Raw genomic sequence first — 50686 nt, 5'->3', positions numbered from 1 at the left:
GCCGGTGAATCACCGGCACCCCGCTCGACTCCCGGGAGGTTTACGACCGGGACTTGTCCTGCTTCCAGGACAGCGGACCCGGCAGGTCGACGCGGTGCGCACGCGCCTTGGAGTTCCAGGACCAGCGACCGATCTTGATGCTCCACGAGGAGAAGCCGTTCTCGGTGAAGTTCAGGATGATCGGACCGTACTTCTTGCGCTTGCGAAACATGAGGCCCATCGGAGGTCTCCCCTCGTCACCGTTCCCTGCCGTGTCGAGATCGAACATGCCCGAACCGACAACTTTTGAAACCCTCTCGGTGTCCGTCCTGGACGGTGCTCGTCCGACACCGGTATCCCTATCAAACAGATAGGTGTTGCGGAACGGTAAACGCTGCCAGAAGGGCTCCGTAACATCGGCGGCGATAGAAGTCTCATCTTCTGGAAGGCCGTTGACCGCTCGATCCGACGCCCGGCAGCATGGGGTCATGTCGCAGCGGGATGAGCTTCTCCTCACCGCTCGTGTGCACATCGACCTGGTCCGGCACGCGAGCGCGCTCTGTTGAGCTGACCGGTTCAGCCGGCTCGGCTCCAGCGCCGCACTCCCACCGCCCGCCCGCTCAACGCGGAGCAGCGTGCGTGCCCGTACGCCCCCATCCGGGCGTCCCCACTCCCATCGTGGACAGATCAGGAGACTCCTCATGTCCCCACCCCGTCATGCCGTTCGGCGTACCCTCGCCACCGCTGCCGCGCTGGTCGTGCTCGCCGCCACCGCCGGATGCGGCGGTGCCGCCACCGCCAGCGGCGACCAGGTCAGCGAGCTGCGCTACCAGGGCTCCGTCGGCCAGGTCACCCTCCCCGAACTCGCCGCCGACCTCGGCTATCTCGGCGACGTCACGCTCACCTGGATCGGCAACGTCACCGGCGGTCCGCAGGACATCCAGGCCACCGCCACCGGGCAGAGCGACTTCGGCGGCGCGTTCAACGGCGCCATCGTCAAGCTCGCCGCCGCCAACGCCCCGATCACCGCGGTGGTCAGCTACTACGGTTCGGACGCGCAGACCTTCCAGGGCTACTACGTGCTCGACGGCAGCCCGATCCGCGGGCCCCGCGACCTGATCGGCAAGAAGGTCGGCATGAACACCCTCGGCGCGCACGCCGAGGCCGTGCTCAAGACCTGGCTCGCTCGCGGCGGTCTCACCCCCGCCGAGATCAGGCAGGTCGAGCTGGTCGCGCTGCCACCGGTCAACACCGAGCAGTCGCTGCGACAGCAACAGATCGACGTCGCGGTGCTCGGTGGGGTGATCCGGGACAAGGCGGTCGCCAGTGGCGGCATCCGCACCATCGTCACCGACTACGAACTGCTCGGCGCGTTCAGCGGCGGCACCTACGTCTTCCGCGACGACTTCATCAAGCGCAACCCGGAGACCGTCAAGGCGTTCGTCACCGGGGTCGGCAAGGCCATCGAGTGGGCGCGCACCCAACCCCGGGAGACCGTTGTCGCCCGGATGCGGGACATCATCGGCAAGCGGGGTCGCAACGAGGACCCGTCGCTGGTCGCGTACTGGAAGAGCAGCGGCGTCGCCGGCCGGGGCGGGGTGATCGACGAGCAGGAGTTCGGCACCTGGATCGACTGGCTCGCCGCCGAGGGCGAGCTCAGGGGCGACCGTCCGAAGCCCGCCGACCTCTACACCAACCGGTTCAACCCCTTCGTGGACGGTGGCAGCGCGTGAACACCGACAAGATCCTCTTTGACCGGGTGAGCAAGACCTTCGGCGTCCGCGGCGGCCGGCGTGGCGCGGCCGGCGCGGTCACCGCACTCGACGAGGTCACCCTCGGGGTACGCCCGGGCGAGTTCCTGGTCGTCGTCGGCCCCAGCGGCTGCGGCAAGTCCACCCTGCTCGACCTGCTCGGCGGGCTCACCGAACCGACCGGTGGGCGGGTGCTCGTCGACGGCCGGCCGGTCACCGGCCCCGGCCTGGACCGGGGCATCGTCTTCCAGCAGTACGCGCTGCTGCCCTGGCGCACCGCCGCCGGCAACGTCGCGTTCGGTCTCGAAGCCAAGGGGGTGCCCCGGGGCGAACGGGCCGCCCTGATCGAGCACCACCTCGACCTGGTGGGCCTGCGCGGGTTCGCCGACCGCTACCCGCACGAGCTGTCCGGCGGGATGAAGCAGCGGGTGGCCATCGCCCGCAGCCTCGCGTACGACCCGGACGTGCTGCTGATGGACGAGCCGTTCGCCGCCCTGGACGCGCAGACCCGCGACTCGTTGCAGGACGAGCTGGTGCGGATCTGGGCCCGCACCGGCAAGACCGTCGTGTTCATCACCCACGGCATCGACGAGGCCGTCTACCTGGGACAGCGGGTGGCGGTGCTGACGTCCCGGCCCGGTCGGCTCAAACAGGTCATCGACATCGACCTCGGCGACCGGGACGCGGCCGAGGACGTCCGCTCCACCGACGCGTTCCGCCACCACCGGCACCAGATCTGGACCCTGCTGCGCGACGAGGTGCGCGCCGCCCAGGCCGCCGAAGGCGCCACCGGCAGCCGCACCGCCCACCCCGGAGCAGGTGGTGGTCGTACTTCCGTCGTCGCCGGAGCCGACGCGCGGCGCGCGGCGCCGGCGGCGGCCCACACCGAGGAGGCCCGCGTTGGTTGACATCGCCGAACGTCCCACCCGGCTGGCGGCCCCGACGACCGCGCCCGACGCGGTGGCCGCCCCCGGATCCGGTGCCCGCGGCCCCGCCGGCCGGCTGCTCGGCCTCGGCGGCAGGGTGCTGCACCGCGGTGTCGCGATCGTCGCGCTGGCCGCGATCTGGGAGAGCGCGCCGCGGCTCGGGCTGGTGGACCGGGTCTTCCTGCCCCCGCTGTCGGAGGTGCTGGTGGCCTGGTGGGAGTTGCTGCGCAGCGGGCAGCTCGCCGAGCACGTGGGCGCGAGCCTGACCCGGTCGCTGGCCGGGCTCGGCCTGGCGGTGCTCACCGCCATCCCGCTCGGGTTGCTGATCGGCTGGTACCGGCCGCTCGCCGAGCTGCTCAGCCCGCTGCTGGAGGTGTTCCGCAACACCGCGGCGCTGGCCCTGCTGCCGGTGTTCGTGCTCATCCTCGGCTTGGGGGAGACCTCCAAGATCGCCCTGGTGCTGTACGCGTGCTCCTGGCCGATCCTGCTCAACACCATCGCCGGGGTGAAGGGCGTCGACCCGCTGCTGATCCGGTCGGCCCGCTCGATGGGGCTCAACCACCTGCGGCTGTTCCAGAAGGTGATCCTGCCGGCCGCGGTGCCGACCATCTTCACCGGCGTCCGGCTGGCCGGGGCGTACTCGATCCTGGTGCTGGTCGCGGCCGAGATGGTCGGCGCGAAGGCGGGGCTCGGCTACCTCATCAACTACGCGCAGTACAACTTCGCGATCGCCGACATGTACTCGGGGATCATCACGATCTCCGCCATCGGTCTGGTCGTCAACCAACTCCTCGTCGCCCTCGAACGTCGCTTCTCCACCTGGCGCGTCGACGTCACTGCCGGATAGGACGGACACCAATGACCCGCACCCTGCACCTCAACGCGTTCCTGATGGGCGTCGGCCACCACGAGGCGGCCTGGCGGCACCCCCGCACCGACCCGCGTCGGGTCACCGACGTGCGGCACTTCCAGGAGCTGGCCCGGATCGCCGAACGCGGCACCCTCGACTCGCTCTTCCTCGCCGACGGTCTCTCGGTCGGGCCGAACCCCCGCCACAACATCCAGGCCGTCTTCGAGCCGCTGACCCTGCTCGCGTCGCTCGCCGCGGTGACCGAACACATCGGCCTCATCGCCACGGTCTCCACCACCTACAACGAGCCGTTCCACACCGCCCGCAAGTTCGCCTCGCTGGATCACCTCAGCGGCGGCCGGGCCGGCTGGAACATCGTCACCTCCGCCCAGGAGCGGGAGGCGGTCAACTTCAACCGGGACAGCCACCCCGCGCACGCCGACCGGTACCGGCGGGCCGCCGAGTTCGTCGACGTGGCGATCAAGCTCTGGGACAGCTGGGAGGACGACGCGCTGGTCTTCGACACCACGGCCGGGGTGTTCGCCGACACCGACCGGGTGCACGAGGTGGCGCACCGGGGACCGGAGTTCCAGGTCCGTGGCCCGCTCAACATCCCCCGCCCGCCGCAGGGCCGGCCGCTGCTGGTGCAGGCCGGGTCGTCGCCGGACGGCATCGCCTTCGCCGCCCGCTACGCCGAGGCGGTCTTCACCGCCCAGCAGACCCTCGCCGACGGGCAGCGCTTCTACGCCGAGCTGCGCCGGCAGGTCACCGCCGCCGGCCGGGACCCGGACCTGGTGAAGATCCTGCCCGGCATCGCGCCGGTGATCGGCGGCACCGAGGCCGAGGCGCGGGCGCTCGCCGCCGAGCTGGAGGAGCTGATCGTCCCCGAGTACGCCCTCGCGCAGCTCTCCGGGATGCTCGGCATCGACCTGACCGGCCTGCCGCTGGACGGGCCGCTGCCGGAGCTGCCGGACTCCGGCACCGTGCAGGCCCACCAGAGCCGCTACCAACTCGTCACCGACCTGGCCCGCCGGGAGAAGCTCACCGTCCGGCAGCTGATCGGCCGGCTCGGTGGCGGTCGGGGTCACCGGGTCGTCGCCGGCACACCGGAGCAGATCGCCGACCAGATCGAGCTGTGGTTCACCCGGGGCGCCGCCGACGGGTTCAACATCATGCCGCCGCACCTGCCCGGCGGGCTCGCCGACTTCGTCGACCACGTGGTGCCGGTGCTGCGCTCCCGAGGGCTGTTCCGCACCGAGTACACCGGTCGGACGCTGCGCGAGCACTACGGGCTGCCCCGACCGGCCAGCGCGTACGCCGCGTCCGCCCTGGTGTCGGCGTGACCACCGTGGAGCGACCCTCGGCGGGCACCGTCGAGCTGCGACCGGTCAACGGGGACCTGTTCCGCGCGCTGCTGCGCCGGCAGGCCACCAGCGTCACGGTGGTCACCGCCGTCGCCCGCGGCACCGAGCCGGCCTGCCTGGGTGGGATCGGCGCGCCGATCCGGGCGGGGTTCACCGCCACCTCGTTCACGTCGGTGTCGCTGGACCCGCCGCTCGTCTCGTTCTGCCTCGGGACGGCGTCGTCGAGTTGGCCGGTGGTGGCCCGCGCCGAGCACGTCGCCGTGCACCTGCTCGCGGCCGGGCAGCGGGAGGCCGCCACGGTCTTCGCCACCAGCGGCATCGACCGGTTCGCCGCGTACCCGCACTGGACGTCGGGACCGTTCGGGGTTCCGCTGCTCGGCGGCGTGCTGGCCCGGCTGCTCTGCCGGGTGGTGCACCGGGTTCCGGCCGGCGACCACTCGCTGGTGATCGCCGAGCCGCTGGCGCTCGGCGACGGCGGCGACGGCGCGCCGCTGGTGCACCACCGGGGTGGCTACACCACCGCCGGTTCGCCGACGTGACGGCACCGACCGCGCCGGACCTGCTCGCGCTGGACCGGGCCGCCCAGGACCTGCTGTTCCGGGCGGCCCGCACGGCGAACACGTTCACCGACGAGCCGGTCACCGACGCCCAGGTCGCGGCGATCCACGACCTGATCCGGTACGGGCCGACCGCGTACAACGGCCAGCCGCTGCGGGTGCTGCTGCTGCGCTCGCCGGATTCCCGGGCCCGGCTGCTGCCGCACCTGTCCAGTGGCAACCGGGTCGCGACGGCCCGCGCCCCGCTGACCGCGATCCTCGCCGCCGACGTGGAGTTCCACCGGCGGCTGCCCGAGCTGTACCCGCACCGCCCGCAGGCCCGGGACTGGCTGGCGGACCGGGCGGCCCGGGTGGAGCAGGCCCGGTTCAACGCCACCCTGCAGATCGGCTATCTGATCGTCGGTGTCCGCGCGGCGGGGCTCGCCGCCGGCCCGATGGCGGGCTTCGACGTCGCGGGCGTGCAGCGGGAGTTCTTCCCCGACGGTCGGCACGAGGTGTTGCTGCTGCTCAACCTCGGGCACCCCAGTGTCGGGGACTCGCCCGACCGCCTGCCCCGGCTGGACACCGGGGAGGTGATCCGCACCCTCGACGACTGAGCGGAAGAACCACCCGCCCCCGGTGCCGGCGCCACGCCGGCACCGGGGGCGGGTGGTTCGTGGGTCAGGACCCCTTGACCCAGTCCACGGTGAAGCGGGCGAAGAAGATCCCGCCGGTGTTGCCCACCTCGTACAGGTTGCCGACCGTGCCGTCGTTCAGCACCGCCATCGTGGAGTAGCCCGCCCCGCCCGGCTTGACCAGCGCTCGGGCGGGCCAGCTGGCGCCGTCGTCGGTGGAAAGCCGGACGGTGAGGTCGTTGCGCGCGGCCGGGGCCGCGTTGTTGCTGAACAGGGCGGTGCGGGTACGCACCGGTGCGCCGTTCGCGCCCACCTCCGACGGGCGCAGGTAGGAGATCTCGTCGGCGTTGCAGAGCGGGTCGGTCAGCAGGGCGCTGGCGGTGGCCGGGCCGAACGTCACAGCGCCGTCGGTGGACGTGGAGTAGAACCGGCTACGGGTGCTGTTGTGCCGCATGTTCTGCACGATCGCCCCGGTGCCGCGCTCGACCGCCTTGCTCTCGTTGATGTTCCCGCCGGCGGGTCCGCCGCGTCGCCACGTCACGCCGTTGTCGTCGCTGTAGACGTTGGCGGTCTGGGTGAGACCCGCCCCGTCCCGGTAGACGAACGGCTGGATCAGGCGGCCCGTGCTGGTCTGGATGCCGTGCCCGGAGGAGAAGAACGCCTGCTGCCAGCTCGCGACCTTGATCGTCGGGTTCAGCTCGACCGGGGCGCTCCAGGTGGCGCCGTTGTCCCGGCTGGTGATGTATTGCAGGTGCAGGCTGTTCGGGTCGTTGGCCGTGTTGAGGCCGGACGAGCCGGACCAGAAGCTGATGCCCGGCCGGGGGGAGTACGTGAAGAAGCAGTAGACGGTGCCGGTCCGGCGGTCCACCAGCAGGCTCGGGTCGCCCGCTCCCTCGCTGGTGGTGGCGGGCGCGTGGATGACGCGCGGCTGGTCGAAGGTCCGGCCGCCGTCGGTGCTGCGGGTCATCGCGATCTGGATGTTGTTGGTGCCGCCGCCGAGGTCGTACGAGCCGTTGATCCGGGCGTCGGCGACGGCGATGACGGTGCCGTTGTTGGTGACGGCCATGCCCGGGATGCGGACCGAGGCCGAGGTGCCGTCGTAGCGGCCGTTCGGGCCGTTGAGGTTGCGGATGACGCTCTGGGTGGTCAGCACCGCAGTGGTGTTCATCTGCGGGGTGCCGGCGCTCAGGCCGCACCCGGCGGTGCCCCGCAGTGTGGTGTCGAAACCGGGGGCGGTGACCCGCAGGGTGTACGCGGTGCCGGCGCCGACGGTCCAGTAGTGCAGGTAGTTGCCGCCGGCGGCGATGGTGCGGGTCCACGGGGACCCGGTGCGACCGGGCCAGGTGACGGTGAAGTCCCGGGCCGTCGTGGTGCGGTTCTCCAGCGCGAGCTGGAGTCGCCCGGCGGTGCAGTCGTAGCTGGTGAGCGCGGACATGCCGGTGCCGCAGTGGAAGATGCCGGCGGAGGTGTCGTCCAGGCCGGTCGGGGTGGTGGTCCGCAGGGTGTACGCGGTGCCGGCCGGGAGGGTCCAGTACAGCTCGCTGCTGCTGCTGCCGGCGGCGACTGTCCGGGTCCAGGGGGAGTTGGTGCGGCCCGGCCAGGTGACGGTGAAGGTCTGCGCGGTGGTGCTGCCGTTGGTGAGCCGGAGGTTGAGCCGGCCGGTCGTGCAGTCGGCGCTGGCGGTCGCGCTCACGCCGGCGGGGGCGGCGTGGGCTGGCGTGGCGGGCAGGATCGCGGCCACGCCGAGGACGGCGGCCACGACCGCGATCACTCGGCGCGGTAGTGCTCGGACAGGAGACACAGGACTCCTTCGGGGGACGGGGGTGTGGGCGGGGGAAGACAAGGCATAAGACGTCGGATATCTGATGTCGGGACGCTAGCCGGACGCCGCACCGGTCGTCAATAGATCGACGTGGGGCGGCGGGCGCCGACCTGTTCGTCCGTCGTGGACGGTGCGGTCAGGACGTTCCGCTGATCGAAGATGCCGGATAGGGCTCGGATATTTACATCATGTTGCGTCGTCTGGCAGGCTCGACTGCATCGACCACCTTCGTCATCTCGGCGATCGGGCCCGTCCCCGGCCCGCGACCGCCGCCGGCGACGCCTGTCCGAAGGAGACCCCATGGAACGGCGCCAACTCCTCACCATCGGCGTGCTCAGTCCGTTCGCGGCGATGCTGGCGTCGGGCGGCCCGGCCAGCGCCGCGGCGGCGCAGACCTTCGGGTTCTCCGCCGACGGCAGCAACTTCCTGCTCGACGGCCAGCCGTTCCAGATCCGCAGCGGCGAGATGCACCCGGCCCGCATCCCGGTGCAGTACTGGCGGCACCGGATCCAGATGGCCAAGGCGATGGGCATGAACACGATCGCCATCTACGTGATGTGGAACCACATCGAGGAGCGGCAGGGCGTCTTCGACTTCAGCACCGATCGGCGGGACATCGCCGGCTTCATCCGGCTGTGTCAGGCCGAGGGCATGTACGTGCTGCTGCGACCCGGCCCGTACGTCTGCGCCGAGTGGGACCTCGGCGGGCTACCGCCGTACCTGCTGCGCAACCCGACCATCAAACTGCGGGTCCGCACCGCCGCCGACCCGAACTACATGGCTGCCGTCACGCGCTACATCAACGCGCTGGCCGCGCTGGTCAAGCCGCTCATGGTGGCCAACGGCGGGCCGATCCTGATGGTCCAGATCGAGAACGAGTACGGGTCGTACGGCAGCGACACGACGTACCTGGAGGAGCTGCGGCAGCTGTGGCTGCGCGCCGGGATCAACGGGCCGTTCTACACCGAGGACGGCCTGGGTCAGGTGCAGGGCAACCGCACCGTGGTCACCGGCGGCGCGGTCGCGCTCAGCGGGGGTGACGCCGCGGCCATCGCCGCCGCCCGCCAGTCCTTCCCGACAGTTCCGGCGATGTCCGGTGAGCTGTACACCGGCTGGTTGACCCACTGGGCCGACGGTGGCTTCGCCGGATCGAACACCGACATCTCCACCCAGTTGCGGGGTCTGATGGCCGGCCGCCTGTCGTTCAACCTCTACATGATCCACGGTGGGACGAACTTCGGGTACTGGGCCGGCGCGAACGCCGCCAACGACGGCTCCGGCTACCAGGCGGACATCACCACCTACGACTACGGCGCGCCGATCACCGAACAGGGCGGCCCGTCGCGGCTGTACCCGGCCTACCGGGAGATCATCGGCACCGCCCTCGGGGTGACGCTGCCGGCCGTCCCGGCGCCGATCCCCACCATCGTGCGGACCGGCGCCCAGGCGGTGCTGCCGGCCCCGTACGCCTCGCTGTGGGACAACCTGCCGGCCGCGTTGCCGACCCAGACGAACCCGCAACCGATGGAGATGTACGGCCAGAACTCCGGCTTCATGCTCTACCGCCGGGTCCTTCCCGGCTACACCCGGGCCACGCTTGACGTCAGGTCGGTGCGCGACTACGCGACGGTGTTCCTCGACGGCGTCTACCAGGGCGCCATGTCCCGGAGCAACCTGCCGGCGACCTACACGACGCCGCTCGGCGTGACGGTGCGCGACGCGCCGCTGGCGCTGAAGACCTCGGCGAGCGGCAGCCCCACGCTCGACATCCTGGTCGAGGGCATGGGCCGCAACAACTTCGGCCAGGCGCTGGTCGACCGCAAGGGCATCACCGAGCGGGTGTCGCTTGTCGACGCGGGCACCCTGACCGGCACGTTGACCAACTGGCAGACCCACCTGCTGCCCGTCGACGAGACGTTCGTGGCCGGTCTGCGTCCGGTGATCACCAACGCCGCGCGGCCCGGCATCTTCTTCAAGGCCACCGTCAACCTCACCCAGACCGGCGACGCGTACCTGGACATGTCCCGGTGGACCAAGGGCGTGGTCTGGGTCAACGGGCGCAACCTGGGCCGCTACTGGAAGGTGGGGCCGCAGCAGCGGCTCTACTGCCCGGCGCCGTGGCTGCGGGTCGGCGCCAACGAGATTGTGGTCTTCGACCTGCACCAGACGCAGGCCCAGCCGATCCCCTTCGAGGCCACCCTGAGCGGCCAGTCGGGCGCCGTTCGCCACACGGTGGTCAACCGGGCCAGCGGCAAGGCCCTCGACGTGCCGGACCTGTCCGGGGCCACCGGCGTGCAGTTGATCCAGTGGACCCCCAACGGCGGCGCCAACCAGGCGTGGTTGATGGCCGGCGCGGTTGGTGGCGTCACCACGATGACCAGCGTCAGTTCGGGTCTGCTGGCTGACGTCGAGGCCAGCTCCACGGCGGAGGGGGCGCGGGTCATCCAGTGGACCGCGACCGGCGGCGGTAACCAGCAGTGGCGGGTCGTCGCGGCGTCCGGCGACTTCGTGAAGCTGGTCAACGTGCAGACCGGCAAGGTCCTGGCCGTGGCCGGTGGGGCGAGCACCAACGGGGCCGTGATCGTGCAGCAGGCCGACACCGGCAGCGCCTCCCAGCACTGGCGACTCACCCCGGCCTGACGCCCCTCGGCCACGTGCGGTACGGGCTTTGCATCACAGATGCAAAGATGGCCGCATGGGTGGGCGGAGCGACCGGAGTGGAACGTGAACCAGCGCGAGCGGTGGCACCGGCTCCTGGAGATGGTCGCCGTCGAGGGCCAACTCGACATCGAGGCCACCGCCCGCGAGCTGAGCGTGAGCACGGCGACCATCCGTCGTGACTTCGACGAGTTGGCCACCCAGCAGTTGGTGACCCGTACCCGGGGCGGCGTGGTCGTCACCAACGTCTCCTACGACCTGCCGCTGCGCTACAAGGCGGTGCGGCAGGCATCGGAGAAGCAGCGGATCGCCGCGGCCGCCCTCGCGCTGATCCCACCGGGCAGCACCGTCGGGCTCAACGGTGGCACCACGACGACCGAGGTGGCCCGGGCGCTCGCGCTGCGTACCGACGCGAGCGGTCAGCTGTCGGCGGCCACTGTGGTGACCAACGCGCTGAACATCGCCCACGAGCTCATCGTGCGTCCGCACATCCGGGTGGTGCTCACCGGTGGGACGGCCCGCCCCCAGTCCTACGAGCTGGTCGGTCGTATCGCGGAGACGATGCTCGCGTCCGTGGCGCTGGACGTCGTCGTGCTCGGGGTGGACGCGATCGACCACCAGCACGGCGCCAGCGCCCACAACGACGGCGAGGCCGCGGTCAACCACGTCATGGTGACCAGCGCGGCGCGGACGATCGTCGTCGCGGACTCCTCGAAGCTGGGCCGCCGGAGCTTCAACCGGATCTGCCCGTTGGGCGACATCGACACTCTGGTCACCGACCGGGCGGCGGACCCGCAGCAGGTGAGCCTCGTCGAGCAGGCCGGTGTCACGGTGCTCCAGGTCTGACGGGGCTCCTGGCAAAGATGTAACTCGATGCAAAATCGCGGCCTACTTATTGCATCTTGAGTCAAGCAGGTGCAGCATTCCATCTCATCGGTCTTCGTGAATGTTGCCCCTCACCACACCGGGAGAAAACGATGATCTGGTCATCGCTGCCCGCGCACACCCGCCGCGCCGCCATCGTGGTCCTCATCCTGCTCGCCGCGATGCTGCACGCCGTACCCGCCCGCGCGGGCACACCGGGAAGCGCGACCGGCCTCACCCGGGCCGGGAACACGTACACCATCGCCACCAGCACGGCCGCCCGCATCCGGCTCACACTGGCCCGCGCGGACATCTTCCGCGTCTGGGTCGCACCGAACGGCACCTTCACCGAACCGGCGGCGAACGAGATCACCGTGCGGACCGACTTCGGTGCGGTCGCCAGCACCGCGACCGACGAGGGCACCGCCTTCCGCATCGCCACCTCGGCGGTGGTCATCCGGATCACCAAGAGCCCTCTGACGATGCAGGTCCAGCGCCCCGACGGGCGGCTCATCTGGCGGGAGGCGCAACCGCTCGACTGGACCGCCGGTCGCACCACCCAACGGCTGGCCCGCGCCACCGACGAGCAGTTCTACGGCACCGGCCTGCGCCTGGGGGAGTGGGCGTTGCGCGACAAGACGGTGCCGATCGCCGTGGACAACCAGTGGCGGGAGAACACCAACGCCAGTCCGGCCCCCTTCTACCTGTCCACCAACGGCTACGGCGTCCTGCGCAACACGTGGGCACCCGGCTCGTACGGCTTCACCGCACCGGTGACCACCACCCACAACGAGGAACGGTTCGACGCCTACTACTTCGTGGGCGACTCGCTCAAGGGTGTGCTCGGCGCGTACACCGACGTGACCGGCAAGCCGTTCCTGAGCCCGATGTGGGGCCTCGAACTCGGCAACGCCGACTGCTTCAACGCGTCCAACCCCGCCTACCAGGGCGACCACAACCGGGCCGGGCACCAGCGGACTCCCGACGTGCTCTCGTACGCGCGGGAGGCCCGCGCCAAGGACATGCCGTCCGGCTGGTTCCTGCCCAACGACGGGTACGGCTGCGGCTACACCGACCTGCCCGCCACCGTCGCCGGCGCCAAGGCGCTCGGTTTCCAGACCGGCCTGTGGACCTCGGCCGGCCTGTCGTCGATCGACTACGAGGTCGGCGCCGCCGGCACCCGTGGCGTGAAGACCGACGTCGCCTGGGTCGGCGGCGGCTACCAGAACGCCTTCCGTGGCGTCCAGCAGGCGGTGGACGGCATCGAGCGCAACTCCGACGCGCGTCGCTACGTCTGGACCGTCGACGGGTGGGCCGGCACCCAGCGCAACGCCGTGGTCTGGACCGGTGACACGTACGGCCGGTGGGACGACATGCGGTGGACGGTGCCGGCCGTCGCGGGCGCCGGGTTGTCCGGCTTCAACTACGCCACCGGTGACGTCGACGGGATCTTCGGTGGCAGCCCGAACACCTACGTGCGGGACCTGCAGTGGAAGTCGTTCACGCCGGCGTTCATGACGATGTCCGGTTGGGGGGTGACCAACCCGGCGGCCGGCTACCAGGACAAGCAGCCCTGGCGGTACGCCGAGCCGTACCTGTCGATCAACCGCCGGTACCTCCAGCTCAAGATGCGGCTGATGCCGTACCACTACACGATGAGCCGGGTGGCCAGCGTGACCGGCGTACCGGCGACCCGGGCCCTGGTGCTCGAATATCCCAACGACCCGGTCGCCCGGGGCAACGCCACGTCGGGGCAGTTCATGGCGGGCGACGCGTTCCTGGTGGCGCCGGTGGTCTCCGACACCGAGCTGCGCGACGGCATCTACCTGCCGGCCGGCACCTGGACCGACTACTGGACCGGCCGGGTCTACCAGGGCCCGCTCACACTGAACGGGTACGCCGCGCCGCTCGACCGGCTGCCCCTGTTCGTCAAGGGCGGTTCCATCGTGCCGATGTGGCCGCAGATGAACCACACGGGTGAGAAGCCGGTCTCCACGCTCACCTACGACCTGTATCCGCGCGGTTCGTCGAGCTTCACCCTCTACGAGGACGACGGCATCACCCGCGCCTACCAGAGCGGCGCCTACGCCACCCAGCAGGTCAGCATGACGGCACCGACGTCCGGCACCGGGACGGTCACCGTGGACGTGGGCGCCTCCGTCGGCACGTACGCCGGCAAGCCGTCGTCGCGCTCCTACGAGTTCACCGCGCACCTGGCGGCCGCTCCCCGCGCCGTCACGGTCGCCGGCCAGACCCTGCCGTCGCTCGCCACCCGCGCCGCGTACGACTCGGCGAGCAGCGGCTGGTTCTACGCCGACGGCGTGCTGCGGATCAAGGCCGGGTCGCGGGGCGCCGCGTTCCAGACCCGGATCGACGGCGCGGTGCTCCCGGTCGCCGGCACCAGCACGACGCCGCCGCCGATCCCGCGCGACAACTGGCGACTCGTGTACGCCGACAGCGAGGAGACCAGCGCGGAGAACGGCGCGGCCGGCAATGCCTTCGACGGCAGTACGTCCACCTTCTGGCACAGCGCCTGGTCGACCACGGCCGCACCCCTGCCGCACGAGATCCAACTCGACCTGGGCGCCACGTACCAGGTCGACGGGCTGCGGTACCTGCCCCGGCAGGACGGGGGAGTCAACGGCCGGATCGGCCGCTACGAGGTGTACGTGTCGGACAGCCCGAGCAACTGGGGCACGCCGGTGGCCTCGGGAACCCTCGCCGACACGGCGACGCAGAAGGTGGTGCCGTTCACCGCCGCGCGCAGCGGCCGGTACCTGCGCCTGCGGGCACTGAGCGAGGCCGGTGACCGGGGGCCGTGGACCACGGTGGCCGACCTGACCGTCACCGGCAGAGCTGTGGCGTCGGCGTCGGGGAGTTGACGCGTACACCTGTGGAAGCGAGACGCCGCGGGCTGCTGGAGCAGCCCGCGGCGTCCTGCGACGACGGTCCTAGGAGAGGGACCACTGTTGGCGGGTCGCGCCGGTGGCGGTGCGCTGGACGACGTCCGCCCCGTTGTCGGTGATCGTCCCGTCGAGGTCGAGCACCCGGCCGCTGTTGCGGTTCGTGATGGTGACGTGGGTGCCGACGCGCGTGATCCGCCACTGCTGGTTGGCCGCACCGGTGTACGTCCACTGGATCACGTCGGCGCCGTCCGCCGTCGAGCTGCCGGCCACGTCCAGGGCACGGCCGCTGCGGCGGTTGACGATGCGGTGGTACCCGTTGCCGAGCGGCACGATCGACCACTTCTGGTGCGCGCCACCGTTGTCGGCCCACTGCACGGCGTCGCCGCCGTCACCCGGTGCGGCGACCGCGACCTCGATGACCTTCCCGCTGGCCCGGTTCGTGAGCGTGTAGCTCGCGGTCGGGTCGAACGAGCCGTTGAGGGCGTCGAGTTCCTTCAGGCTGAACCGGACGGTCATGATGTACGGGTAGCTGGTGTCGGCCGGGTCGAAGTATCCGTAGGACGTGAGCACGAACGTCCCGTCGGGCAGCACCACGTTGCCGGCGTAACCGGTGTCGCCGCTCTTGACCGAGGGCGTGAAGTCCTCCAGCAACCGCACCCGGTACTGCCCCTCCCGGGAGTTGACCAGGTCGTCGTACGTGCCGACCCAGGCCACCCAGTCGCCGGCCACCCACGCGCCGGTGTTGCTCACGCTGTTGCGGATGATGTCGCGGAAGGTGATGACGAGCCGACCGGACGCCGGGTCGTACGTGGCGGCGTGCCGTTCGCCCATCAGGGCGCCCTGCATCTCGCGCGGTTCGGTCCAGGTGTTCCCCTCGTCGTTGGAGAACGCGACCATGGCGTTGGTGCGCTTGTGCTGTGCCCGGGCGAGCATCGCGAGCTGGCGACCGTCCGGCGAGCGGATGATCTCGATCTCGCAGAGGCCGGCGTACTTCTCGATGGTGTTGTGCGCGGCGAGCAGCCGGGTCGGCGTGCTCCAGACGGCGTTGCCGGCGGCGTCGAAGGTCAGGTACGTCTTCCAGTTGTTGTAGCCACCGTCGTGGAAGACGCCCAGGTACCGGAAGTCCCACGACCCGTCGGCCTTCTTCAGCCGGACCAGCGTGGCGTGCGCGACGTACCCGGCGAAGCCGGCGTCGGCGAAGTGGTGGGTGAACTCCGACCAGGACCGGCCGCTGTCGTCGGAGTACGCGGTCTTGAACCCGCCCGGACTCGCTGGAAGGCCGCTGACCAGCAGGAGTCGGGTCGCCCCGTTCGGCTTGACCACCTTGTAGAGGGTGGGTGTCTCCTTGCTGGTGGCCCAGCTCGCCGGGGTGGGGAGTCGACCGCTCCAGGTGCGCCCACCGTCGTCGCTGCGCTTCAGGATGATCTGGCCGGTGCCGTGGCCCATGGGGTAGACGGCGAACATCGTGCGGCCGTCGTCGAGCAGGACGGTGTCGGGGTGCCCGAGGTACTGCCCGGCCTGGCGGTCGGTGAGCACCTGACGGCGCGCGTCGTCCTTGAGGTCCAGGAACGGGATCGTGTAGTCGATGCGCATGCTCAGGTCGCTGATCTCGCCCGCCGTCAGCGGGGTTCCGTACACCCGCACGTAGTCCAGGTCACCGCTGTAGTGCCACTGAGCTCCCTGGGCGTCGACGTTGCGGCCGATCCACATGCCGTTCAGGTCCCGGACGTTCGCGAAGAACCGGGTGGAGGGGTGCGTGGCGCGAAGCACCCCGTCGACGTGCAGGCGGGTGCCCTCGGTGCCGACGGTCAGGATGGCGGTGTGCCAGACGCCGTCGTTGTAGGGACCGCCGGTGGCGGTCATCTGGGTGGCGTACGCCCCGTTCTCGCGGTTCTCGAAGTACACCGAGCCGCCGTTGAGGGAGAACGACAGGTTGCTGGAGTCGTCGGCGGTGTGCGAGGCGCTGAAGAAGCTCTTCGCGACGGCGGTGCTGGTGGACCGGAACCGGACGGCGATCGCCCCCTGGGTCAGGTTCGCCACCCTCGACAGGTCGGCCGATTTGTCGAGGAAGGTGCTGCTGCCGTTGAACGCCTGGTTGACCGGGTAGTTCACCGTCGCGGTGGGCGCGGCGTGCCCGGCGGTCGCCGGCACCAACAGGCTGAGCAGGAGCAGCAGGGCGACGGTCGCGGCGGTGCCCGCCCGGGCCGCCGTCCACCGGCCGTTCATCGGGTGATGGTCCATTGCTGTTCGGTACCTCCGCGGTAGGTGGACTGGACGACGGCGGCGCCGTCGGTGGTGGCGGCGTTGGCGACGGTGAGCGCCTTGCCGGAACTCCGGTTGATGATCTTGTAATTGGTGCCGACCGGAATGACGCTCCACAGCTGGTTCGCACCGCCGTGGTACGTCCACTGCACGACGTTCGCCCCGTCGGCGGTGGAGGAGCCGGGCACGTCCAGCACCTTGCCGCTGCTGCGGTTGACGATGCGGTGGTAGCCGCCGCCGGCCTCGACGAGCGTCCAGCGCTGATGTGCCGCGCCGTTGCCCGACCACTGGATGGCGTTCGCGCCGTCCCCGCTGCCCGCCGGCACCTCCAGCACCTTGGCGCTGTTGCGGTTGACCACGCGGTGTTCGGTTGCCGGGTCGAACACCGCGGCCGGGGTCGCCGCCCGGGACACCTCGACCTTGTCCGCCGTGACCGCCGTACCTGACGAACTGGCGTTCCTGCTGTTCAGCACCCGCACCTTGAGGACGTGGGGGCCCTGCGCGAGCTGCCCGCTGGTGAAGACCATCGCCTGGTCCACCCGGGTCGGGGAGTACAGGTCGACGACAGTCTCCGGGCCGCCGTCGATCGAGACGCCCGCCCGGCCGTGGTTCGCCGCCCTGGCGGCGAAGAGCTTGATCTTGTTGCCGGTGAACCGCACCTGGTACGCGCTGTCGAGGGTGCTGCTGTAGTGGTCGTCGCGCTGGAACTGCCTGCTGCCGTTGGCCCCGTAGGACCACGTCCCCGAGTAGCTGAACTGGTTGTCACCGGTCCCCGTGGTGTTGTCGTTGACCTGGACCACGCTCGGCACGCCCGGGGCGTCGCCGATCGCGTCCACCCGGGCGAAGTACGCCTCCACGGTGCTCGACCGGGGGCCGCCCCACAGTCGCTCGGCCAGCACCTCGGTCGGCCGCTTCGCGTACTGGTCGAACCACTCGTCGGTCTGGTGCTCCATCGCGTCCGACCAGCGGGCCATCTGGTAGCCGTTGACCTTCGCGTTCTGGTCCGGCGCCCAGCTCTCGTAGACGTTCTTGGTGTTGACGTAGAGGTTCAGCCCGGGCGTCACGTACAGGGTGCTCTCCGGCACGCCGACGACCGTGTAGCCCAGGTTGTAGAAGTAGTTCAGCGACCCGGTGTACGGGGTGAGGACGATGTTGGTGGCCGGCTTGATGCTGGTCTGCTGGCCGTTCGTCTCCCACCAGTTCCACAACTGCGCCGTCTTGCCGTACGAGCGCACCTTGTCGTTCATCAGGTTCATGAACTCGGTGAAGACGTCACCGGGGTACGGGAAGCCGCGCGCCTGCGCGTAGCTGACCAGCTCGGGGCAGGAGTTCTTGGCGGCGTCGGTCTGGTACTCGTCGCCGCCGATGTGGAATTAGGGGCCGTCGAACAGTGGGACGAACTCCGACAGCAGGTTCATCACGAACGTCCGGGCGTTCTCCTTGGTGAGGTTCAGCGTCCAGCCGCCCCTCTCACCGCCCGGCCAGGGCGCGTAGTCCATCGACGAGCAGGAGAACCTCATCGTCGGGTCGTAGGTCGTCATCGCCGTGGCGTGGCCCGGCAGGTCGATCTCGGGAACGATCGTGATGTGGTAGCGCTTGGCGACGTCCTGCAACCGGCGCAGGTCGGCCTTGCTGTAGGACTGCGCCGAGGCCAGCCCGGGGTACCGGTCGCTGCGCAGCCGGAAGCCGTTCCACTCGGTGAGGTGCAGGCGCAGCGTGTTCAGGCGTAGCCACGCCATCCGGCGGAGCAGGTTCTCGAGGTGGTCCATCTCGTAGAAGTGCCGGCCGACATCGAGCATCACTCCCCGGTCCCGGTACTGCGGGTAGTCCCGGATGGTGCCCGCCGGCACTGTCGTCCTCGTCGCGCTCTGTTTGATCATTTGCAGCAGGGTCTGGGTGCCGTAGTACACGCCGGCCGCCGCGTTCGCGCGGATCACGATGGTCGAGCCGGCGGTCAGCAGGTAGCCCTGATCCCCGATGCCGGCGTCGGTGCTCGCCAGGGTGAGCAGGATGTCGCCGGTCCCGGGCGTCGCCGACGAGACAACCGGTACGTCGGCGCCGCTGATCGCGCCGAGGTCGACGCGCAGCGCCGTCGCGGCTGGTGACAACTGGGCGGCGTGTGCCGGGTCGAGCAGGATCCGGGACGACGGGGCCAGCGTCCAGACGCCGGTCCCTCCGGTCCACTCCCGGACGCTCGGCGCGACCTGGGGCGTCGGGTTGGCCGCCCGCGCCGCCGACGGGACAGCGAGCCCGACGCCGACCAGCAGGGAGGCGAGGAGGAGAGGGAGAAGCCGCTTGTGGGAGGAGAACACGGTCACGTACCTCCGGTCGTTCAGAGCGGAAGGAGATCCTTGACGTTGCCCTGCAACAGGGGCGCGGTGCCGCTGTTGGACTGTGTGCCGACCAGGTGCACAGGCGCGGCGCCGGAGCAGGTGACGGCGAGGTTGGAGAGCGTGCACCCGGAGAGCAGCCACCGGGTACCGAGTAGGTTCGTGGCGCGGATGTCGCTGTACCAGAGGGTGTTGCCGGTGAAGGTCGGTGGCAGGACGCCGTCGACGACGACGCCGGTGCCCGGGTTGCGCTCGACCCCGCCGATGGGGAAGGACAGGGCGGTGCTCCAGCGCACCGGGACGCCACCGTTGCAGTGGTTGACGGTGTTGCCGGTCAGGCTGCCGTGCCCCCAGTTGTCGCTGGCGAGCGCCCCGTACGGGCTGGTCTGGGCGAACGAGTAGTAGGCGCCGTAGCAGCCGACGACGACGTTGCCGTTGATCGTCCAGTTCCCCGACGAGTTCCAGATCGCGAGTCGGCACGAGGTGAAGCTGTTCGCGGTCAACTGTGAGTACTCACTGCGGTCGGCCAGCGAGACACCGAAGTAGCAGCGGTGGAAGGCGTTGCCGCTGACCTTGAGCCGGTAGCCGAAGTAGTCGTCGGCGGCCGATCCGGTGATCGCCAGTCCGGCGCCGCGCCAGTTCGTGAAGTCGCAGTCCAGGATCCGTACGCCGGTACTGCGGCTGATCCGGACGGCGACGTGCGCGAACTGTGGCGCGGTGCCGACCGGGCTGGACTGGCGTCCGAGGAAGTGGACGCCGCTGATGGTGACGCCGCTGCGGCCCACGATGGACAGCGCGCCGCTCTGGTCGGTGGGGACGGTGACGGTCGCGCCGTTGCCGACGATGAGGCAGCGGTCGGGCAGGGCGACCGGAGCGGTGAGGGTGTACGTGGCGCCGGGCGCGAGCTGCACCTGAGGCGTACGGGCGAGGACGGTGTTCCAGTCGTCGGCGACGCCGAGCACCGGGAGGGACGTCGAGGCGATGGCGGCGTCGGCGCGGCCGGGCGGGACGACGGCGGCGAGGGCACCGGCGGCGCCCGCCAGCGCGACCGCGCGGCGGGGGAGGCGTGTGGTCATTGATGTCCTTCGGACAGCGGGGGAATGTCCTACGTCAGATGTCGGACGAACTTACGAGTGATATCGACCCTCGTCAAGAGAGCCGTTGCCCCGCCCTCGGCCGCCGCTCGGCCTCCGGCTCGGTGGCAGCCCGTGCAAGTTGATGCAAAATTCCTGCCAGGTCGGGACCCCGCGCGCCGGGGCTGCTCGAACGCCGCGACGCTCCCCCGATGCGGTGCCCGCAGGGGCGGTGACGGTGTCGGAGCGCTCAGGACCGACCTTGACGCCGCCGGGGTCAGATCCCTAGGGTCTGCAACATCCTGATTGATTCTGGCATCTGAATGTCACGAAAGATCATGCGTGCTCGTGTGGCTGGCATCTTCTGGAAGAGGCGGACATGAAACGAGATCTGAACGGCGGTCCGCCAGACTCCCGGGCGCGCGGCGACCTGATCATCTCGGTGGCGCTCAATCCGGCCCTCGACGTCACCTACACCGTGCCCGACCTGGTGCCGGACACCTCCCACCGGGTGACGGACGTGGTGTCCCGTGCCGGAGGCAAGGGCCTGAACGTCGCCCGGGTCCTGCGGCAGCTGGGCGTCGAGACGATGGTCCTCGGCCTGGCCGGTGGGGCAGCCGGCGAACGGATCGAGGCCGAGCTGGCGACGGCCGGCGTACCGGCGCGATTCACCCGCCTCGACACGGAGACCCGCCGGACGGTGACCGTCCTCGGGCGAGGCACGGCGACCGTCCTCAACGAACCGGGCCCGCGCGTCACCGTCGCCCAGTGGGAGTCGTTCCGAGAGCAGTTCGCCGAGCGGGTCCGGGCGGCACGGGTGGTGGTGCTCTCCGGCAGCCGGCCACCGGGTGTCCCCGAGACCGCGTACCGCGATCTCGTCACCATCGCCCGGGCCGGCGGGGTCCAGACCATCGTGGACACCGACGGCGCCGCGCTGCGGCACGCGCTGGCCGCCGCGCCGACGCTGGTGAAACCCAACGTCCACGAGGCGGCGGAACTGCTCGGCCGCCCGGTGCGCACCCGCGACGACGCCGTGCGGGTGGCGCACCGGCTCGTCCGGCTCGGCGCTGTCGCCGGAGTCGTGTCCCGTGGCGCGGACGGCTTCGTGGCGGTCAACGGCGGGGCCGCCTACAGCGCCCACGCGCCCGAACGGATGGCCGGCAACCCGACCGGTGCCGGTGACGCCCTCGCGGCCGTGCTCGCGTACGGACTGCTCACCCGCATGCCCTGGCGGGACGTCCTCGCCCGAGGCGCTGCCGTCTCGGCGGCCGCCGTCGCCTGCCGGTGGGCCGGCGAGTACGACGCCGTCGTGGCTTCCCGGCTGTTGCCCGGAACCACCGTCGAACAACTGGAAGAGCCCCGCACCGACAGAGAGCAGGAATCGTGTCGCACGTCGCCGCCGAGATAACCTCCCAGCCCGAGACGTGGCGTCGCGCCGTGGATCTGGTCGCCCGACCGGGCGTGGCGCAGGCACTGCCCCAGCCGGGCGAACGCGTCGCCGTGGTGGGCTGCGGCACCTCGTACTTCATGGCCCAGAGTTTCGCGGCGCTGCGCGAGTCGGCGGGCCAGGGGGAGACCGACGCCTTCGCCGCCTCGGAATTCCCCGCCGGGCGACGCTATGACCGGGTCGTCGCCATCACCCGTTCCGGCACCACCACCGAGGTGATCCGACTCCTTGAGCAACTGCCGCCCGGCAGCCGCTCGACAGTGCTCACCACCGACGCCGACCGGCCGGTGACCCGGCTGGTGAGCGACTGCGTCGTCCTCGACTTCGCCGACGAGCAGTCGGTGGTGCAGACCCGCTTCGCCACGACCGCGCTCGCCCTCTGGCGTGCCGGCCTCGGTGCGGACCTGACCGAGACGATCGACCAGGCGCGGGCCCAGCTCGGCACCCCACTGGACCCGGCCGTGGTCGGTCGGGACCAGTTCACCTTCCTCGGCACCGGCTGGACGGTGGGCGTGGCGCACGAGGCCGCCCTGAAACTGCGCGAGGCGGCACAGATGTGGGCCGAGTCGTACCCGGCGATGGAGTTCCGGCACGGTCCGATCAGCGTGGTGGACCACCGGTCCGTGGTCTGGATCTTCGGGCCGGTGGCACCGGGCCTCCTCGAGGACCTGGCACCCACCGGCGCGATCGTGGTGCACGAGGACATCGACGCCATGGCTCACCTCACGACCGCGCAGCGGCTCGCGGTCGAGCTGGCGGTGCGTCGCGGTCTGCATCCGGATCAGCCCCGGCTGCTCACCCGGTCCGTCGTCCTCACCGCTCCGGTCGCCTGAGGCCGCTGATGACCCTCGTTCCCACCGCCGACCTGGTGGCGGCGGCCCAGGCTGCCGGTACCGGCGTGCTCGCGTTCAACGTGATCACGATCGAGTACGCCCAGGCCATCGCCACCGCGGCGGAGCGGGCCGGCCGACCGGCGATCCTGCAGATCAGTCAGAACGCCGCGCGCTACCACTCCGGTGTGTCGGCCATCGCCGCGGCGACGGCCGAGGTCGCCTGGCTGTCCAGCGCCACCCTGTCGCTGCACCTGGACCACGTCGACGACACAACCCTGCTGGAGCGGGCGCCCGACACCGGCTTCAGCTCGGTGATGGTCGACGCGTCAGCGCTGCCGTACGCCGCCAACGTGGCGGCCACCCGCAAGGCGACCGAGTGGGCGCACGACCACCGGTTGTGGGTGGAGGCCGAACTCGGCTACGTCGGCGGTAAACCGGACGCCCCGGCCAGCGCGCACACCGCCGGGGTCCGCACCGACCCGGCCGAGGCCGCCCGCTACGTCGCCGAGACCGGCGTCGACGCGCTGGCGGTCGCGGTGGGCAGCTCGCACGCGATGGCCGACCGGACCGCCTCGCTGGATCTCGACCTGGTGGCCGCGATCCGCGAGGCCGTACCGGTGCCGTTGGTCCTGCACGGCTCCTCCGGGGTGCCGCTGGAGCAGATCCGCGCCGCTGTCGGTCAGGGCATGGTGAAGATCAATGTTGGTACCGCCCTCAACGTGGCGTTCACCGACGCGGTCCGTGGCGTCCTGCCGCACTCTCGCGACCCGCGCCGATATCTCGCCGCCGGCCGGGACGCGGTGACCGAGACTGTCCAGCGGCTGCTCACGCTGCTGCCCGAGGCGTCGTAGCCGCTGCCCCTCGGGGGACTACCCGGGGAAGGCCGGCGAGGGCTCGGACAGGTTGAGCCGCAGCGCGGCCGCGACGGCGCCCAGGGCACCGCCCTCGTCGCCGAACTGGGCCGGCACGACGTCCAGGCGGCGGGTGTGCCGGGGCATCGCCAGCTCGGCGATCGCCGCGCGGACCGGCTCGAGCACCACCTCGCCGGCGTGGGCCAGGGTGCCGCCGATGGCCACCTTGCCCGGATCCAACTGCACCACCATCCCGGACAGAACGCGACCGAGCATCGTCGCGGCGTGCCGCACCACGTCCCGCGCTGTCGGCTCGCCGGCGAGTGCCCGGGCCACCAGGTCGGCCGGGTCCGCGACTGTCACACCACGGCGGGCGCACTGCTCGATGAGCGCCGACGGACGGATCAGCAGTTCCAGGCAACCGCGACCACCGCACGGACAGGGGTCTCCGTCGGGGTCGACGCTGACGTGGCCGATCTCGCCGGCCGCGCCGTTCGCACCCCGGGCGAGTCGGCCGTCGACGATGAGCCCGCCACCGACGCCGTCACTCCACCGGACGTAGATGGCGTCCCGCACGTCACGGGTCGCTCCCCAGGTGCCCTCGGCCAGCGCGGCGAACCGCGAGTTGTTGTCGGTGACGACGGCGACGCCGTAGCGGTCCTGGATGCGCGTGCTGACCTGCTTCGCGGCCACCGACGGGCTGCGGCCGCCCGCGGGGCGCTCCCGGCCGGCCACCAGGCCGGGCAGCCCGAGGCCGATCGCCTCCAGCGCGCGCAGGTCGATGTCGTGTTCCTGCACGAGGTCGTCGATCAGCTTGATCGCGGCGTTGGCGCGCCGGGCCGGCCCCGCCGCCAGCGTGATGGGGCGGCTGCCCCGGGCCAGGATGTCGTGCCCCAGGGTGGCGACGATGACCGTGATCGTCACCCGACCGAGGTCGATGCCGATGATTCGGCCGGCGGACGGGTTGAGGCTGACGGTCGTGGACGGCCGTCCACGACCCCGCTGGCCGGACAGCGCCGGTTCCCGCTCGACGACCACGCCGCGGGCGATGAGGTCGCCGATGATGTCGAACAGGGTGGTGCGGGACAGCCCGGTCAGCCGGATGAGGTCGGCCCGACTGAGCGGGCCGGCGCTGCGGAGCTGGGCCAGCAGCGCCTCCGTGTGCGCCAGCCGCACACGTTGCATGGCATCCGGACGTTCGATCACGGCACCATCATGACCGACGCCTGCTCCCGGGTGTCGTCGCGGCAACCTACGGCGCGGTGGCCGGCGCCGCCACCGGGGCGGCGCCGGCCCGCGGTCAGCTGGCGCGGACGGTGACGGTCAGCGCCGCCTGGACCGGGGCCAGCCCGGCCGAGCGCACCGACAACGTCCCGGTGTACGTCCCCGTCGAACCGAACGTGCGCCGGGACACGACGGTGAACGCGCTGTTGATCTGCATCGCCGGGATGCTCGGCTCGCGCGTCGCGGTCGGCGTCAACGCCTCCACCCGTCCGTCACTCCAGGTGACGGTGGCGGTCAGGTCGGTGCTGCGCAGCCCGGGGGCGGTGACCGTCCAGGTGGCGCCGACCGGTGCGCCGACGACGGCGGCGGCGGACCGGCCGAGCGCCTGTTTGCGCCACGCCACGTCGGCGGTGGGGAAGAAGTTGACGCCCTCGACCGTCAACCGTCCGCCGGCCACCGACAGCCGGGTGGTGAAGTCGGCGTAGTCGCGCTGCGTCTGCGGCGTCCACCCCACCTCGGCGGTGGCGATCAGGCGCGGGAAGCTGTAGTACTGCGCCTGGCCGATCCGGCGGATGAACTCGCCCCACAGGGCCGACTCGACCCCGAGCACGCTGGTCTCGGCGATGTTGGGGATGAAGGTGCCCGGGTCCCAGTTGTAGTGCCGGTCCAGTCCGCACGGTCCGCCGCAGGCCCACGAGCCGCCGAGCGGTTGGCGGGCATCCTGCTTCTGCGGCACGTACGTGTGGGCGGCGGGGGAGAGGACGACCCGGGCGCCACGGCCGGTCACCGCGTTGCTCACCGCCGTGCGGTCACCGTTCCAGTACTGCACCACAGCGTTGTCGCGGGGCAGCGCCGTGCCGGCGTACTCGTTCCAGCCGACCACTGTCTTGCCGAGCGACGCGACGGTAGCGGTGAAGGCGTCGACCATCGCGGTGTAGTTCGCGTGGCTGGTCACGTGCGCCTCGTCGCCGCCGATGTGCAGGTACGGCCCCGGCGTCATGGCGGCGATCTGGGTCAGCACCTGCGTGACGAACTCGTACGTCGTCGCGCTGGCCGAGTCGAGCGTCGAGTAGCCGACGTTGCCGGTGCCGTTGGCCGGTGCGGTCTGCTGGCCGGGTGCCGGCTTGGGCTGGGCGCCGGCCGTGTTGAGCTGGGGGATGGCGTGCAGTGCCGCGTTGGTGTGCCCCGGCATGTCGATCTCCGGGATGACCGTCATGCCGTTCAGGCCGGCGTAGCGCACGATCTCGGCGTAGTCGGCCCTGGTGTAGAAGCCGGTGACGCCCAGTTCGGTGCCCATCAGTTGACCGCTGTCGTTGTAGGTCATGGCGGTGCGCCCGCTGACCGAGGTGAGCCGGCCGTAGTCGATGCCCGCCGGGTTGCTGGTCGGGTTGTCGATGGCGATCCGCCAGCCCTGGTCGTCGGTCAGGTGCAGGTGCAGACGATTGATCTTGTATTGCGCCGCGCTGTCGATGTACGCCTTGACCTCGTTCATCGGGTAGAAGCTGCGGGCGACGTCGAGCATCATCGCGCGGTGGGCGAAGCGCGGGTAGTCGGAGATCGTCACCGCCGGCACCGTCCACGCGGTGTTCACGACGGTGTCGGACTCCACCCACTGCGGCAGGAGTTGGCGCAGCGTCTGCACCCCGTTGAGCGCGCCGTTGGCCGTGTCGGCGCTGATCCGGACCGTGCCGGTGGTGACGACGAGCCGGTATCCCTCGGCGGCGTGCCCGACCGGACCCTTGCCGGCCCCCACCTCGACGACGATGGGCGCGGGCGCGGTGCTCTGGGTGACCACCGGCAGGGCGTACCCGGTGGCGGGGCGGAGCAGCCCGGCGAGGTAGATGGCGGGCGCGGTGGCCTGCGATCCGACCGCGATGACCGGCGTGTTCGGGTTCAACGTGTACGGCGTGCCGCCGTTCTCGGTGAGCGACACCGGTTTGGGCAGCAGGCCCAGTGAGGGTGCCGGCGGGGGCGCGGTGCTGTCCCAGATCTCGAACTCGGAGATCGAGTAGCCGTAGGCCGCCCACCGTTGGTGCCCCTGCATCCGTACGTAGGACACCGGCTGGGCCGAGTTCACGGCGATGACGTCCGTGCGGGGGCAGGTGTCGCGCTGCAGGCGGGTGACGGTGGTCCAGGCGGTGCCGTCGGTGGAGGTTTGCAGGGAGAAGTCACGGGCGCACGCGTTGGGCCAGGTCAGCACCACGTGGTCGACCCGGGCGGCGGACGCCAGCCGGACCTGGACCCAGTTGTCGTCCTGGTACTTGGACGACCAGCGGGTGTTGCGGTCGCCGTCGTTGACGCGCGTGGCGACGAAGTCGGCGCGGTCGAGTTCGACGCTCGACGCGGTGGCGGTGCCGGTGCGGGCCAGGTTCACCGGCGCGGCCATGGCCGGGCTGGCGGCCGTGAGCGGCGCGAGCAGCGACGCGGCGATCACCAGGGCGAGCTTCGCCGCGGTCAGGCGGCGTCTGGGTCCGGTGGTGTGGGGGGAGCGCGGAATCGACATGGGACTCCTCTGTCCGTCGCCCGGCTCGCCGGGGGACTGGTTGCTCGGGTACGCCGCAGTCTGCTGACGCCGTCCAATTTAGTCAATGCCCCGGACAATAAAACGGCGGCCGGTCCGGTCGTGGCCGGGCGTTGTCAGGTGGCCCGGTCACCCCTAGGCTGCCGGCCAGACATCTGACATCTTATGAACCGCCGCACCGCTCCCAGCTCGGGCTTTTTAGTCCGAAGGGTTGACATGAATAGTGCCGTCGCCAAAGATTCGCTTACCTTCAGCGCCGCCGACCGGAGAGGAGCCCCATGTCCGAGCTGGGCTACGGAGCACCACCGTGGCGATAGACGTGCAACCGTCCCCACCCCGAGGTCCGGAAACCACCACTGCGACGTCGCCGCCGCGCCGCGCCGTACCGCTGCTGGTGTGGAACGTGCTCGCCGTCGTACTGGGCGTCGGCATCTGGACCGTGCTGGCCCGGATCGGGGTCTCGGGCCTTCCCGGGCCGCAGGAGGTCGCCGTCCGCGCCGGTGAGCTGACCATGGACGGCACCCTGCTCGACGACAGCCTGGCCAGCCTGCGCCGGGTGCTCATCGGCTTCGCGCTCGGCAGCGCCCTGGCCATCCCGGTCGGCTTCCTCATGGGCTGGTACCGGACCGCGCGCGGCCTGATCGAGCCCTACGTGCAGTTCTTCCGCACCATCCCGCCGCTGGCCGTCATCCCGCTGGCCATCCTGCTCATGGGCATCGGGGAGACCCCGAAGATCTTCGTCATCTTCCTCGCCGCGTTCCTGTCCTGCGTCGTGTCGACGTTCCAGGGTGTGGTGAGCGTCGACAGCACCATGATCAACGCCGCCCGGGTGCTCGGCGCCAACGACGCCGTGGTGTTCCGCCGGGTCGTCGTCCCCGCGTCCACCCCGTTCATCCTGGTCGGCATGCGCGTCGGCCTCGGCGCGGCGTGGGCGACGCTGGTCGCCGCCGAGTTGATCGCCGCCCAGGAGGGCCTCGGCTACCGGATGCAGCAGGCACAGATCTATTACGACCTGCCGAGCATCTTCGTCGGCCTGATCACCATCGGCGTGCTCGGCCTGCTCATGGATCGGCTCCTGCTCGCCGCCGAGAAGCGCCTCACCGGATGGCAGGAACGCCGATGACCGAAAAGATCTCCTTCCGCGCCACCACCCGCACGTTCGAGGTGGGCGGCAAACCGTTCCACGCGCTGCGCGAGGTCGACCTGGACATCGCCGACCGCGAGTTCGTCACAGTGGTCGGCCCGTCCGGCTGCGGCAAGTCGACCCTGATGAACATCGCCGCCGGCCTGGTCGAGCCCACCAGCGGTGAGGTGCTCGTCGACTCACGACCGGTGCGGGGGCCCAGCCCGGAACGCGGCGTCATCTTCCAGCAGTACGCGCTGTTCCCCTGGCTGACGGTCCGCGAGAACGTCGAGTTCGGTCTCCGGATCGCCAAGGTCGGGCGGGCGCAACGGCGAGCACGGGCGCAGCACTTCATCGACCTGGTGGGTCTCGGCGACTTCGCCGACGCGCTGCCCCGGATGCTCTCCGGTGGCATGCGGCAGCGGTGCGCCATCGCCCGCGCGTACGCCGTCGACCCCGGCGTCCTGCTCATGGACGAACCCTTCGGCGCCCTCGACGCCCTCACCCGGGTGCAGATGCAGGACCAGTTGCTGGACACCTGGGGCACCGAGCGACGCACCGTCATGTTCATCACCCACGACGTCGACGAGGCCGTCTACCTCGCCAACCGGGTCGTCGTCATGGCCGCCCGGCCGGGTCGGGTGCAGGAGGTCATCGACGTCGACCTGCCGTACCCGCGAACCGAAGCGGTCCGTCTCTCCCCGGAATTCTCCCGGATCCGCAATCGGGTCTGGCGCGCTGTCTACCACCAGACCCCCCAGGAAGGTGCATCCCGATGAGCCCTCTCTCCCGTCGCGCCCTGCTGACCGGCATCGCCGGTCTCGGCGCCACAGCGGCCCTCGCCGCCTGCGGCGACGACGACAAGTCCGGATCCAGCGGCTCCGGCACCGAAGAGGTGAAGCTCGGCTACATCGCCGACTTCACCGGCGCGAGCCTGATGGCGATCGCCGACGACAAGAAGCTGTGGGACAAGCACGGGCTCAAGCCGGACCTGAAGGTCTTCACCAACGGCCCCCTGCAGGTGCAGGCGCTCGGCGCCGGAGACCTCGACTTCGGCTACCTGGGCCCGGGTGCGATGTGGCTGCCGGCCTCCGGCAAGGCCCGGGTCATCGCCATCAACTCGCTCGGCTTCGCCGACCGGGTCATCGCCAAGCCGGGCATCACCTCCGTCGCCGCGCTCAAGGGCAAGAAGGTCGGCGTGCCGGAGGGCACCTCCGGCGACATGATCGTGCGGCTGGCCCTGCGGCGCGCCGGGCTCTCCATCGACGACGTCCAGAAGGTCACGATGGACGCCAGCACGGTGGTCACCGCGTTCGGGTCCGGCCAGATCGACGCGGCCGGCATCTGGTACCCGCTGATCGGCACCATCAAGAAGCGGGTGCCGGACCTGGTCGAGCTGGCCAAGAACGAGGACTTCTACCCGGACATCAGCTTTCCGTCCGCCTACGTCGGGCGCAACGACGTGGTCACCGGCAAGCCGGAGCTGGTCAAGAAGGTGCTCGCGGTGCTGCGCGCCGCCAACGACGAGCGGGCTGCCGACGTGGACCGTGCCGTCGAGGTGACCGCGAAGTTCCTCAAGTCGGCGCCGGTCGACCAGCTGCGCGCCGAAGCCACCAACGCCCGGTTCCTGCCCTCGGCCGAACTCGCCGCCAAGTCCACCGACGGCACCGTCGCGGGCTGGCTCACCGGCCTCAACGGCCTGTTCAAGGACCTGGGCAAGCTGCCGGACGTGGTCGACCCGAGCGCCTACTACGACGCCGCCGCGTACGCGTCCTGAACCGGTGAGAAAGGACCAACCCGTGCGGCCCAACATCGTCTTCATCATGGCCGACGACCACGCCGCGCACGCTGTGGGCGCCTACGGAAGCAAGATCAACGAGACGCCGCACATCGACCGCATCGCGGCCGGCGGCGCCCTGCTGGAGAACTGCTTCTGCACCAACTCGCTCTGCGCGCCCAGCCGGGCCACCATCCTCACCGGCACCTACAACCACGTCAACGGCGTGCAGACGTTGTCGACCGAGTTCGACAACCGGCAGCTCGTCTTCCCGGAGCTGCTGCGCCGTGCCGGCTACCAGACCGCGCTGGTCGGCAAGTGGCACCTCGGGCACGGCCCGGAGCACGACCCCCGGGGTTTCGACTACTGGGAGGTCGTGCCCGGTCAGGGTCGCTACCGCGACCCCGTGTTCATCGGCATGGACGGCACCGAGCAGGTCCGCCCCGGCTACTGCACGAACATCATCACCGACCTGGCCGTCGACTGGCTCGACCAGCGCGACCAGCAGCGCCCCTTCTGCCTGCTCGTGCACCACAAGGCCCCGCACCGCAACTGGGAGCCCGACGACAAACACCGCGACATGTACGTCGACGACGTGGCCGTACCGGGCTCGTTCGACGACGACCACTCGGGGCACGCCGCCGCCGCCCGGGCCGCCCGGATGCGGGTGGACCGGGACCTGACCGCCAACGACATCAAGGAGATGCTGCCGCCGCACCTGGACCCGGACGAGGCCGCGCTCTGGACCTACCAGCGGTACATCAAGGACTACCTGCGCTGCGTCGCCAGCGTCGACGACAACGTGGGCCGCCTGCTCGACTACCTCGACGAGCACGGGCTGACCGACGACACCATCGTCGTCTACACCTCCGACCAGGGCTTCTTCCTCGGCGACCACGGCTGGTACGACAAGCGGTTCATGTACGAGGAGTCGCTGCGGATGCCGTTTCTGATCCGCTACCCGGCGGAGATCCCGGCCGGCTCCACCACCGGCGCGCTCGCCATGAACGTCGACTTCGCCCAGACGTTCCTCGACTACGCCGGCGTGCCGGCCGACGGCCGCATGCAGGGGCGCTCACTGCGACCGCTGCTGCGCGGCGAGGCCGTCGACGACTGGCGGCAGTCCGTGTACTACCGCTACTGGGAGCACGACGACGACGAGCACCACGTGTGGGCGCACTACGGCGTACGCACCCACGACCACAAGCTGGTCTACTACTACGCCGACGGGCTGGGGCTGCCCGGCACCTCCGCGACGGCACAGGAGCCGGAGTGGGAGCTGTTCGACCTGCGGGCCGACCCGTGGGAGATGCGCAGCGTCTACGACGACCCGGCGTACGCGCGGATCCGGACGGCACTCACCGACGAGCTCGCCCGGGTCCAGCGGGAGTGTGGCGACACCCCGTGGCAGCCGCAGGCGGCGGTCACCGGGTGACGGAGGAACCGACGGGACGAGCCGACCGCCGCTGGCCACGGCGGGTGTACGGGGTGGGCACGGAGCCGGACCCGCGCTTCACCCTCGCCAACGAGCGCACGTTCCTCGCGTGGCTGCGGACCGCGCTGGGTCTCATGGTGGCCGCCGCGGCGGTCAGGGCCTTCGGTGCGGACGGCGCGCAGTGGGCGGCGGTCGTGCTGGCGGTGCTCGCCGTCGGGGTGGCCGTCGAGGCGTTTCCCCGGTGGAGCCGCAACGAACGGGCGCTGCGGCTCCAGCTGCCGCTGCCGTCCACCCCCGTCGTCGCCGTGTCGGCGGCGGGGGTGGTCGTGGCCGGCGTGACGATCGTCGTCGTGGTGCTGATCTGAGGTGACGGAGCCGCCGCGTCTCGCCGACCGGGGGGCGCAGGCCGAACGCACCCTGCTCGCGTGGCTGCGCACCGCGCTGGCGACCGCCGCCGTGCTGCTGGCCGTCGGCCGGGAGCTGGTGCCCCGTCATCCGATCGCCGCGGGGCTCGTGCTGGCCTGCGCGCCGCTCGCCGCCGCGGTGGCCGTGCTGGCGCGACGCCGGTATCGCACCGTACGGCTGCCCACGCACCTGGGCCACCCGGAGGGCGCCGCCCTGCTGGCCGTCGGCACCGTGCTGGTGGTGGCGGGGGGCGTGGCGGTCCTCGCCCATGTCCTCGCCAGGTGAGGTGGGATGCGGCCGTCCCGGGGCGGCGATAGGGGCGCCCCGGGACGGCCGGTACCGGTCAGGCCGTCGATCCGTACAGATTGATCTCGGCGGCGGAGGCGTACCCGGCCCCGTTCGTGGCGCGGGTGGTGCGCAGGCGTACCTGCCGGGCCGTGGTGGGCGTGAAGACCGCTGTCTTCACTGTGCTGCCGGCGCCGAAGGTGCCGGCGGTGACCTGGGTCCAGGTGGTGCCGTCGGTGCTGGTCAGGATCTGGTAGTCGGCGATGGTGCCGTTGGTGCCGCCGTCCTGGCGGGGTAGGTAGTCGAGCCTGTCGATGCGATGGTTGCCGCCGAGGTCGATGGTGATCTGGTGCGGCATGGCGGCGACCCCGCCGACGTAGCGGGTGTGCCAGATGGTGGCCGGGTTGCCGTCGATGGCGTTGGCGGCGACGCCGTTCTCGCCGACGGTCTCGACGCTGTCCGCCGTCGCTGTCCACCGGGTGCGGGGCAGTTGCGGGCTGCTGCCGCCGCCGATCGGCTCGTCGGTCGGGGTGGCCTGGAAGACGGCGACCTCGAACGGCGCGAGGGTGATGCTCACCGGTGCGGCCGGACCCGACACGAAGCCGCCGCGCCGCCCGTCACGCTCGGTGAACCGGTACCGCTGGTGGGTGCCACCGGGCAGCTCGAAGACCGTCTGCGGGTTGACGGTGAAGCTCTGCGCGGACGCCGACGGGTTGCGCAGCATCAGCATCCCCTTCGACGCGCCGGCCGAGGAGTTCCAGGCGGCAGTGCCGTAGACCGCCCCGGCGGCCGGGTCACCGCCGACCCAGTGCACGTCGCTGAGCAACCCCTGGTTGGCCCGTGCCCACCGGGCGTTGGCCGCCACGGTGTCCCAGAACCAGGCCGCGCCCGGCCGGTTCGCGTCGACCAGTGTGTTGCGGACGTACAGCTCCTGAAGGCTGAGCCCGAGCGCGAAATAGGCGCGGATGTCCTGCGACACCTCGGCCTGGACACTGGGCTTGGTCAGGTCGTAGTCGGCGGTGAACTGGGGTGTCCGGTCGGAGAAGATGATGCCGTGGTTCATCAGGCTCAGGATCGGAAACAGCGGGTTCTGTCTGGTGTTGTTGCGGAACGTCTCCGAGTCGCGGTAGTTGACGTAGCGCTGCTGCGCGCTGCCCGCGCCGACCAGGCCCGCGTCGTGCCCGTCACGCCAGATCGAGTCGGTGAACCACAACCAGTACGGCGACCCCCAGGTGCCGACCGTGGCGTTGACGAACACGTCCTTCTGGTGCGCGCGCAGGTCGCCGGTCAACCCGAGCAGGGCCTCGTAGTCGGCGATGTAGTTCGCGTTCGGGCCGGACTGGTAGAGCCCGCCGCCGATGCCGTCCAGCTTGAAGCCGCGTACCCCCTGGTTGTCCATCATGTCGAAGGCGACCGACCGGAACCGGTCGTAGTAGCGGTCGCCGCCGAGCTTGAACTGGCCGCCGCTGTGGGTTTCCAACCGCTGGTCGGCGGGTTTGCTCGCGTTGATGGCCTGGCGGGTGGCGGCGCTGGTGCCGTACCCGCCGAAGGGTGACATCCACACCGACATCGAGGCCCCGTACTGCGCGGCGGCGGCCTTCTGCGGCGCGAAGCCGGTGGGGAACTGGGTCGGGTCGAACGACCACACGTTCAGGTTCGTCTCGTCGACCCGGGGCGTACGCAGATAGTCCCAGCCGTCGTCGACCCAGAAGCTGTCGATGGTGGCCCCCCGGTTGCGCAGCTGGGTGCCGAACAGGTTGATGGCCCGGGTCAGCTCGGCGCTGTCGATGACCTCGCCGGGTGGTTTGAGGTCCAGCCAGCTCTGGTAGTGCAGGAACGTCCGCCGGTCGTGGGCCCGCTCGCGTTGCAGGTAGTACTGGAACGAGCGGCGTAGCTGCCCGGCCGGGGAGACACCGGTGGAGGCGGTGTAGACCCAGGACGTGCCGGCGGTGAGGTCACCGGCGCGGGGCACCGCGATGTCGACGGCGGACCCGTTCACAGTGGCCTTCGCCATCGGGTTCTCGATGCCGACGAACACCGTCTCGCTGCCGGCCGCGCCGTGCACCACCGGGCTGCCGTCGTCGCTGCCCAGCACCCGGGCGTTGGTGAGACCCAGTTCGACCAGGCGCACCGACGTCACGTCGAACGTGCCGGCCACCGAGCGCACGGTGAAGCTGTGCTGCACCGAGTTGGCCCCGCCGCGCAGCCGTACCTGCCACTGCACGTCGAGCGTCCGGGTGCCGCCGCCGTACCGGAAGGTGGTGGTCACCGCCTTGCCGGCGAAGCGTTCCGCCAGCCGTGCCGACCCGGCGTTCGCCGCCAGGTCGCTGACCACCGGACCGGCGGAGACGCTCGTGTTCGCCGCCGTGATGGTGCTGCCGTCGGCCAGGGTGAGGGTGAAGAGCCCGCGCAAGCTCATCGGGACTGTGGCGTTCGCGGCCCGGTTGTCGAACCGGGTCAGCGACACCGTGCTGCCCTGCACGCTCCACGTGCTCGACAGCGCCGCGTTGGCCAGTGTGAAGCTGCCGCCGGAGAGCGACGCCGTCGCCGCGCCCGGCTGGACACCGGGGAAGACCAGGCCGGCGGCGTCGGTGTAGGTCGGGTCCGCCGGGACCGCCGCGCCGGCCGGGGCCGGCTGGCCCCCGACCGTCGCGACGGCACCGGCGACCAGAGTCAGGACGATGGTGGGCACGACGAGCCGCCGTGGCCGTGGTGGGGATGGGGGTGGCAGTGGCGTGTCGTGCGGCATCGTGCCTCCATCGGTGGGTCAGGCGGTGGGGGTGCTCCAGCGCTGGTTGGCGCCGTTGGTGCACGGCCAGAGGATGAGGCGGGTGCCGTTGGCGGTCCCGCCGCCGTTGGCGTCGAGGCACTTGCCGCCGGTGCGGTAGCTGCTGGTGGCGGCGTCGTAGGTCCAGCGCTGGTACGTGGCGGTGGAACAGGTGCGGATCACGATCGCGGTGCCGTCGGTGAGGCTTCCGTTCGCCGGCTCCAGGCACTTGCCCAGTGCGGTGAGGGTGCCGTCGTTGCGGTGGGTCCACGTCTGGTTGGGCCCGCTGTTGCAGTCCCAGAGGTTCACCGAGGTGCCGTCGGTGGTGTTGCTGCCGGGGATGTCGACGCAGCGGCCACTGGCGGTGCCGGTGATGGCGCCCTTCTTCGGCCCGTAGACCTCGAACTCCCAGAGCGAGTAGCCGAAGGTGGTGGCCCGTTGCGTGCCCTGCATGCGCACGTACCGGGCGGTGGTGTTGAGGGCGTGTTCGTCCACCCCGCCGTCCCCGGCGGTGACGGTCACCGCCGTGGTCCAGGTGGTGCCGTTGGTGGAGGTCTGGATCTGGTACGCCCGCGCGTAGGCGGCCTCCCAGCGTAGTGCGACGCGGGACAGTTCCTGGCTGCTGCCGAGGTCGACCTGGATCCAGCTCGGGTCGGTGTAGGCCGACGACCAGCGGGTGCTGATGTCGCCGTCCACCGCCGCCGACGCCGGGAAGCTGGCCGTCTCGGTCGACGACGCGGTCACCGGGCGGTTGGTCGCCAGGTTGCCGGTCGCCACCGCCGGGCCGCCGGGAGCCCGACCGATGCGGTCGATGATCGGGGTGAAGGCGGTGTACGTGGCGACCGGCTTCGGTGAACCCCAGGTCTGCTGGGCGATGACGCGCAGGATGGTCCGGATGCCGGCGGCGATCTGGTCCTCGGTCTCCGCGTCCGGGTAGTCACACCAAATGTGCAGCACCGTGCCGAGGTTGCGGGACGGAGCGTTGACGGTGTTGTTGCCCTGGAAGCGCTCCGGGGTCCAGGTCTCGTACGCCCACGTCACGTTCGGCTTGCTGATGGCGGGGACGTAGTAGGTGGGATCCCACGCCTGGTTGGAGATGGTGTGCCCGCGGTCCAGCAGGGCCTGCGGGGTGATGCCGTAGTTGTACCAGACCTCGACGTGGATGTTGGACGCCGGCCGGATGGTGCCGTCGGTGCCGATGCCGTCGTTCCACATGCGGGTGGTCTTGCCGCCGGCGCGGACGATGTCGTTGGCCCAGTTGATGAAGCCGTAGTAGGTGTCCTTGGCGGTGGCGTTCGCCCCGTAGGTCGCGCGGGCGTACGTCAGCAGCTGCGGGTAGGCGGCGTAGTTGCCGACGTACTCGTCCGCGCCGATGTGCCAGTACCGGCCGGGGAACAGCGGCAGGAACTCGGTGATGAGGTCCCGGGTGAGGGTGTACGCGCCCGGCTTGGACAGGTCGAGGTAGTAGGGGTTGCGGTTGCCGTTGGTGTCGGCGAGTTGCAGGTCCGGGTGGTCGGCCAGGATGGCGTTCATGTGTCCCGGCATGTCGATCTCGGGAATGACCTCGATGTGGTACTGCGCGGCCAGGGCGATGAGGTCGCGGATCTGCTGTTTGGTGTAGTACTGCTCCGACACCACCTCCGGGTGGGTGGTGCTCTCCAACCGGAACCCGAACGTGTCGGACAGGTGCAGGTGCAGCCGGTTCATCTTCAGGTAGGCGAGCTCCTTGACGTGCCGGCGCAGCCAGTCGACAGTGAAGTACTTGCGTCCGACGTCGACCATCATGCCGCGTTCGGACTTGGTCGGGGCGTCGGTGGTCGTACCGGCCGGCACCGTGCTGGACTGCTTGAGCAGTTGCAGCACCGTCCGCGTGCCGTAGAAGGCGCCGGTGTCGGTCGAGCCCTGGATGGCGATGCTCGACCCGACGGTCATCGTGTAACCCTCGGCGGGTTGGCTGCCGCCCAGGGTCAGCCGGATGTCGCCGGTGGCCGCGGTTCCGGTGGTGACCGCGACGGTGCGGCCGGTCAGGTCCCGCAGGTCGGCGGCGAAGGTGGCCGCGTCGTCGTTGAGCTGGGCGGTGTAGGCGGGGTCGACAACGATGCGGGTGGCGGCCCCGAAGGTGTAGCTGCCGGTGCCCGCCGTCCACTGCTTCAGTGCCGGGATCACCTGGAGGTCACCCGGTACGGCCGAGGCCGGGGTGACCGCCGTGACCGGCACGGTCAGCAGTGCGGCGGCCAGTGCTCCCACCGCTCCGGTGACGCTGATACGTCGAAGACGCATGAACCGTTCCTCTCGGGAAAAGGGTTGGGAATCAGCAGGACGCCGGGTTGGCGGTGCTGTCGGTCGCGTACGCGGTGAGCGTCGCGATCTGCGGTACGCCGCGCGCGGCGGTGACCCGCAGCCGCAGCCGGTCACTCGTCACGGCGGTGGACAGCGCAACGATCCGCTTGTAGCCGACCGTCGCGGCGGCGGCGACCTGTTGCCAGCCCCCGTTGATCCAGGCGTCCACGGCGAACGCCTCGACGCGCTGGCCGTTGCCGACCGACTCCTGCACCAGGACCCGGTCGAACGTGCGGGCCCGGCAGGCCGTCAGCTCGACCGCGCCGGTGAGGGCGCCGCCCGAGGGCGACCAGGACGTGCCCAGGGCCGCGTCGGTGAGGGCGGCGTGGGTGCCGGTCGCACCCGCCTTGGCGAACAGCTCCCGGCCGTACCGGGCGCGTTGCGCGGTGCCGAACCCGTCGAGGGCGCTGACGTCCGGCGCGTCGATCACGCCGGCCCGGTTCGGCGGGACGTTGAGCAGCAGGTTGGCGTTGCGGCCCACCGCGTTCTCGTAGAGCTGCATCAGGGCGGCCGGCTGCTTGACCGAGCCGTTCTGGCCGGAGTGCCAGAACCAGCCGGGCCGGATCGACACGTCCGCCTCGGCCGGGTACCACGACAGGTAGGTGATCGAGCCCAGGTTGCGGCCGATCAGCGCGCTGGAACCCAGGTCACTCGACGCGGCACCGGTGAGCATGTCGTCGTCCCGGTTGAGCGCACCGGGATCGGTGCCCCGGAACGGCAGCGCGCTCCACTCGTCGGCCCGGAACGCCCCGGACTCGGAACCGACCCAGCGCACGTCCGGCCCGTTGATCGCGATCGTGGCGTTCGGTTGCAGGGCCCGGATCAGCCGGTACCAGTCACCGACCTGGTACGGCTGCGGGTACGCGGTGTACGGGTTGGCGCCGTCGAACCACACCTCGGCCATCGGCCCGTACTCGGTGAGCAGCTCGTAGAGCTGGTTGAGGAAGTAGGCGTTGTAGTCGTCGGCCTGGTACGCGTACGTCTGAGTCGGGGTGCGGGTGTCCCCGGCGACGAGCGTGGGGATGGTGACGCTCCGTTTGGCGCTGCCGTTGCCGAACCGGTCGCCACCGCGTCGGCCCGGGATCTCCGCGCCGTCGGCGGGGGAGAGGTAGAAGCCGACGGCGAGACCTGCCGCGCGGGCGGCGTCGACGGTGGCCCGCAGGATGTCGCTCTGGCTGGTACGACCCCACCAGGGGCTGCTGCGCACCGAGTGGGTGCTGTAGCGCGACGGGTAGAGCAGGAACCCGTCGTGGTGCTTGACGGTGAGGATGACCTGCTTGAACCCGTTGCGCTTGAGCACATCTATCCACTGGGCGGGGTTGACTGTCGTCGGGTTGAACTGGGCCGGGTCCTCGTTCCCGCTGCCCCACTCGACGTCGGTGAAGGTGTTCATGCCGTAGTGCAGGAACGCCGTCAGTTCCCGTTGCTGCCAGGCCAGTTGGGCGGCCGACGGGGTGACCTGGGCCGCCTTCTGCCGGATCCGGTCGAGGGTGTCGCACCGCTCGACGGTGATGACGGTGGCCGGGGTGACCGGGCCGCTGCTGCCCGGGTCGCCCGCGCAGCCGGGCGGCGGCGGGGTGCCCCCGCAGACCGGCGCGTCGAGCTGGAAGTCGACCGGACCGGCGGCGCCGGTCATCGTCGCGAGGGCGATGGCGTCCACAGTGCCGTGCCAGCCACGGTTACGGGTTCCGGCGTCGTTGCCGAAGGTCAGCAGGCCCTGCGAGGCGTTGGCCGCGGCCACCGGCGTGGTGACGGTGCTGCCCACCTGGCAGCCGTTGACGTACGCGACGAGCCGGGCCGCGGTGTCGCTCACGTACTCGTAGGCCAACGCCACGTGGGTGTCCTGCGTGTCGGCCAGGTTCGGCCCGCTCTGCCGGGTGTCGTGGTACGGCGCGTCCGGTCCGTACATACCGAACTCGGTGGTGGTCTGCGAGCCGCTGGCGTAGCGGTAGTAGCCCCCGCCGGCGAGGCTGAGCACCGTGTCGAAGCTCAGCGTGGCGGCGCTCTGGCGGCGTACCACCGCCTCGGCCAGCAGGCTCCGGTTGACGTACTTCGTGCTGGTCACCGGGATTCGTGGGGAGAACCCGACGCCGGTGCCACCCCCGGTGAGCGTGACGGCCGAACCGCTGATCGTCTCGCTGCCGGCCAGTCGGGTGAGCTGCCCGTCGACCAGCTCACCCGTCGACGGCGTGTAACCGGTGGTGGAGGTGAAGGTGCCGCTGAAGCCGACGTCGAGAAGCGGTTGGTAGTCGGCGGCGGCGACGCGCCACTGCTGGTTGGTGGCCGTGCCGCAGGGCCAGAGGATGACGGCGGTGTTGTTGGTGGTGCCGCCGCCGTTGGCGTCGAGGCAGGTGCCGGTGGCCTGGTTGCGCAGGGTTCTCGCGGTGGTGTCGTAGGTCCATCGTTGGTTGGTGGCGGTGCCGCAGGTGGTGATGGTCGCTGCGGCACCGTTGGTGGTGCTGGCGGCGGCGAGGCACTTGCCACGGTTACGGATGGTGTTGTCGGCCTCGCGGGTCCAGATCTGGTTGGTGGCGGCGGAGCAGTCCCAGAGGATGAGGGCGGTGCCGTCGGTGGTGGCACCGCCGGGCACGTCGACGCAGCGCCCACTGGCCACCCCCGTGATCGTGGCGTTCCCCGGGGCGGCGGCGGCCGGTGCCGCCGGTGGGGTGAGCTGGACCAGGCAGGTGGCGAGCACTGCCAGAGCGGCCAGGGCGGCACCGCTCGCGCGCGCGGGATGGCGGCGCAGGGTACGGGTCATGGTGGTGTCCTCTCCGGGAACGGGCAGGGAGGGGCGGTGCGGTTGGGTGGCGGCTGGGCCCGGCGCTACATCAGCCACTGCTGGTTGGTGGCGGTGGTGCAGGGCCAGAGGATGACGGCGGTGTTGTTGGTGGTGCCGCCGCCGTTGGCGTCGAGGCAGGTGCCGGTGGCCTGGTTGCGCAGGGTTCTCGCGGTGGTGTCGTACGTCCATCGTTGGCTGGTGGCGGTGCCGCAGGTGGTGATGGTTGCGGCGGCACCGTTGGTGGTGCTCGCGGCGGCGAGGCACTTGCCACGGTTACGGATGGTGTTGTCGGCCTCGCGGGTCCAGACCTGGTTGGCCGCTCCGGAGCAGTCCCACAGGATGAGGGCGGTCCCGTCGGCGGTGGCCGCACCCGGCACGTCGACGCAGCGTCCACTCGCCACACCGGCGATCGTGCCGGTCGCGGCCGTGGAGACGGCCTGGTAGCGGTGCCCGGCCACGGCTGTGAACGTCACCTGGCTGCCCGATCGGGTCACCGGCACGGTCTGGTTGGTGGTCAGGTCGACCAGCGACGCGGTCGCCAGCATCGGGTTACGAACCGTCAGGGTGCCGCCGCTGCCGGCGGTCAACGTGATCCGCGTGGCCAGCCGGTTGCGCCACTCGGTGTCCACAGTGACGTTGCCGCGTGCCCGCAGACCGCTGACCGAGCCGGTGGGCCAGGCCGCCGGCACGGCGGGCAGGACGTCAACGACGCCGTTCTGGCTCTGCAACAGCATCTCCGCCATTCCGGCGGTGGCCCCGAAGTTGCCGTCGATCTGGAACGGCGGGTGGGTGTCGAACAGGTTGGCGAGCGTGCTGCTCTTGAGCTGCTCGCTGAGCATCTTGTGGGCGTGGTCGCCGTCGAGCAGCCGAGCCCAGAAATTGATCTTCCAGGCCTTGCTCCAGCCGGTGCCACCGTCGCCGCGTGCGGTGAGGGACACCTTGGCGGCGTTAGCCAGGGCCGGGGTGGTCAGCGGCGAGATCTGCCGGCCCGGGTGCAGGGCGTACAGGTGCGAGACGTGCCGGTGGTCGTTCGTGGGGCTGTCCCAGTCCGCCTTCCACTCCTGCAACTGGCCCCAGGAACCGACCCGCAGGCCGGGGTCGAGCTTGCTCAGCGTGCTCTGCCACTGCGCCCGCAGCGTGGTGTCGACGCCGAGCGTGCTGCTCGCCTCGATGGTGTTGGTGAGCAGGTCCCACACGATCTGCTCGCTCATCGCCGCGCCGGCCGAGAAATCACCCTGCTCGGGCGAGTAGCTGGGCGTCACGACCAGTTTGCCGTCGCGCGGGTCGACCCGCAGGTTGGCCCGCCAGAACTCGGCGGCCTCCTTCATCGCCGGGTACGCCTGATCGCGCAGGAACGTGGTGTCGCGGGTGAAGCGGTAGTGCTCGTAGAGGTGCTGGCACAACCACGCGGCAGCCTCCGGGAACCAGAAGGCGGTGGCCCAGTCCTGCACGCCGGTGAAGCCGCACGGGTTGGTGCTGAGGTGGGTGACCCAGCCGGTCGTGCCGTAGATGTTCTGCGCGGTGGCCCGGCCGGGTGCCCGCAGCGCGTCGATGAAGTCGAACAGCGGCGTGGCGGTCTCGGTGAGGTTCGTGGTCTCCGCCGGCCAGTAGTTCATCTGGACGTTGATGTTGGTGTGGTAGTCGGCCTGCCAGGGCGGGTTGTTGGAGTTGTTCCAGATGCCCTGGAGGTTGGCCGGCAGCGAGCCACCGCGCGACGACGCGATGAGCAGATACCGGCCGAAGGAGAAGTACAGCGACTCCAGTGCCCGGTCCTGGGCCCGTCCGGCGGCGCCCGTGTACGCCGACCGCAGTTCGTCGGTCGGGATGTTCGGCATCTGCCCGCCCACGTTGAGCCGGACGCGGTCGAAGAGGTTCTTGTAGTCGGCGAGATGTGCCGTGCGCAGTGCCGTCCAGGTGGAGGCCGCCGCGCCGTCGACCGCCTGGGTGACCCGGCTGTGCGGGTCGGCGCCGCGGTAGGTGGGGTAGGTGTCGGCGTACGACGTCGCGGCGGACAGCACGATGAACGCCGAGTCGGCGCCGGTGACGGTGATCCGGTCGGTGCCGTCGGTCCGGGTGCCGCCGGTGGTCACCACCCGGTACTGGGTCTCGTGGATCAGCCCGTTGCCGGGCAGTGCGCCCCGGGTGGTGATCCGGCCGTTGGCCACCGTCACGGCGCTGCCGGACTGGGCCGAGACGGGACGCAGGACGAAGGAGACCTTCCCGGTCTGGCTGGCCGAGAGCCGGGAGGCGATCACGTTGCGCGGGTAGCTGGCGAAGTACTCCCGCTGGTAGGTCACCCCGCCGTGGGAGTACGCGACGCGGGCGGTGCCCTCGGCGAGGTCCAGCTCGCGTCGGTAGTCGCTCACGGTGGCCGGGGCGCCGGTCATGTCGAGGTACATGTCGGCGAGGTTCTGGTAGGAGCCGAACCCGGTCGCCGGTTGCCCGAGCGCGGTGGCGACCGCGCCGGGCGCCATCCGTCCGTCCCGGTCGATCTGGGCCTGCACGGCGGCCAGGGCTCCGGGCCGTGGTGACGTCCAGTTGCCGTGGTGGTATCCGGTGGCGCCGGGTCCACCCGTCCACAGGCTCTTCTCGTTGAGCTGAAGGCGTTCGGTCTGGACGCCCCCGAAGATCATGGCGCCGAGCGCGCCGTTGCCCACCGGCAGCGCGTTGCTCTCCCAGTTGGCGGCGGGTTCGTCGTACCAGAGCGCGAGGGCGGGGTCGCTGGCGGCGGCCCCGGCTGGAGCCGCGCTGACGGACACAGACGTCAGGCACGCGGCCACGAGAAGGGATGCGGCTGCGGCCCGCAGGACCGTCCGGAAACTGCCGGTCTCGAACATAGGGCCTCCTCTATGTGAGAGGAGTTAACATGGGATGTTTATTTTTGTCAATGGATCGGATTCGTCCACATGATGCGCTGACTTGCGGAGAGGCGGCGACCTTGACGGGCAGCCCGTCAGGTCATCTCGATCTGTTGCCGGATGGGCGAACACCTGGTACACATCAGATGTCGGAGGTCGTAGACGCGGAAACACCCGATGTTTGCGGGAGGCGGCTGGTCCTGTGGGTTGACCTGACCGGCCCCGGGGCGGGGGCCGGCGTCACGGCTTTCGACTGCCGATCTGCCTGCTCGCCGGCAGCTGCGGGCGGGGGCACCGCCGCGCGCGTCTGCCAGCTCAGGGTGTAATCCTCCCGGTCACGGCAACGGCTCACCCCTACCCGGAGGCAGCGATGGCGCTCACCGACGAGGCGATCGGCAAGATCAAGAACATGATCACCTCGGGCGAACTCGGCCCCGGCGATCGACTGCCCAAGGAGGCGGACCTGGCCCGCCGGCTCGGCCTGTCCCGCAACTCCCTACGGGAAGCGGTGAAGGCGCTGTCCATCATCCGTGTCCTGGACGTCCGCCAGGGCGACGGCACCTATGTCACCAGCCTCGCCCCACAGTTGCTGCTCGACATGCTCGGCTTCGTCGTGGATTTCCACCGCGACGACACCGTGCTGGAGTTCCTGGAGGTCCGGCGGATCCTCGAGCCCGCCGCCACGGCGTTGGCAGCGCAACGGATGGGTGCCGAGGCGATCGCCAACCTTCAGGCCGTCCTCGACGACGTCGGCGACACCAGCGACGTGGAGACGCTGGTCGCCAACGACCTGGAATTCCACCGCCAGATCGCCGTCGGCGCCGGAAACGCCGTGCTGTGCTCGCTGCTTGACGGGCTCTCCGGCTCCACCACCCGGGCCCGCATCTGGCGTGGTGTCACCCAGGAGGGCGCCGTCACCCGAACCCGTGAGCAGCACCAGGCGATCGTCGACGCGATCACGGCCGGGCAGGCCGATCTGGCGCGCTCCTGGGCCACAGTGCACGTCGCCGGTGTCGAGGAGTGGCTCCGCCGGGCACTGTGACCGATCCCGCTCGGTGCCGCGGCGATCCCGGCGCTGCGGTGACGGTTCGTCGAACGTCTCAGGGCGGCGACGGTCTCCTGTGTACGAGACACAGGGGACGGTGCGCCGCCGCTGGACCGCGGATGGACGGCGGGTGCCCGACGTCAGGCCCGCACGACGCGGGCGATGCTGGCCCGGATGGGCGCGTAGTGCTCGGCGATGGCAGCCTGCAGACGCGCCACGTCCCCGGCGGCGACCGCCTGCACGATCGCCCGGTGCCGCTGGGCGGTGATCAACCGGTCCTCCGGCTCGGTGCGCAGCGTCGGAGCGACGATGGCCTGCACCTGCCAGAACGCCTCGGTCAGCTGGAGGATCAGGTCGTTGCCGAGGGGTTCCAGCAGCTTCACGTGGAAGGCTCGGTCGACGTCGAGGAAGTCCATGCCCTGGGCGGCCAGGCTCTCCATCTCGTCGGCGAGCGCGGAGAGGGCGGCCTGGTGCTCGCTGTCGAGGACGGCGATGACCTGGGCCGCCAGCCCCTGTTCGAGGGTCTGCCGGACGTCGACGACCTGCCCCAGCACGTGATGGTCCTCCTCGCCGCTGAGCAGGCCGCGGAAGGTCAGGCCCTCCACGAGCGCGGCGAGGGACATGCGGCCGACGAAGGTGCCGTGCCCGTGCCGCACCTCGACGATGTCGAGGGCGGAGAGAATCTTGACGGCCTCGCGGACGCTTGAGCGGCTCGCGCCCACCGCCTCGCACAGCTCCGCCTCGGTGGGCAGGATGTCCCCCGGCTTGAGGCGGTTGCGCAGGATGTACTCCTTGATCTTGGCCCCCACCTCCTGCCGGCGGGGACCGGGGCGCTCCGCACCGCGTAGCGGGGATGCGTCAATGGTCGTCATCTGCCACTTGCCCTTCGTTCACGGATCTGACACGCTCACCCTATCGGCATCAGATGTCTGACGTCAGACCCCATTATCTTCGAATCCCTCAGCGCGAGCAGCACCGCGAGCGCATGAAGAGCCTATGGAGGCAGCTACGTGAGCACCACCATTGAGCCAAAGGAGAGTCGGCGCTGCCCCCCGCGCCGGCTCCGTTCGTTGGCAGTCGCGTCCACCGCGGCAACCCTCGCTCTCGGACTCGTCGCCTGCAGCGGCGGCCCGGCCTCGACCAACGCCGTCGAGGGAAGCGGGGGGAAGAAGTCCATCGAGACCACCCTCGCGTTCACCCTCTCTAGCGGGTTCGACCCGGGGAACGCCTCGTCGGCGGTGGCGACGGCGGTCAACCAGCACATCTTCGAGGGCCTGATCGATCTTGACCCGGTTACCCGGGAACCTTACCGCGCGCTCGCCAAGGAAGACCCGGTGGCCAGCGCCGACGGGCTCACCTACACGGTGGCGGTGCGCGACGGCGCCAAGTTCTCCGACGGCACCCCCGTCACCGCCGAGGACGTCGCCTGGTCCTTCACCCGCGTGCTGAAGCCGGCCGACCCCAAGGCCCCGCCGCTGATGCAGGGGTTCGTGTCGTTCATCGACTCGGTGACCGCCAAGGACGCGACGACGGCCGAGTTCAAGCTCAAGTACCCGTTCGCCCTGTTCGCCGAGCGGATCGCCGTCATCAAGGTGCTGCCGAAGGCGAAGACCGCCGACCCGGCCGCGTCGAAGGCGTTCGACACGGCGCCGATCGGCTCCGGCCCGTTCAAGCTGGACAGCGCGTCCAAGGAATCGGGCGTCAAGCTCAGCACGAACCCGAACTACAACGGCCCGCGTCCGGCCAAGGTCGAGACGATGACCTGGAACACCACCTCCGAGGCCTCCGCCAGGGTGTCGGACCTGCAGGGCGGTCGTGTCCAGGCCATCGAGTCGGTGCCGTACCTGAACGTCGACTCGCTCAAGGACAAGTACACCGTCGATGTGAAGCAGGCCTTCAACCAGGTCTTCCTCATGTTCAACTCGTCGGCGGCGCCGTTCAGTGACAAGCGGGTGCGCCAGGCGCTGCACTACGCGATCAACAAGGACGAGGTCATCAAGACCGCCCTCAACGGCTACGGCACCCCGGCGACGAGCTACCTGGACGAGGGCAACAAGGACTACCAGAAGGCCGCCACCGTCTACGACTACAACCTGGAGAAGGCCAAGAGCCTGCTTCAGGAGGCCGGTGTCACGAACCTGTCGTTCCAGCTCGACACCACCGACAACTCGGTAGTGAAGGACGTCGCGCCGCTGGTCATCGAGCAGTGGAAGAAGATCGGCGTCACCGCCAGCCTGAACACGGTGCCGTCCTCGGCCATCTACGGTGACATCGTTCCGAAGGACACCTTCCGGGTGCTGATGGCCACCGGTGACCCCAGCGTCTTCGGCGTCGACACCGACCTGCTGATGCGCTGGTTCTACTACGGCGAGACCTGGCCGGGGCAGCGTTACCGGTGGAGCGCCGCGGACCGTAAGGCCATGGCCGAGCTGCTCGACAAGGCGGCGCAGACCTCCGACGAGGCGGCCCGCAAGGCGCTGTGGAAGCAGGCCCTGGACAAGGTGGCCGACGAGGCCCCGCTGTACCCGATCCTGCACACCAAGGTCGTCACCGCGTACGACCCGGCGAAGCTCTCCGACTTCTCGGGCGCGGCGACCACCGGTCTGTACTTCCTGGGCTCCAGCCGAAAGGGCTGAGCTCCGCCTCGGGGGCCCGGACCCCGACCCCTCCGCGTCCCGCCCAGCCCCTGTCCCTCGGGCTGGGCGGGACGTCCCGGCGGCCCTCGACGAGAGAAAGACACCATGCTGAGCGTTCTGAGCCTGGTCACGCGACGACTCCTGACCCTGATACCGCTGGTGCTGGGCATCACGATCTTCGTATTCGTGATCATGCAGTTCTCCCCGATCGATCCCGCGCTGTCCGTCCTCGGTGACCAGGCGACCCCCGCACAGGTGGCCGCGTTCAAGGCCGCCAACGGGCTCGACGACCCGCTGCCCCTGCGCTACCTGCACTTCCTGGGTGACCTGCTCCGGGGTGATCTCGGCGTGACCTTCCCGCCGTCCGTCCCGGTCGCCGACAAGATCGCCACCGCGCTGCCGCTGACGATCCAGCTGACGGCCCTCGGGATCGTCGGCGCGCTGGTCATCGCGCTGGCCCTCGGTATCCCCGCCGCGCTGTACCGCGACCGCTGGCCCGACCAGGTCATCCGGTTCGTCTCGATGGCCGGCATCGCCATGCCGTCGTTCTGGCTCGCCCTCCTGCTCATCCAGGAGCTGTCGGTCCGCCGCCCCGTCTTCCCGACCGGTGGGTACGTCAACCCCGTCGACTCGTTCTCCCTCTGGTTGCAGTCCCTCGCCATGCCCGCGCTGGCGCTCGCCGTGCCGGTCGGCTGCTCACTGGCCAGAATCGTGCGCACGTCCATGGTCGAGGAGCTCGACAAGGACTACGTGCGTACCGCCATCGGCGCCGGGCTGCCGCCCCGCGTGGTGATCGGACGCAACGTGCTGCGCAACGCGCTCGTCAACCCGCTCACCGTGCTGGGCCTGCGGATCGGCTACCTGCTGGGCGGCACCGTCGTGATCGAGGCGATCTTCTCGTTGCCCGGCATGGGCACCCAGATCATGAGCGCGGTGCAGCAGAACGACACAGCCCTCGCGCAGGGCACCGTGCTGACCATCGCCATCTGCTTCGTCCTCGTGAACCTGGTGGTCGACATCCTCTACCTCTTCGCCAACCCTCGACTGCGCGGAGCCCACTGATGCGTCGCACACTCACCGCCCGGCTGTCGGCCCCCGGCATCGCCTTCAAACGGCTCAGCGTCACGGCCCGGATCGCACTGAGCTTCGTCCTGCTCATCGTCGTCGTGGGCATCTTCGCGCCGCTGATCCTGCGGCACGACCCCGCGCAGGCCGGGCTCGGTCCCGCGCTCACCGGGCCGAACGGTGACTACTGGTTCGGCCTGGACAAGCTCGGACGCGACGTGTTCTCGCGGCTGGTCGCCGGCACCCGACGGTCGTTGATCGTGGGCTTCGGCAGCGCCGGTATCGCCCTGGTGGTCGGCGCCATCCTGGGCGCGCTGGCCGGAACCAGCCGGCCCGCCGTCGACGAGGTGGTGATGCGCTGCCTCGACGTCGTCATGGCCTTCCCCGCCATCGTGCTCTCCGCCCTGCTGATCATCTCGTTCGGCAAGAACAGCCTCGTGGTCCTCGTGGTCGCGATCGGCTTCGTCTTCGTGCCGTCGATCGCGCGGATCGTGCGCGCCAACGTGCTCTCGCAGTACCGCGAGGACTACGTCGCGGCCGAACGGATCATCGGCGCGCGGCGACCGCACATCCTCTGGCGGCACATCCTGCGCAACTGCGCCGCCCCGATCCTCGTCTTCGTCACCGTCATGGTCGCCGACGCCATCGTGTTCGAGGCGTCGCTCTCCTTCATCGGTGGCGGGCTGGCACCCCAGGAGGCGGCGTCCTCGTGGGGCTCGGTGATCGCCTTCGGCAAGGAGATGGTCCAGATCGGTGGCTGGTGGGCCACGTTCTTCCCCGGCCTGCTGATCCTGCTCACCGTGCTCGCCCTGAACGTGCTCTCCGAGGGGATGTCCGACGCCTGGGCCGCCCCGGCGGCGCGGCGCGCCACCACCACGAAGAAGGGCGACGCGCAGGAGGAGGCGCAGCCCGGCTCCGGTGAGGTGGTGCAACTGCCCGGCCTGGCCGAGGCGGCGCAGCGGCTGCGCGAGCGGGCCCGCCCGCTCCCGCAGGGCGAGCCCGTCCTGGAGGTCCGCAACCTGTCGATCGGGTTCGAGGGGCGCCACCGCGGCGTCGACATCGTCGACGACCTGACCTTCGACGTGCGCCCCGGCGAGGTCCTCGGCCTGGTGGGGGAGTCCGGCTCCGGCAAGTCGCTGACCTCCCTCGCCGTGATGGGCCTGCTGCCGCAGGGCGCCCGGGTACGCGGCGAGGTCCGCTTCGCGGGCACCGACCTGCTGACGGTGAGCACCAAACGACGCCGTGCCCTGATGGGGCGCGAGATCGCGATGGTCTACCAGGACGCCCTCTCGGCGTTGAACCCGTCACTGCGCATCGGCCCCCAGCTCGCGCAGATGATCAGCCGTGGCGGCACCCGGTCGGCCCAGGAGCTGATGGAACTGGTCGGTCTGGACGCGCAGCGCACCCTGTCCGCGTACCCGCACGAACTCTCCGGTGGGCAGCGGCAGCGTGTCGTGATCGCGATGGCGCTGTCCCGGGACCCGCGGCTCATCATCGCCGACGAGCCGACCACCGCGCTCGACGTCACGGTCCAGGCGCAGGTCATGGAGCTGCTGCTGCGGCTGCGCGGCCAGCTCGGCTTCGCGCTGATCCTGGTCAGCCACGATCTCGCGCTGGTCAGCGACGTCGCGGACCGGGTCGTGGTGATGTACGGCGGGCAGATCGTCGAGAGCGGCGTCACCGCCGACGTGGTCGGCGCGCCGGCGCACCACTACGCGCGTGGACTTCTCGGTTCCGTGCTGTCCCTGGAGGCCGGCGCGGACCGGCTCACCCAGATCCGCGGTGTGGTGCCGTCGCCAGCCGACTTCCCGGCGGGGTGCCGGTTCGCCGACCGCTGCCCGATGGCCAGCGAGGTCTGCCGGGAACAGACGCCCCGGCTGGAGGGCGACGCCGCCCACCGGTACGCCTGCCACCACCCGGCCGTCACCGTCAGGGAAGAGGAGCTGACCCGATGAGCGCGTCCCACGAGTCGATCGTCGAACTGCGTGACGTGCACGTGGTCCACCGCACCCGAGGGGGTGGCCTGTTCGGCCGCGAGCGGGTGTACGCCCTCACCGGCGCGGACCTGAGCGTGCGTGCCGGCGAGACGATCGGCGTCGTCGGCGAGTCCGGCTGCGGCAAGTCCACGATGGCCAAGGTGCTGGTGGGCCTGCAACGGCCGACGAGCGGCACTGTCGCCTTCGCCGGCAAGGACGTGTGGTCGATGAGCGCGGCGGAACGCCGACTGCACATCGGCGCCGGCGTCGGCATGATCTTCCAGGATCCGGCCACGTCGCTGAACCGGCGGATGCCGGTCCGCGACATCCTGCGCGACCCGCTCGACGTGCACCGTCGCGGCACCCGCACCACCCGCGAGGAGCGGGTCAGGGAACTGATGGCTCTGGTGGGGCTGCCCCGGTCGGTCGCCGACGTGCTGCCCAGCCAGCTCTCCGGTGGCCAACGCCAGCGGGTGTCCATCGCGCGTGCCCTGGCCCTGGAGCCGGGGCTGGTCATCGCCGACGAGCCGACCAGCGCCCTCGACGTGTCGGTCCGGGCGCAGATCCTCAACCTGCTCCTGGACCTCAAGGAGCGGCTGAACCTGGCCATGGTCTTCGTCTCGCACGACATCCAGACGGTCAAGCGGATCAGTGACCGGGTGGTCACCATGTACCTCGGCCGGATCGTGGAGCAGACACCCGCCGCCGGGCTCCCCGAGGTCGCCCAGCACCCGTACACCCGGGCGCTCTTCTCCGCCACGCCGGGGCTGCTCTCGCCGCTCGACCCGATCCCGCTCGTCGGCCCCGTCCCGCTCGCGACCCGCCCGCCCACCGGCTGCCCGTTCCGCACCCGCTGCTGGAAGGCCACTGACGGCTGCGCCATCGAGATGCCACCACCCACGACGGGCGACGGTGGCGCCGGTTACCACGAGTTCCGGTGCTACCACCCCGTTCCCGCGGGATCCAGCAACGCCGAACTGGTCGAGCTCGCCCGAGCGTCGACCGGTCGCACCACCCCCCTACATGTCGAGGAGTCAGCGTGACCACCCCTGCCCCGCGGTTCGCCGGAGTCGTGCCGCCGGTCGTCACCCCCCTGACCGAGGAGGGCGCTGTCGACGTCGCCTCGCTTGAGCGGCTCGTCGAGCGGATGCTCGCCGCCGGCGTCGACGGCATCTTCGCCCTCGGCAGCTCCGGCGAGACGGTGTTCCTCACCGACAGTCAGCGGGACCAGGCTCTGGAAACCGTGGTGAAGACCGTCGGCGGGACCGTACCCGTCATCGCCGGGTGCATCGAGCCGACCACCCGTCGGGTGCTCGACCGGGCCGACGCGTCGACGCGGCTGGGTGTCGACGGGCTGGTGGCC

At 70.6% G+C, this 50686-nt stretch carries 37 protein-coding genes and 1 pseudogene (1 of these 38 cut by a window edge); 25 read left to right on the top strand and 13 right to left on the bottom strand.

What is annotated here, in order from left to right; all coding sequences use genetic code 11:
* Positions 1–40: 40 nt before the first annotated feature.
* Positions 41–220 (bottom strand): DUF4236 domain-containing protein, encoded by a 180-nt coding sequence (locus KBX26_RS15600; protein ID WP_030333600.1) that lies wholly within the window; start codon positions 218–220, stop codon positions 41–43.
* Between the two features lie 247 nt (positions 221–467).
* Here KBX26_RS15600 and KBX26_RS33235 point away from each other — a divergent pair, with 247 nt between their 5' ends.
* From KBX26_RS33235 to KBX26_RS15570, 7 genes are all read left to right on the top strand, one after another.
* Complete coding sequence (locus KBX26_RS33235; RefSeq protein ID WP_357592331.1) at positions 468–545, top strand: putative leader peptide; 78 nt, start codon at positions 468–470, stop codon at positions 543–545.
* A gap of 135 nt (positions 546–680) precedes the next feature.
* The gene (locus tag KBX26_RS15595; RefSeq protein ID WP_210865741.1) at positions 681–1712 is read left to right on the top strand and encodes an ABC transporter substrate-binding protein; all 1032 of its coding nucleotides are present in this window, start codon (positions 681–683) and stop codon (positions 1710–1712) included.
* On the top strand, positions 1709–2638 hold the full coding sequence (locus tag KBX26_RS15590) for an ABC transporter ATP-binding protein (RefSeq protein ID WP_036411787.1): 930 nt from the start codon (positions 1709–1711) through the stop codon (positions 2636–2638). Before KBX26_RS15595 ends, KBX26_RS15590 begins: the two co-directional genes overlap by 4 nt.
* Positions 2631–3503 carry an ABC transporter permease gene (locus KBX26_RS15585; RefSeq protein WP_030333607.1) on the top strand — a complete coding sequence of 291 codons (873 nt, stop codon included), beginning with the start codon at positions 2631–2633 and terminating at the stop codon, positions 3501–3503. Before KBX26_RS15590 ends, KBX26_RS15585 begins: the two co-directional genes overlap by 8 nt.
* An 11-nt stretch (positions 3504–3514) precedes the next feature.
* The gene (locus KBX26_RS15580) at positions 3515–4849 is read left to right on the top strand and encodes an LLM class flavin-dependent oxidoreductase (RefSeq protein WP_210865740.1); all 1335 of its coding nucleotides are present in this window, start codon (positions 3515–3517) and stop codon (positions 4847–4849) included.
* Positions 4846–5409, top strand: a complete 564-nt coding sequence (locus tag KBX26_RS15575) for a flavin reductase family protein (RefSeq protein ID WP_030333611.1) — start codon at positions 4846–4848, stop codon at positions 5407–5409. Before KBX26_RS15580 ends, KBX26_RS15575 begins: the two co-directional genes overlap by 4 nt.
* A complete protein-coding gene (locus tag KBX26_RS15570; RefSeq protein WP_030333612.1) occupies positions 5406–6023 on the top strand; it encodes a malonic semialdehyde reductase in 618 nt (205 codons plus the stop codon). The genes KBX26_RS15575 and KBX26_RS15570 overlap by 4 nt, the downstream gene beginning before the upstream one ends.
* A gap of 64 nt (positions 6024–6087) precedes the next feature.
* Here the strand turns inward: KBX26_RS15570 and KBX26_RS15565 are convergent, their stop codons facing one another.
* The gene (locus tag KBX26_RS15565) at positions 6088–7842 is read right to left on the bottom strand and encodes an exo-alpha-sialidase (RefSeq protein ID WP_156057629.1); all 1755 of its coding nucleotides are present in this window, start codon (positions 7840–7842) and stop codon (positions 6088–6090) included.
* Positions 7843–8163: 321 nt separating this feature from the next.
* Here KBX26_RS15565 and KBX26_RS15560 point away from each other — a divergent pair, with 321 nt between their 5' ends.
* The 3 genes from KBX26_RS15560 to KBX26_RS15550 all read left to right on the top strand — a co-directional run bounded on the left by KBX26_RS15560 (position 8164) and on the right by KBX26_RS15550 (position 14267).
* Positions 8164–10503: a beta-galactosidase gene (locus KBX26_RS15560; protein ID WP_167337310.1), complete on the top strand. Its 2340-nt coding sequence runs from the start codon at positions 8164–8166 to the stop codon at positions 10501–10503.
* 84 nt (positions 10504–10587) lie between these two features.
* Positions 10588–11367, top strand: coding sequence for a DeoR/GlpR family DNA-binding transcription regulator (locus KBX26_RS15555; protein WP_210865739.1), 780 nt, complete (start codon positions 10588–10590; stop codon positions 11365–11367).
* 131 nt (positions 11368–11498) lie between these two features.
* On the top strand, positions 11499–14267 hold the full coding sequence (locus KBX26_RS15550) for a TIM-barrel domain-containing protein (protein ID WP_247680645.1): 2769 nt from the start codon (positions 11499–11501) through the stop codon (positions 14265–14267).
* A 69-nt stretch (positions 14268–14336) separates the two neighbouring features.
* On the opposite strand, the gene KBX26_RS15545 is transcribed toward KBX26_RS15550, so the two are convergent.
* The 4 genes and pseudogenes from KBX26_RS15545 to KBX26_RS15530 all read right to left on the bottom strand — a co-directional run bounded on the left by KBX26_RS15545 (position 14337) and on the right by KBX26_RS15530 (position 19959).
* Positions 14337–16532, bottom strand: coding sequence for an RICIN domain-containing protein (locus tag KBX26_RS15545; protein ID WP_210865738.1), 2196 nt, complete (start codon positions 16530–16532; stop codon positions 14337–14339).
* Positions 16514–17080 carry an RICIN domain-containing protein gene (locus tag KBX26_RS32385; RefSeq protein ID WP_247680674.1) on the bottom strand — a complete coding sequence of 189 codons (567 nt, stop codon included), beginning with the start codon at positions 17078–17080 and terminating at the stop codon, positions 16514–16516. Before KBX26_RS32385 ends, KBX26_RS15545 begins: the two co-directional genes overlap by 19 nt.
* Before the next feature lie 360 nt (positions 17081–17440).
* A pseudogene (locus KBX26_RS32380) lies at positions 17441–18865 on the bottom strand (family 20 glycosylhydrolase); the annotation flags it as partial.
* 20 nt (positions 18866–18885) lie between these two features.
* Positions 18886–19959, bottom strand: coding sequence for a right-handed parallel beta-helix repeat-containing protein (locus KBX26_RS15530; RefSeq protein WP_030333625.1), 1074 nt, complete (start codon positions 19957–19959; stop codon positions 18886–18888).
* 376 nt (positions 19960–20335) lie between these two features.
* On the opposite strand from KBX26_RS15530, the gene KBX26_RS15525 reads away from it, so the two are divergent.
* From KBX26_RS15525 to KBX26_RS15515, 3 genes are read left to right on the top strand one after another with little or no spacing between them, the layout of a single operon-like run.
* On the top strand, positions 20336–21364 hold the full coding sequence (locus tag KBX26_RS15525; protein WP_210865735.1) for a 1-phosphofructokinase family hexose kinase: 1029 nt from the start codon (positions 20336–20338) through the stop codon (positions 21362–21364).
* A complete protein-coding gene (locus KBX26_RS15520) occupies positions 21340–22236 on the top strand; it encodes an SIS domain-containing protein (RefSeq protein ID WP_030333630.1) in 897 nt (298 codons plus the stop codon). Before KBX26_RS15525 ends, KBX26_RS15520 begins: the two co-directional genes overlap by 25 nt.
* A gap of 8 nt (positions 22237–22244) precedes the next feature.
* Complete coding sequence (locus KBX26_RS15515; RefSeq protein ID WP_030333632.1) at positions 22245–23087, top strand: class II fructose-bisphosphate aldolase; 843 nt, start codon at positions 22245–22247, stop codon at positions 23085–23087.
* Between the two features lie 18 nt (positions 23088–23105).
* Here KBX26_RS15515 and KBX26_RS15510 read toward each other — a convergent pair whose 3' ends face one another.
* Positions 23106–24293, bottom strand: a complete 1188-nt coding sequence (locus KBX26_RS15510) for an ROK family transcriptional regulator (RefSeq protein ID WP_030333985.1) — start codon at positions 24291–24293, stop codon at positions 23106–23108.
* 94 nt (positions 24294–24387) lie between these two features.
* Positions 24388–26814: a family 20 glycosylhydrolase gene (locus KBX26_RS15505; RefSeq protein WP_210865734.1), complete on the bottom strand. Its 2427-nt coding sequence runs from the start codon at positions 26812–26814 to the stop codon at positions 24388–24390.
* A 325-nt stretch (positions 26815–27139) separates the two neighbouring features.
* Here KBX26_RS15505 and KBX26_RS32375 point away from each other — a divergent pair, with 325 nt between their 5' ends.
* From KBX26_RS32375 to KBX26_RS15475, 6 genes are read left to right on the top strand one after another with little or no spacing between them, the layout of a single operon-like run.
* Positions 27140–27955: an ABC transporter permease gene (locus KBX26_RS32375; RefSeq protein WP_209444574.1), complete on the top strand. Its 816-nt coding sequence runs from the start codon at positions 27140–27142 to the stop codon at positions 27953–27955.
* Positions 27952–28734 (top strand): ABC transporter ATP-binding protein, encoded by a 783-nt coding sequence (locus KBX26_RS15495; protein ID WP_030333637.1) that lies wholly within the window; start codon positions 27952–27954, stop codon positions 28732–28734. The genes KBX26_RS32375 and KBX26_RS15495 overlap by 4 nt, the downstream gene beginning before the upstream one ends.
* Positions 28731–29732, top strand: a complete 1002-nt coding sequence (locus tag KBX26_RS15490; protein WP_210865733.1) for an aliphatic sulfonate ABC transporter substrate-binding protein — start codon at positions 28731–28733, stop codon at positions 29730–29732. Before KBX26_RS15495 ends, KBX26_RS15490 begins: the two co-directional genes overlap by 4 nt.
* A 22-nt stretch (positions 29733–29754) precedes the next feature.
* Positions 29755–31167 (top strand): sulfatase, encoded by a 1413-nt coding sequence (locus KBX26_RS15485; protein WP_209444575.1) that lies wholly within the window; start codon positions 29755–29757, stop codon positions 31165–31167.
* Positions 31168–31220: 53 nt separating this feature from the next.
* The gene (locus KBX26_RS15480; RefSeq protein WP_210865732.1) at positions 31221–31532 is read left to right on the top strand and encodes a DUF202 domain-containing protein; all 312 of its coding nucleotides are present in this window, start codon (positions 31221–31223) and stop codon (positions 31530–31532) included.
* A 1-nt stretch (position 31533) separates the two neighbouring features.
* Complete coding sequence (locus KBX26_RS15475; RefSeq protein WP_051708608.1) at positions 31534–31857, top strand: DUF202 domain-containing protein; 324 nt, start codon at positions 31534–31536, stop codon at positions 31855–31857.
* Between the two features lie 58 nt (positions 31858–31915).
* On the opposite strand, the gene KBX26_RS15470 is transcribed toward KBX26_RS15475, so the two are convergent.
* The 4 genes from KBX26_RS15470 to KBX26_RS15455 all read right to left on the bottom strand — a co-directional run bounded on the left by KBX26_RS15470 (position 31916) and on the right by KBX26_RS15455 (position 42502).
* Positions 31916–34606, bottom strand: coding sequence for a discoidin domain-containing protein (locus KBX26_RS15470; RefSeq protein ID WP_030333648.1), 2691 nt, complete (start codon positions 34604–34606; stop codon positions 31916–31918).
* 18 nt (positions 34607–34624) lie between these two features.
* Entirely contained in the window at positions 34625–36904 is a 2280-nt protein-coding gene (locus tag KBX26_RS15465; protein WP_210865731.1) for a family 20 glycosylhydrolase, read from the bottom strand.
* Between the two features lie 31 nt (positions 36905–36935).
* On the bottom strand, positions 36936–39722 hold the full coding sequence (locus KBX26_RS15460) for an alpha-L-fucosidase (RefSeq protein WP_210865730.1): 2787 nt from the start codon (positions 39720–39722) through the stop codon (positions 36936–36938).
* 65 nt (positions 39723–39787) lie between these two features.
* Positions 39788–42502 carry a glycoside hydrolase N-terminal domain-containing protein gene (locus KBX26_RS15455; RefSeq protein WP_307857820.1) on the bottom strand — a complete coding sequence of 905 codons (2715 nt, stop codon included), beginning with the start codon at positions 42500–42502 and terminating at the stop codon, positions 39788–39790.
* A 469-nt stretch (positions 42503–42971) separates the two neighbouring features.
* On the opposite strand from KBX26_RS15455, the gene KBX26_RS15450 reads away from it, so the two are divergent.
* The gene (locus KBX26_RS15450; protein ID WP_030333654.1) at positions 42972–43643 is read left to right on the top strand and encodes a FadR/GntR family transcriptional regulator; all 672 of its coding nucleotides are present in this window, start codon (positions 42972–42974) and stop codon (positions 43641–43643) included.
* Positions 43644–43786: 143 nt separating this feature from the next.
* Here the strand turns inward: KBX26_RS15450 and KBX26_RS15445 are convergent, their stop codons facing one another.
* Complete coding sequence (locus tag KBX26_RS15445; RefSeq protein ID WP_030333656.1) at positions 43787–44518, bottom strand: FadR/GntR family transcriptional regulator; 732 nt, start codon at positions 44516–44518, stop codon at positions 43787–43789.
* A 138-nt stretch (positions 44519–44656) separates the two neighbouring features.
* Between KBX26_RS15445 and KBX26_RS15440 the strand changes: the two genes are divergently transcribed.
* From KBX26_RS15440 to KBX26_RS15420, 5 genes are all read left to right on the top strand, one after another.
* Complete coding sequence (locus tag KBX26_RS15440; RefSeq protein WP_030333658.1) at positions 44657–46282, top strand: ABC transporter substrate-binding protein; 1626 nt, start codon at positions 44657–44659, stop codon at positions 46280–46282.
* 105 nt (positions 46283–46387) lie between these two features.
* The gene (locus tag KBX26_RS15435) at positions 46388–47344 is read left to right on the top strand and encodes an ABC transporter permease (RefSeq protein WP_210865728.1); all 957 of its coding nucleotides are present in this window, start codon (positions 46388–46390) and stop codon (positions 47342–47344) included.
* On the top strand, positions 47344–49302 hold the full coding sequence (locus tag KBX26_RS15430) for a dipeptide/oligopeptide/nickel ABC transporter permease/ATP-binding protein (RefSeq protein ID WP_210865727.1): 1959 nt from the start codon (positions 47344–47346) through the stop codon (positions 49300–49302). Before KBX26_RS15435 ends, KBX26_RS15430 begins: the two co-directional genes overlap by 1 nt.
* Positions 49299–50366, top strand: a complete 1068-nt coding sequence (locus KBX26_RS15425; RefSeq protein ID WP_210865726.1) for an ABC transporter ATP-binding protein — start codon at positions 49299–49301, stop codon at positions 50364–50366. The genes KBX26_RS15430 and KBX26_RS15425 overlap by 4 nt, the downstream gene beginning before the upstream one ends.
* Positions 50363–50686 carry the start of a dihydrodipicolinate synthase family protein gene (locus KBX26_RS15420; RefSeq protein WP_210863453.1) on the top strand. The gene runs 615 nt beyond the window's last position, so only the first 324 of its 939 coding nucleotides appear in the window; the start codon lies at positions 50363–50365; the stop codon falls past the right edge of the window. The genes KBX26_RS15425 and KBX26_RS15420 overlap by 4 nt, the downstream gene beginning before the upstream one ends.

The organism is Micromonospora sp. C97, assembly GCF_018070385.1.
In the GTDB taxonomy this organism is placed as follows: domain Bacteria; phylum Actinomycetota; class Actinomycetes; order Mycobacteriales; family Micromonosporaceae; genus Micromonospora; species Micromonospora parva.
Note: the sequence above shows the minus strand (reverse complement) of the source record. Positions and strands in the feature narration are given on the sequence as shown.

What these genes read in the sequence shown, in the direction of transcription:
- KBX26_RS15600 (WP_030333600.1), bottom strand. Translation starts at nt 220, where the DNA reads ATGGGCCTCATGTTTCGCAAGCGCAAGAAGTACGGTCCGATCATCCTG.
- KBX26_RS33235 (WP_357592331.1), top strand. Translation starts at nt 468, where the DNA reads ATGTCGCAGCGGGATGAGCTTCTCCTCACCGCTCGTGTGCACATCGAC.
- KBX26_RS15595 (WP_210865741.1), top strand. Translation starts at nt 681, where the DNA reads ATGTCCCCACCCCGTCATGCCGTTCGGCGTACCCTCGCCACCGCTGCC.
- KBX26_RS15580 (WP_210865740.1), top strand. Translation starts at nt 3,515, where the DNA reads ATGACCCGCACCCTGCACCTCAACGCGTTCCTGATGGGCGTCGGCCAC.
- KBX26_RS15560 (WP_167337310.1), top strand. Translation starts at nt 8,164, where the DNA reads ATGGAACGGCGCCAACTCCTCACCATCGGCGTGCTCAGTCCGTTCGCG.
- KBX26_RS15550 (WP_247680645.1), top strand. Translation starts at nt 11,499, where the DNA reads ATGATCTGGTCATCGCTGCCCGCGCACACCCGCCGCGCCGCCATCGTG.
- KBX26_RS15545 (WP_210865738.1), bottom strand. Translation starts at nt 16,532, where the DNA reads ATGGACCATCACCCGATGAACGGCCGGTGGACGGCGGCCCGGGCGGGC.
- KBX26_RS32385 (WP_247680674.1), bottom strand. Translation starts at nt 17,080, where the DNA reads ATGGTCTTCACCAGCGGGCAGCTCGCGCAGGGCCCCCACGTCCTCAAG.
- KBX26_RS15530 (WP_030333625.1), bottom strand. Translation starts at nt 19,959, where the DNA reads ATGACCACACGCCTCCCCCGCCGCGCGGTCGCGCTGGCGGGCGCCGCC.
- KBX26_RS15525 (WP_210865735.1), top strand. Translation starts at nt 20,336, where the DNA reads ATGAAACGAGATCTGAACGGCGGTCCGCCAGACTCCCGGGCGCGCGGC.
- KBX26_RS15515 (WP_030333632.1), top strand. Translation starts at nt 22,245, where the DNA reads ATGACCCTCGTTCCCACCGCCGACCTGGTGGCGGCGGCCCAGGCTGCC.
- KBX26_RS15505 (WP_210865734.1), bottom strand. Translation starts at nt 26,814, where the DNA reads ATGTCGATTCCGCGCTCCCCCCACACCACCGGACCCAGACGCCGCCTG.
- KBX26_RS15495 (WP_030333637.1), top strand. Translation starts at nt 27,952, where the DNA reads ATGACCGAAAAGATCTCCTTCCGCGCCACCACCCGCACGTTCGAGGTG.
- KBX26_RS15490 (WP_210865733.1), top strand. Translation starts at nt 28,731, where the DNA reads ATGAGCCCTCTCTCCCGTCGCGCCCTGCTGACCGGCATCGCCGGTCTC.
- KBX26_RS15470 (WP_030333648.1), bottom strand. Translation starts at nt 34,606, where the DNA reads ATGCCGCACGACACGCCACTGCCACCCCCATCCCCACCACGGCCACGG.
- KBX26_RS15465 (WP_210865731.1), bottom strand. Translation starts at nt 36,904, where the DNA reads ATGCGTCTTCGACGTATCAGCGTCACCGGAGCGGTGGGAGCACTGGCC.
- KBX26_RS15460 (WP_210865730.1), bottom strand. Translation starts at nt 39,722, where the DNA reads ATGACCCGTACCCTGCGCCGCCATCCCGCGCGCGCGAGCGGTGCCGCC.
- KBX26_RS15450 (WP_030333654.1), top strand. Translation starts at nt 42,972, where the DNA reads ATGGCGCTCACCGACGAGGCGATCGGCAAGATCAAGAACATGATCACC.
- KBX26_RS15445 (WP_030333656.1), bottom strand. Translation starts at nt 44,518, where the DNA reads ATGACGACCATTGACGCATCCCCGCTACGCGGTGCGGAGCGCCCCGGT.
- KBX26_RS15435 (WP_210865728.1), top strand. Translation starts at nt 46,388, where the DNA reads ATGCTGAGCGTTCTGAGCCTGGTCACGCGACGACTCCTGACCCTGATA.
- KBX26_RS15430 (WP_210865727.1), top strand. Translation starts at nt 47,344, where the DNA reads ATGCGTCGCACACTCACCGCCCGGCTGTCGGCCCCCGGCATCGCCTTC.
- KBX26_RS15425 (WP_210865726.1), top strand. Translation starts at nt 49,299, where the DNA reads ATGAGCGCGTCCCACGAGTCGATCGTCGAACTGCGTGACGTGCACGTG.